The organism is Mesorhizobium sp. M0030, from assembly GCF_040323695.1.
GTDB lineage: Bacteria > Pseudomonadota > Alphaproteobacteria > Rhizobiales > Rhizobiaceae > Mesorhizobium.
Window position 1 is genome coordinate 1 of the sequence record NZ_JAMYVE010000019.1, and the last position, 56,809, is coordinate 56,809.

A 56,809-nucleotide genomic window follows, 5' to 3' on the forward strand; every position below is an offset into this window, starting at 1 on the left:
ACAAGCATCTCAAATCCACCAACATGCTGGAGCGGCTCAACGAGGAAATCCGCCGGCGCACCTATGTCGTGCGCATCTTCCCCAACACCGAAAGCTGCCTGTGTTTGGTCAGGGCGTTGGCCGTCGAGACCAATGAAAACTGGATGGAGGCCAACCGATACATCAACACGGACGACCTGCGCGAGCACAAGAAACTCGCTCTGCGCCAAGCCGCATGACCAGCATCATGGCCGCCCCATTTTGCAGAACTTGACGCACACAACCATTTGCAGAACTCTCAGCACACTACCGTCACGCTTTAGACGGCGTCATGACAAGCGGGGAAAGTAGGCGGGGAAATTAGGGGCGGAACACAGTTTGCTGCTGGCGCAGCTGTTACCACTGAGGCCGCAGAATGCGGCAAGTACTTCACTAACGCTGGACACGCTTCCATCAAAACGTGAAAGACTCTAGCTCTGCGGTGCCGTGCCCTGGATCGCCCTGCCCCAGTGAAGCAGCGGCTTGGCGCGCGAGGCGAAATCGACAAGCTCGTCGACCAGCGTCGGCGCGTGAATTCCAGCCGGATCGATCATGTGCTGGACATAGAAGTGCCGGTTGCGGATGGCGTCGACAAGATCGGGTTCGTTGACCTGCTCGAAGCCGCGCGGCGTGCGCTTCATGCGGCCCTCGGTTTCGAGTTCGAAGCCGTTTTTCCTAAGGGTTGAAAGCAGTTTTCGGAAGTCGGCCGGCCGGGCGATGATCGCCTTGCGCATCGCCAGCAGCAGGGACGGCTCCGGATTCCACCAGGCGACATCGGCAAAGCAGCGGTCGATCCCGACATAGACGAAGAACACGCCCTGCTCCATCTTGGTGCCGTCCGGCGACAGCATGGCCGACAAATGCTGGTTGTAGGGCCGCTTGTCCTTGGCGAAGCGCACGTCGCGGTTGATGCGAAACAGTGACTTCTTGCGGTCACCGCGCAAGCCCAGACCCGCCGCCGCGAAGCGCTCGGTCAGCGTCTCGACCAGATCGCAGAACGGCTCATGCAACTCGCTGTCGTAAAGCGCGCGGTTTTCCTGGAACCATTCGCGGCTCTGGTGGAAGTCGAGCGCCTTGAGGAACGGTATGGCCTTTTGCCCGAACCCTTTGAACGAACCGGCCATCACGCCTTGCCGACCCGTTGCAGCCAGGTGTCCTCGTCGATGACTTCGACGCCGAGTTCGCTGGCCTGCTTCAGTTTGGAGCCGGCGCCCGGCCCGGCCACCAGCAGATCGGTCTTCGCCGACACCGAACCCGCCACCTTGGCGCCGAGCCGTTCGGCCATCGCCTTGGCTTCGGAGCGCGTCATCTTTTCCAGCGTGCCGGTGAAGACGATGGTCTTGCCGGCAACCTCGCTGTCGGCAGAAACGGTGACGACATACGGCTTCGGCTTGACCTGTTCGAGCAGTCTGTCGAGCACGTCGTCATTGCGTTCATTGCCGAAGAAATCGCGCAGCGCATCGATCACTGTATCGCCAATGCCGTTGATGGAGGGGAAGACGCTGTGCGGATCCTCAGCCGCCGCCGTTTCCTTGCCGACGCGGATCAGCTCCTCGATGGTCGAAAACGTCCGCGCAAGCACGGCCGCCGTCGTTTCGCCGATATGGCGGATGCCGAGTGCGAAGATGAAGCGGTCGAGCTCCGGCTCGCGGCGCGAATCGATGGCCGCGAACAGCTTGTCGAGGCCTTCATAATTGCGGTCCTCGACACCGCGCACATTCTTGCGCGCCTTGCCCGATGCCGCCTCGCGCTGCCTGGCCTGCTCCTCGCGCCGCTCGGCCAGCGCCCTGGTGACGGCCGGGCGGCGATCCCTGAGGGTGAAGATATCGGCGGCGGTCTTGACCAGTCCCGAATTGAAGAACAGGTCGATATTCTCGGCGCCCAGCCCCTCGATGTCGAGCGCGCCGCGCGACACGAAATGACGCAGCCGTTCCACGGCCTGGGCGGCGCAGATCAGCTCGCCGGTGCAGCGCCGGCGCGAATCCTCCTTGCCGGTCTTTTCGTTGATTTCGCGCGTCGCCGGCGAGCCGCAGACCGGACAAATGTGCGGGAATTCGTAAGGCACCGCATCAGCCGGCCGCTTGTCGACGACCACGCTGACGATCTGCGGAATGACATCGCCCGCCCGTTGTATGACAACCGTGTCACCGATGCGGACATCGATGCCGTCGCGAATCGGCAAGCCGTTGCTGTCAAAACCCTTGATGTAGTCCTCATTGTGCAGCGTGACGTTTTCGACCACCACGCCGCCGACCGTGACCGGCGCTAGCCGCGCCACCGGCGCCAGCGTACCGGTACGGCCGACCTGGATGTCGATCTTCTGCACCGTCGTCATCGCCTGTTCGGCCGGGAATTTATGCGCAACCGCCCAGCGCGGCTCGCCGGTGACAAAGCCCCAGCGACGCTGCAATTCCAGCTGGTCGACCTTGTAGACGACACCGTCGATGTCGTAGCCGAGCGACGAACGCAGCTCCTCGATCTTGTGGTAGTGCGCGATCAGCTCGTCGACCGACTTCGCCCGCACCATCAATGGGCTGACCTTGAACCCCCATTCGGCGAATTTCTGCACCGAATCATATTGGGTCGGCGCCGGATCCGCTGTCGTATAGCCCCAGGCATAGGCAAAAAATTTAAGATTGCGGCTGGCGGTGACGGACGCATCCTTCTGTCGCAAGGAGCCCGCTGCCGTATTGCGCGGATTGACATAGTCCTGGCCGCCCACCGCCGCCGAGCGGGCCTTCAGTGCCTCGAATTCCGCATAGGTCATGTAGACCTCGCCGCGGATCTCGATGGTCTCGGGCCAGCCCGATCCTTTCAGCTTGGCGGGGATGTCGGCGATGGTCCTGAGATTGGCGGTGATGTCCTCGCCTACAGTGCCGTCGCCGCGCGTAGCACCCTGCACGAACACACCGCGTTCATAGCGCAGCGACGCCGACAGGCCGTCGATCTTCGGCTCGGCCGTAAACGCGATGTCGAGGTCCTTGTCGCGGTCGAAGAAGCGCCGGCCACGCTCGATGAAATCGGTGACGTCCTCGTCTGTGTAGGCCTTGGCGAGGCTGAGCATCGGCACCGCATGGCGCACCTTGGCAAAGCCTTCCGCCGGCGCGGCGCCGACCCGCAGCGAGGGCGAATCCTCGCGCACCAGACCGGGAAAGCGCTCCTCGATGGCAAGATTGCGCCGCCGCAGCGCGTCATATTCTGCGTCCGTAATCGTCGGCGCGTCCTCGGCATGATAGCGCCGGTCATGACCGGCGATCTCCTCGGCCAGCCGCTGGAGCTCATCCGCGGCTTCGCTTTCGCTCAACGATTCGACTGGTTTTTCAGACATGCAGCGGTCCCTGGACAGTGGCGAGGCACCATAAATCAGGATTTCGGAAAAAGCATTCCTGAACAGCGGGATGGAGCCATATCCTGACTCAGTCCGAAAGCCTTGCGACGACTACGCTGCAGCAATATTCTCGCGCAGCAGCCGTTCCGCGGCTGCGCGCGCCTCGTCGGTGATGGTAGCGCCGGCCAACATGCGCGCGATCTCTTCCTGGCGCGCCGCCCGGTCCATTTCGGCGATGCCGGTGGCGACCTTGTCCGAGCCGCCGGATTTGGAGATCAGGAAATGCGTCGCAGCACGTGCCGCCACTTGCGGAGCATGCGTGACCGACAGCACCTGCACGCGCTTCGACAGCCTGGCCAGCCTTTGGCCGATCGCATCGGCCACGGCGCCGCCGACGCCGGTGTCGATCTCGTCGAAGACCAATGTCGGCGCCGAGCCACGGTCGGCCAGCGCCACCTTGAGCGCCAGCAGGAAGCGCGACAGCTCGCCGCCGGAGGCGACCTTCATCATCGGCCCAGGCCTGGTGCCGGGATTGGTGCGCACCCAGAACTCGACCTGGTCGATGCCTTCTTCCATGCGGTTCTCGCCATCGCTGGCCAGTTCGACGATGAACTCAGCCCGTTCCAGCTTCAGCGCCGGCAATTCGGCCATCACAGCCTTGGTCAGGCCGACCGCGGCCGCATGGCGAAGGGCGGAGAGCTGGGCTGCGGAAATATCGTAGGCTTCTCGCGCCGCTGAGGCCTGCTTTTCCAGGACATGCAGGCGCCCCTCGCCGGCATCAAGATCGGCGAGATCGGCGGACATGGTGTCGCGCAGTTGCGCCAAATCGTCAACGGCCACACTGTGCTTACGTGAGGCCGCACGCAGCGAAAACAGCCGCTCCTCCGCCTTCTCCAGCCTCTGCGGGTCGTATTCGGTGGCGCGCAGTGCCGCCTCGACGCCCGATTGCGCTGCATCCAGTGACAGCATCGCCTCGTCCAGCGACTTCACCACATCCTCGAGCAGTCCCGGCGCTTCGCTGGCCTTGCGCTGCAGGCGCCTCAGCAGGCTGGCCAGTTGCGGCAGCGGCGAGGACGGGCCTGACAGCACATCCTGTGCATCGTGTATTTCCGAGGCGATCTTTTCCGCCCGCATCATCGTTGCACGCAATTCCGCCAGCTGTGTCTCTTCGCCGGGCTGCGGATCGAGCTTTGCCAGTTCCGCCACCGAGGCCCTGAGATAATCGGCCTCGCGCGCCGCTGCCTCGACCTTGGCGCGGTGCCTGGCAAACTCCTGCTCGGCGCCGCGCCAGTAGCGCCACGCCTCGCCGGTCGCGCGGGCAGCGCCCAGATGGCCGCCAAAACTGTCCAGCAATTCGCGATGCGCGCCTGGATCGACCAGGGCGCGCTCGTCATGCTGGCCGTGGATCTCGACCAGCGCGTGGCCTATGTCGCGCATCAGCGTGACGCTGGACGGCTGGTCGTTGACGAAGACACGGGTACGGCCATCCGCGGTCTGCAGCCGGCGCAGGATGATGTCGCCGTCATCCTCGATGGCGTTTTCGGCCAGCAGCGCGCGCACCGGGTGGTTGCGCGGCACATCGAAGACGGCAATGACCTGGCCCTGGGCAGCACCGTGCCGCACCAGCGAGGCGTCGCCGCGCGCGCCAAGCGCCAGCGACAGCGCGTCGAGAAGGATGGATTTGCCGGCGCCGGTTTCACCGGTCAGCACGGAAAGGCCGGGCTGGAAGTCGATATCCAGCTTCTCGATCAGGACGATATCGCGGATCGACAGTCTGGAAAGCATCAGAACCCGGACCTCAAGCAATTCCAGGAAAAGTGCGTAGCGGTTTTCCGTCCGGAATTGCGTAGAACAAAAAGTTAGGACGGTTCAGCGCCTCAATCAAACCACTGAACCGCTGTGAAGCGGCATGCGACCGATGGAGTCGCAGCGCCGCACTATCTTTTTGTTTGAGCGTCGGATCAATCCGAAAAGCGCGTTCCGCCTCAGTCGATGCTCGGGCGTCAGGCGCCGGTGATCAGCTTGCCGGCCTTGGATATCCACGATCCGGCATTCTCGCGCGGCTCAAGCCCGTTGCTCTGCAACAGCTTGTAGGTATCCTTGTACCATTGGCTGTCGGGATAATTGGTGCCGAGCACCGCAGCGGCGGTTTGCGCTTCCGAGGTCAAGCCCATCGCGTAGTAGCTTTCGGCCAGACGCGCCAGCGCCTCTTCGACATGGCGGGTGTTGGAATAGTTCTCGACCACGTTGCGGAAGCGCTTGACGGCAGCAATGTATTCGCGCCGCTCGAGATAATAGCGGCCGATCTGCATCTCTTTGCCGGCCAGCTGGTCGTTGGCGAAACGGATCTTTTCCTTGGCGTCGTCGACATATTCCGACGTCGGCCAGCGCGTCACCAAATCCTGCATCGTCTGCACGGTCTGGCGTGCTTCCTTCTGATCCTGGGTGACGTCCTTGATCTGCTTGTAGTAGCTCAGCCCGATAATATACTGGGCGTAAGCCGCGTCGTCGGTCGACGGATAAAGCGTCAGATAGCGCTTGGCCGAGCCGATTGCTTCGTCATAACGGCCGGCGCGATAGTCGGCGAAGGCGCCCATCACCATCGACTTGCGGGCGAATTCCGAATACGGGTGCTGGCGGTCGACGGCGTCGAACTTCTTGCTCGCCTCATCCAGGCGGCCGGCATTGAGATTGGCAAGGCCTTGATTGTAAAGGACGTCGGCCGGTTCGGTCTGGTCGACATAGGTCGACAGGTCGACGTCTTTCTCGGACGACATGCAGGCTGAGAGGAACAGCGATGGCACAACCACCGAAAGCGCCAGGAAAACAGCCCGATACGGCGCTTTCGATTGACCAACTCGCTTGAAGAACATGATCGGATTGCGCCCTTTCGGCGTTAGTTCAATGCCTTTCGCATGGCGTTCCCTCAAAACTGATCCCCACTTTTGAGCGACATGCGCCTAACAGACGGCAGCAGCCATAAACCATAACTGCCTTGCCCAGCAACGCTATGTCTAGCCAATCGCACATTTTTGTGGCGGCTTGGTGTTGCCCCGAATGCTACGCACTTTCACTGGCCGGTGATGCTTTCGTGCAACACCGGCCAGCGTTCAGAAAGCCAGAAAATCGTTAAGAATCAGATCACCCAGGGCGCAAAGACAGGGCCGGTGACGGCGCTCATCTCGGCGGTGCGGCCGCGCTCGCGGCGCGTGGTCTCGACGACCTCGAAGGCCGAACGGTCGGACAGAAGCCGCCGCAAAGCAGCCGCATTCATCCGGTGACCGCCGCGATAGGAGCGGAAGCAACCGATGAAACGGGCGCCGGCCAGCGCCAGATCGCCCATCGCGTCCATCGTCTTGTGGCGAGCGAACTCATTGGGGTAGCGCAGGCCGCCCATGTTGATCACCCGGTTGTCGTCGCCGATCACCAGCGAGTTCTCCAGCGAGGAGCCCAGCGCATAGCCGGCCGCCCACAGCCGCTCGACATCCTTCATGAAGCCGAAGGTGCGGGCGCGCGCGATATCCTGGCGAAAGATGTCGGGGTTGATGTCGGAGGCGAATAGCTGGCGGCCGATCGCCGGGCTTTCGAAATCGATCTCGACCTCGAAGCGCGTGCCGCTATAGGGCCTGAACTCGGCCCAGGACGCGCCATTCTCGATGCGGACGGGCTTGACCACCCTGATGTAGCGGCGCTTGACCGCCAGCGTCTCGATGCCGGCTTGGTCGATGGCTTCCACGAACGCCACCGCACTGCCATCGAGGATCGGAACCTCATGACCGTCGATCTCGATGACGATGTTGTCGATGCCGAGCCCGAAAAGCGTCGCCATCAGATGTTCGACGGTGGCGATATGCTCGCCTGCCGGATCGCCGAGCATGGTGCAGAGATCGGTCGCGCCGACTTCAGCAACCAGCGCGCGGAACTCGCGGCTCTCGCTTCCGTTCGAAAGGTGGAAGAGCACGCCGGTGTCGGCGTCCGCAGGGAGGAAATTGACGGTGACCGGTTTGCCGCTGTGAACGCCGGTACCGGTCAGCGTTGCACGCGATTTCAGTGTCGTCTGATAGTCTTGCAAGACAAACCCCATAGCCCAAACGCCTAAGTCCGCTTTAACCCAAAAGGCGCGGCTCTTTTTTATCGGCAGGCAGGGCCACTTCCCCGAATCCCAGCACACCGAAAGTGCTGCGGCAAAGATAATGGTCTGTCAGGGAGACTCCAAATCACGGTTTCTTACTCTGTGTAACCGCGACAGACCTTGAGCGTCACATCGTAACGTCTTGTTATTAAACCACTTTAAACGTTAACAGGCAGACAATCTCTCGTCTGCCTGTTAACAAGTGTTACATACCGTTAACGGCTCAGTTGGCCTGGCGGCGCAGGAAAGCCGGTATCTCCAGCTGGTCGTCTTCCTGGGTCGACCTGGTCTGCGGCGTCAACCGGCCCTGATCGTCGAGCTGGCCGCGGCGCGGCGCGTAAAGCTGCGGATCCTGGCTGGCAAGGCGGCGCATTTCCGGCGCCGCCTGGCGCAGTTTCGGTTCGCGCGGCTGTGCCGGCTGCAACCGGGCCGGCTCTTCTTCGCGGCGCGTCAGCCCGTTGGTCAGCCGCTTGAGCAGCCCCATCGGCCCGCTGTTTTCATGGTCGGCCGGACGGCCCTTGGCTTCCACCTCGGCCCGCACCACAGGCGGAAAATCCTCCACCCGCGGCATGCGCTGCGGTGCGGCAGCCACCGGCTGCGGCATTTCCCGCATCGGCGCCGGTTGCATCACCTGCTGCACGACAGGCTGCGGCTGGGCAGGCGGGGCCTGGAAGATCTTGCTCTGCGGGCGGAAATCTTCCGCCTGGGCCATCGGCGCCGGACGAGCCATTGCCGCCGCATTGGCCTCGGCAAGCTGGATCGGCTCGGCCACCGGATCGGCCGCGCGCTGCTCATAGGTCTGCTGCTGGACCGGTGCCGGACGGCCTTCCGCCCCCGGAGCCGCTGGGCGGCTGACCGGCTTCTGCTGCGGCGGCACGGCCCGGATCGAGATCGGCGCCGCGGCAATTTCAGCTGCCGATTTGTCGATGCCGGTGGCGACCACCGAGACGCGGATGACGCCTTCGAGTTCCTCGTCGAAGGTGGCGCCGAGGATGATGTTGGCGTCCTGATCGACTTCCTCGCGGATGCGGGTCGCGGCCTCGTCGACTTCGAACAGGGTCAGGTCGCGGCCGCCGGTGATCGAGATCAGCAGGCCCTTGGCGCCCCTCATCGAGGTCTCGTCGAGCAACGGATTGGCGATCGCCGCCTCGGCGGCGGCCATCGCGCGGCCCTCGCCCGAAGCTTCGCCGGTGCCCATCATCGCCTTGCCCATTTCGCGCATCACCGAACGCACGTCGGCGAAGTCGAGATTGATCAGACCTTCCTTGACCATCAGGTCGGTGATGCAGGCAACACCGGAGTAGAGCACCTGGTCGGCCATGGCGAAGGCGTCGGCAAAGGTGGTCTTGTCATTGGCCAGCCGGAACAGGTTCTGGTTGGGGATGACGATCAGGGTATCGACACATTTCTGCAGCTCCTCGATGCCGAGATCCGCCGTCTTCATGCGGCGCTGGCCTTCGAAATGGAACGGCTTGGTGACGACGCCGACGGTGAGGATACCCCGTTCGCGCGCCGCGCGGGCAACCACGGGAGCCGCACCGGTTCCGGTGCCGCCACCCATACCGGCGGTGACGAAGCACATATGGGTGTTGGAGAGATGATCGATGATCTCATCGATGCACTCTTCCGCCGCCGCACGGCCCACTTCAGGCTGCGAGCCGGCGCCGAGCCCCTCGGTGACATGCGCGCCGAGCTGGATCAGCCGCTCGGCCTTCGACATGGTCAGCGCCTGTGCATCGGTGTTGGCCACGACGAACTCGACACCGCGCAAGCCCGCGGTGATCATGTTGTTGACGGCATTGCCGCCGCCGCCGCCGACACCGAATACGGTGATCCGCGGCTTGAGCTCGGTGATGTCCGGCTTTTGCAGATTGATCGTCATTGTCTCCGTCCTTTGCCTTTCCCGCCGCTTCGCCGCCGCGGCCGCCTATGGGGCTGTCCCCGTCAATTAGAAACTGTCTCTCAACCACTGACTCATGCGATGCAGTTTTCCGCCCGTCCCGGTCATCCTGAGACCGGAAATTCCTTTCGCCGGATGGCTCTCGAAGCTCGCCATCTGCGGATAGATCAGCAGCCCGACCGCCGTCGAGAAAGCCGGCCCCTTGGCAGCTTCCGGCAGGCCCGCCACGCCGAGCGGGCGTCCGATGCGCACATTGCGTCCCAGAATGCGGCGCGCCGCCTCGGGGAGACCCGCAAGCTGGCTGGCGCCGCCGGTCAGCACGACGCGTTTTCCCACGGCATTGCCGTAGCCCGACTTGTTCAGCCGGTCGCGCAACAGTTCCAGCGTCTCGTCGATGCGGGCGCGGATGACGCGCGTCATCACCGAGCGCGGGATCTGCAGCGGCATCTCGCCGTCTTCGCCGATCGGCTGGATCGAGACCAGGTCGCGATCGTCGGCACTGCCAGGCAGCGCCGAACCATGCATCACCTTCAGCCGCTCCGCGGCGTCGAGCGAGGTCGACAGGCCCTTGGCCATATCGAGCGTCACATGATTGCCGCCGATGGCAATGGCATCGGCGTGGACGAATTTGCCTTCCGAAAACACCGAGATGGTCGTCGTGCCGCCGCCCATGTCGATGCAGGCCGCACCCATTTCCAGTTCGTCGTCGACCAGGGCCGCAAGCCCGCTGGCATAGGGCGTCGCCACCATGCGCTCGACCGAAAGATGCGAGCGGTTGATGCAGAGCTCCAGATTGCGCAGCGGCGCGGCATCGCCCGTCAGCACATGCATATCGACGCCGAGCTGGTCGCCGACCATGCCGCGCGGATCGCGCACGCCGCGCTCGGCGTCCAGCGAAAAGCCGACGGGCAGCGAATGGATCACGTCGCGTTCGGCCTTGAGCGCCTGCTTGGCGCCGGCGGCAAGCACGCGCTTGATGTCGGCTTCGTCGGCCTGATGGCCACCAAGATTGATGGTGGCCGAATAGGTTTCGCTCTTCAGCCGGCCCGCCGTCATGTTGACGATCAGCGAATCCACGGTCAGTCCCGCCATGCGTTCGGCTGCGTCGACGGACAGGCGAATGGCGTGCTCCGCGCGGTCGAGATCGACGACCACGCCCGACTTCACGCCTTGCGATTTCTGGTGGCCGATGCCGATCACCTGGATGCGGTGCGAGCGGCCGCGCAACAGCTTGCCGTCCTCGCGCGGCTTCAGTTTCGCCACCACGCAGCAAACCTTGCTCGAGCCGACATCCAGCACGGTGAGCGTGCCGGAACGCCGCGAAGAGGCATCGCTGTTGCCGCCAAGCCAGCTCATATCTTCGTCCCCGACTTGCGCTTCAGATTTTGCGGCTTTTCATTGAGCGCGGCCTGGCGCTGCGTCGCCGCTTCCGGCGTCAGCTGCACCACCAGGCGATCGGAGATGCGCATGTCGACGGCGGCGATGTCCCGCGTCAGAAGCCCGTTGTCGTGGTCCATCCGAACCAGATCGGCGATCGCCTGATCCTCGCCATCCTCGGGCAGCTTGATCGTGATGCCGTTTTCCAGCTTAAGGTCCCAGCGCCGTTCGCCGATGCGGATATAGCCTTTGACCCGAGCCGCGAGCTCGGGAAATTTGTTGATCTTGGCCACGAAGTCGGGGGCCTTGGCCGGCGCGCCGGTGCCGATGATCAGCGGCAGCAGCGCCTGCTTGCCGCCGGAGAACGGCGCGATCACCGCGCCGGAGCGTTCGATGACCGAAAGCTCCGCGCCCTGCTGCCAGAGCGCGAAGGGCTCGCGCTCCTCGACACGCACTTCCAGCGTATGTGGATAGACCTTGCGCACCGCCGCCACTTCGACCCAGGGCAAGGTATCAATACGTTCACGCGCGGCCTCGGCATCGAAGCCGATCAGTGACGTCCAGCCGTCGAGCTCGAGCCGGTCCAATATGTCGATCTCCGAAGTCTGGCGGTTGCCGACCACCTTGATCTGGTCGACGGCAAAGCCGGTCCGGGCGGTGATGCTCTGGACGATGTCGTCGGCATGACCGCCGAGAATGGCGCCATAGAGGCTGCTTGATGCAATGAGCGAAGCCGACAGGATGGCCGCGGAAAAGCGCGGCGCGACGAAGTCGCCGCCGCCCAGGCGCGCCAGCACGCGCACCGGCCGGCGCAGCACGCGCGGCAGCACGAAATGGTCGAACGACAACGGCATGCCGAACAGCGCCGGCCCGGCGCCGCCCCTGCCCTTGTCCTGTCCCCATTTCAACGCAGACACGAAGCGTCCTCCACCATCCAACTCAACAATTTGCCAAACGAGTGCCCGGCCTGGGCGGCGATTTCAGGCACCAAAGACGTCGGCGTCATGCCCGGCTGAGTGTTGATCTCGAGCCAGACAATCTCGCCGTTTTCGGAGTGACGGTCGTCATAGCGGAAGTCCGATCGGGAAACGCCCCGGCAGCCGATAGCCAGATGTGCCTTGAGCGCCAGTGTCTGTATTTTTTGGTAAATATTTGATGAAATTTTAGCAGGGATTTCGTGTTTTGATCCGCCGGCGACGTATTTTGAATCATAGTCGTAGAAGGAATGGCCGGTCGGAATGATCTCGCAGACGCCGAGCGCCACGTCGCCCATGACGGCGCAGGTCAGCTCGCGCCCATGGATGTAGCGCTCGACCATGACGGTCTCGCCATATTTCCATTCGGACGAGCCGATGACCTGCGGCGGATGCGACTGCCCTTCATGCACGATGACGACGCCGAAGCTTGAGCCTTCATTGACCGGCTTGACCACGTAGGGCGGCTTCATCGGATGCTTGTTCTGGATGGCAAAGCGGCTGGCAACCTTCGATTCCGCCACCGCGATGCCGGCAGCCTTGGCGACCTTCTTGGCTTGCTCCTTGTTCATGGCGAGCGCCGAGGCGAGCACGCCCGAATGGGTGTAGGGAATGGCCAGATATTCGAGGATGCCCTGGATGGTGCCGTCTTCACCGAACGGGCCGTGCAGTGCGTTGAAGACGACATCGGGCTTGAGTTCGGTGAGCACGGCGCCGACATCGCGCGCAACATCGACGCGGGTAACCTGGTAGCCTTCATTCTCAAGCGCATCCGCACACGCCTTTCCCGAAGACAGAGACACGGGCCGCTCGGACGAGAATCCGCCCAGGAGGACAGCCACATGCTTGTTCTTCATATCCCGTCATCCCTCTCACGGCGGGCCCGCAACCACGCATTCAGCGACCAGATTGAGTCCGAGTCTCCCGGCAGGTTGCCCCCCAGACGGAAAACGCGGTCGACGCGTCGAACGACTCAAATCAGGAAACGCTTTAAGGCAGAGAATCAGAGAGTTGATTCGCTGGCAAGTGCTTATGATTCCGACAGATTCACTTTCCGCGAAAACGGCCGGAAAAAGCGTGTTGTGAGTCTTTGGAGCAACGGTGGCGCTGTTGTTTCAGACCGTTTGAAGTTCAAGCATCACATGAACTTCAGCTTGCGCTAAAGAAGCTGTCCGAGGAATTCCTGCACGGCATGGCCGGGGCGGAAATTGCCGAGCCGCTTGATTTCCCACTGCAGGCGGATGCCTGAATTTTCAAGCACGCGGGCGCGCACCGTCTCGCCGAGATATTCGAGGTCGTATCCGGTCGCTGTTCCGGTGTTGATCATGAAGTTGCAGTGCATCGGCGACATCTGCGCGCCGCCGATCATCAGCCCGCGGCAGCCGGCCTTGTCGATTTCCTTCCAGGCCGAGGTGCCTTCCGGATTCTTGAAGGTCGAGCCGCCGGTCTTCTCGCGGATCGGCTGCACCGTCTCGCGATGCGTCTGGACGGCGTCCATGGCCGCCTTGATCGCCTCCTGGTCTTCCAGAACACCTTCGAAAACGGCGGAGGTGAAGATCAGCCCGGCAGGTGCGGCCGAGTGACGATAGGCATAGCCCATGTCTTCATTGCTGAGGGTGTGGAGATTGCCCTTGCGGTCGAGCGCCCGAACCTCGACGACACGTTCCCGCGTCTCGACGCCATTGGCGCCGGCATTCATCCTCAGCGCCCCGCCGATGGCGCCGGGAATGCCGTGATAGAAATGAAAGCCGCCAATACCGGCCTCATAAGCGACGGCCGCGACGCGCTTGTCGGGCGTCGCAGCACCGGCCTTGATGACGGTCGGCGAAACCACCTCGGCTTCGCCAAAGCCCTTGGCCGAAAGCCGGATGACGAAACCCGGAATCCCGCCGTCGCGCACCAGGAGGTTGGAGCCGACACCGACGATGGTGAGCGGGATGTCCTCCGGCACGGCGCGCAGGAAGGCAGCCAGATCCTCCTCGTCGGCCGGCTGGAACAGGGCGTCCGCCAGACCGCCGGCGCGGAACCAGGTGATCTTGTCCATCTCGGCATTGGGCGTGATGCGGCCGCGCAGGCCGGCAAGCCGGTCGCCAAGTTTGTCGAGCAGGTCCTGGCCGCGCATCATGAGACGGTACCGCCGAGTTCCCCAGGCAGCGCATAGGCCCATTGGGTGATGTTGCCGGCGCCCAGGAAGATGACGAAGTCGCCCGGTTTCGCCAACGCGCGGATGACGGGCGAAATCGCGGCAGGGGTTTCGACGTAGCGCGCATCGCGATGGCCCCCGGAGCGGATGCGCGACACCAGCGCCTCCGAGGTCACGCCGTCGATCGGCTCCTCGCCCGCCGCATAGACCGGCGCCACCATCACCGTGTCGGCATCGTTGAAACAGACCGAAAACTCGTCGAACAGATCGTGCAGCCGGGTGAAGCGGTGCGGCTGCGCAATGGCGATGACGCGGCCCTTGGTGGCGCTGCGCGCCGCTTTCAACACCGCCGTGATCTCGACCGGGTGGTGGCCGTAATCGTCGAAGATGTCGACGCCGTTCCACGAGCCGGTGTGGGTGAAGCGCCGCTTGACGCCGGCAAAGGACGACAGCCCTTTCTTGATCGCTTCGGCCGATAGGCCGAGTTCATGCGCGACCGCAATTGCGGCGGTGGCGTTGGAGACGTTGTGGCGGCCGGGCATCGGCAGCCGCAGATCCGATATCGTCGTCTGGCCGCCGGTCTTGCGGTCGCGGATCACCACGTCGAATGCCGAGACGGCACCGGCCATCCGGTGGTTGGTGAAACGCACATCGGCCTGCGCGTTCTCGCCATAGGTGATGACGCGGCGGTCCTCGATGCGGCTGACCAGCGCCTGTACTTCCGGATGGTCGGTGCACATCACGCCAAAACCGTAGAACGGCACGTTCTCGACGAATTGCCGGAACGCCTCGCGCACCTTGTCGAAACTGCCATAATGGTCCAGATGCTCGGGATCGATGTTTGTGACGACGGCGATCTCGGCCGGCAGCTTGAGGAAGGTGCCGTCGCTTTCGTCGGCTTCGACCACCATCCACTCGCCATCGCCCATACGGGCATTGGTGCCATAGGCATTGATGATGCCGCCATTGATCACCGTCGGGTCGAGCCCGCCGGCATCGAGCAGCGTCGCCACCATCGACGTGGTTGTGGTCTTGCCATGCGTGCCACCGATCGCGACCGCCTGGCGGAAGCGCATCAGTTCGGCCAGCATCTCGGCCCGGCGCACGATCGGCAGCAGTTTTTCGCGCGCGGCCTTCAGCTCGGGATTGGATTTCTTGATCGCGGTGGAGACGACCACCACTTCGGCCGCGCCGATATTCTCGGCCTTGTGGCCGACAAAGCATTCGATGCCCTTGTCGCGCAGCCGCTGGACATTGGCGCTGTCGGCCTGGTCCGAACCCTGCACCTTGTAGCCGAGATTGTGCAGAACCTCGGCGATGCCGCTCATGCCGATGCCGCCAATGCCGATGAAATGCACAAGGCCGATGGTCTGCGGCATCTTCATCAATGCGTCCCTTTCCTGAAATCCGAAACGGTTTTTCTGGACGCAATAGCCTCTGTGAGATCAGCGAGCAACCGTGCCGCGTTCGGCCGGCCAGCCGACTTCGCTCCGGCAGCCATGGCCGTCAGCCGCTCGGGAGTGTCCATCAGCCCGCCAATGAGAGCCGCGATGCGCTCCGGCGACAGTGACGATTGCGGATGCACCTCGCCGCCGCCCGCCGCGGCAAGGGCGGCTGCGTTCGCCGCCTGATCGTGATCCAGCGCATAGGGATAAGGCACCAGCAGCGCCGGCCGGCCGATGACGGCGATCTCCGAAACCGTCGAGGCGCCGGAGCGCGAGATCACCAGATGCGCCGCGCCCATGCGCTGTGCCATGTCGGTGAAGAAGGGCGAGACCTCGACATGGACGCCGAGTGCCGCATAGCCGGCCTTCACCCGCGCCACGTCGTCGGCGCGGGCCTGCTGGGTGATCACCAGCCGCTTGCGCTGCGCCTCCGGCAGAAGTGCGATCGCCGTCGGCATGGCGTCGGAAAAGAACTGCGCGCCCTGGCTGCCGCCGAACACCAGGAGCCTGAACGGATCCGCCCCTTTGGATGCGGTGTAGGGCGTCTTGGCCGCCTCCAGGATTGGCGGCCTGACCGGATTGCCTGTCGTCACCGTCTTGGCGCCTGTGGCACTTTCATCTTGCGGCAGGAAGCCGCCGGCAATCGCATCGACACGCCCGGACAGCGCCCGGTTGGCGCGGCCCATCACTGCGTTCTGCTCATGGATCAGCGTCGGCAGCTTGCGCCGCGTCGCGGCATAGAGCGGTGGCAAGGTCGGATAACCGCCAAAGCCGACGACCGCATCAGGCTTGATCCTGGCGATGACGGCAGAGGCCTGGCGCACGCCGCGCCAGATCTTCCAGAACGCTCCGAGCAGAGCGGCGGGGTTTTTCGAGCCCATCGTCGCCGACTGGATCGGATGGATGGCGGCGGCCGGGAAATGGCCGGCAAAGCGCTCGGCGCGGTCGTCCGTCGCCAGATGCACGCCCCAGCCGCGCTCGATCAGCTCATGCGCCAGCGCCTCGGCCGGAAACAGATGTCCGCCGGTTCCGCCAGCCGCGAGAAGGATGACACCCCGCGCCATATCACTCCGCCGGCAGGGCGCGCTGCGACAGGGCAAAGCCCATCTGCTTGCGCTTTTCCGGTCGCTTGCGCGTCAGCGCCAGCACCATGCCCATCGAGATGGCAATGGCGATCTGCGAGGAGCCGCCATAGGAGATGAAAGGCAGCGTCATGCCCTTGGCCGGCATCAGTTGCAGGTTGACGCACATGTTGATGACCGACTGCAGGCCGAAGACGGTGACGAGACCGCCGACGGCGTAGCGGGTGAAATCATCATGTTCCTTCAATGCCGTGCTCAAGCCGCGCAGCACGATGAAGGCGAAGATCGACATGATGAAGAAGCACATGATCAGCCCGAACTCTTCGCCGGCGACCGAAAACACGAAATCGGCATGCGCGTCGGGAATGACCCGCTTGACCGTGCCCTCGCCCGGGCCGACGCCGAACCAGTGGCCGTTGATCAGCGCCTCGCGGCCCATGTCGACCTGGAACGTGTCGCCTTCGCCGGTCAGGAATTTGTCGATGCGGGCGGCGACGTGCGGGAACACCGTATAGGCGGCAAACAGGCCGCCGGCGCCGGTGGCGCCAAGCGCGATGATCCATAGCCAGGGCAGGCCGGCCATGAAGAACATGACGCCCCAGGTGCCGGTCACCAGCATGGTCTGGCCGAGATCGGGCTGCGCCACCAGAAGCGAGATGACCAGGATCAGCAGCAGCATGGCAAACAAATTGCCCGGGATGTCGGGCTGGCGCTTGTGTTCGGCGAACAGCCAGGCGCAGACGATGACGAAGGCGGGTTTCAGAAATTCCGACGGCTGGATCGACATGCCGACAAACGACACCCAGCGCCGCGCGCCTTTCACCTCGACGCCGATATAGAGCACGGCCACCATCAGCACCAGCATGATGCCCAGGATGATCAGCGCCATGCGCCGGATCTGCCGCGATTCCAGGAAGGACACTGCCAGCATCACGCCGAGCGCCGGCACGGTGAAGATGATCTGCCTGGTGGCAAAGTGGAAACTGTCGAGGCCGATGCGTTCGGCCACCGCCGGGCTTGCCGCAAAGGACAAGACGATGCCAAGCCCCATCAGCGACAGGAACGCCGCCAGGAACCAGCGATCGATCGTCCACCACCAGGTTGCGACCGGGCTTTTGTCGAGACGGCTTTGCATTATCGTGCCCCTCCGATGGGTTTCACGCCCTCGATAGCATTCGCAGCTTGCCTGAAGGCTTCGCCGCGAACTTCGAAATTCTTGAACTGGTCGAAACTGGCGCAGGCCGGCGACAGCAGCACCACCGCCTCGCCGCTGTCATCCTTGGCCGCGTCTTTCGCGGCATGGTCGACCGCGGCGGCCAGGGTGCCCGAGATTTCATAGGGCACGGCTTCGCCGAGCGTCGCCGAGAACGCGGGCGCCGCCTCGCCGATCAGATAGGCCTTGGCGATGCGCGGGAAGAAACCGCGCAGCGGCTCGATCCCGCCTTCCTTGGGCAGTCCGCCGGCGATCCAGTAAATGCGCGAAAAACTCGACAGCGCCGGTGCCGCCGCATCGGCATTGGTCGCCTTGGAATCGTTGACGAACAGCACGTGGTCCTTCCGCCCGACCTGCTCCATGCGATGCGCCAGGCCCGGGAAGCTCTCAAGTCCTGCCTGGATCTCGCCGAGGCTCAAGCCGACCTTGAGGCAGGCGGCGACCGCGGCAAGCGCGTTCTGCGCATTGTGCTGGCCGCGCAACGAACCGATGCCTTCGAGGAAGGCGACGCGGCTGTAGCGGCCATGCACGGCTTCCATCAGATCGGAGCCGTCGGCGAAATAACCGTCGGTCAGCGGCAGCCGCTTGGAGATGCGGATCACCTGTCGGCCCGCCCTCTCCAGCCGGTCGGCGATCTGCGCGCACCAGCTATCGTCGACGCCGACAATGGCTGTCTCGCTGCCGGCGACCAGCCGCTCCTTGATCGAAGCGTAGTGCTGCATGGTGCCGTGGCGGTCGAGATGGTCGGGCGTCAGGTTGAGCAGGATGCCGGCCGTCGGATTGATCGAGGGCGCGAGATCGATCTGGTAGGACGAACACTCGACGACATAGTGCCGGTCAGCCCGCGGTGGATCAAGCGTCATGATGGCGCGGCCGATATTGCCGCCCATCTGTGTGCCGCGCCCTGCCGATTTGAGGATATGCGCGGTCAGCGCCGTGGTCGTCGACTTGCCGTTGGTGCCGGTGATGGCGATGAACGGCGCATCAGGCGCGCGCGCAATCCGCTCGCGGCAGAACAATTCGATATCGCCGATCACTTCGACGCCGGAGCCACGCGCCAACTCCACCGTCCAGTGCGGCTTGGGATGCGTCAGCGGTACGCCGGGTGAGAGCACGAAGGCCGAGAATTTCGACCAGTCGGCGCCGCGCAGATCGGCGGTCGCAATGCCTTGGTCAGCAGCCTTGGCGACGCTATCGGGATTGTCGTCCCAGGCGAGCACGTCGGCGCCGCCCTCGATCAGCGCGCGCGCCGTGGCGATCCCCGAGCCACCGAGCCCGAAGAGCGAAACGCGTTTGCCCGAAAAGGATGCGGCGGGGATCAAGCGGGTTCCTATCTCAGCTTGAGGGTCGACAGGCCGACCAGCGCCAGGATGACGGCGATGATCCAGAAGCGGATCACCACCTGGCTTTCGGTCCAGCCGAGCTTTTCGAAATGATGATGGATAGGCGCCATCAGGAAGACGCGCTTGCCGGTCATCTTGAAGTAGCCGACCTGGATGATGACCGACAGGATTTCCACGACGAACAATCCGCCGACGATGACCAGCACGATTTCGTGCTTGGTGGCGACCGCGACCGTACCGATCAGGCCACCCATGGCCAGCGAACCGGTGTCGCCCATGAAGATCGCTGCCGGTGGCGCGTTGAACCAGAGGAAGCCGAGGCCGGCGCCGATGACGGCGCCAAGCACGACAGCCAGCTCGCCGGTGCCGGGCACGAAATGAATCTGCAGATATTCGGCGAACACCGCATTGCCGGAGAGGTAGGCAATAACGCCGAAGGATGCCGCCGCGATCATGATCGGCACGATCGCCAGCCCGTCGAGGCCATCGGTCAAATTCACCGCATTGCCGGCGCCGACAATGACGAAGCAGGAGAACGGCACGAAGAACCAGCCGAGATTGATGATGAATTCCTTGGCGAAGGGGAAGGTCAGCGACGACGAGAACGGCGCCTGGCCATTATGCATGATCGCCCAGGCGGCGATGCCGGCGATGACGAATTCCAACGCCAGCCGCGCCTTGCCGGAAAAGCCGAGATGCGACTGCTTGGTTACCTTGAGATAGTCGTCGTAAAAGCCGATCGAACCGAAGCCCAGCGTCACCAAGAGCACCACCCAGACATAGATCGAGGAGAGGTTCGCCCATAGAAGCGACGAGCCGACGATGCCGCACAGGATCATCAGCCCGCCCATCGTCGGCGTGCCGGCCTTCTTGAAATGCGTCTGCGGGCCATCGGCGCGGATCGGCTGGCCCTTGCCTTGCCGCAGCCTAAGCGAATTGATGATGGTCGGCCCGAAGATGAAGACGATCAGCGCCGAGGTGATCAGCGCACCGCCGGTGCGGAAAGTTATGTAGCGGAAGACATTGAAGACCGAGACCTTGTCCGCAAAATCGACGAGCAATGTAAACATACGATTCCGTTCCCCGGACTAGTTCTGTTTCGTGCCTGCGGCTTCCGCCGGATATTTGCCGAGCAAGGCCTCGACCAGCTTTGAAAAGCCGATGCCTTTCGACGATTTGATCATCACCACGTCGCCGGCCTTCAGCGTCGACAACAGCAGCGGCTTCAATTCCTCGGCGCCGGCGCGGTATTCCGTTTTGATCTCGTCGGGCAGGATGTCTGCCAGCGCCCGCATTTCCGGACCGCCGAGAAAGACCGTGTTTGTGCCGGTGCCGACGATCAGTTCGGCAAGGGCTGCATGGAGCTTGGCCGAATGGTCGCCGAGCTCGAGCATGTCGCCGAGCACGGCGATGCGCCGGCCCTCGCCCGTGACAGGCGTCGCGTTGAGCAGCGCCATGGCAGCAGCCATCGAGGCCGGATTGGCGTTGTAGCTCTCGTCGATCAGTGTGATCGGTCCCTTGGGGTGGCGAAGCATATGGCGCTTCCCACGGCCACGCTCGGCCGAAAGATCGGCCAGTGCCAAGGCCACCTTGCCGATGTCGGCTTCAACCAAATGCGCGGCGCCGAGCACCGCCAGGACGTTCTGTACCATGTGGCGGCCGGGCGCGCCGATGCGCGCCGTCACATCCTGCCCGCCGATCCTGGCAGTGATGTCGGAATGATCGGCATGCAGCTCGCATTTGGTCAGCTTGTAGGTCGACCGTGCATTCTCGCCGAAGCCAAAGACATGTTCGACGCCGGCGGCTCGCGCCATCTTGTCGAGCAGCTTCCATCGCGCATCGTCGCGGTTGAGCAAGGCCGCACCGCCGGGCTCGATGCCTTCAAAAATCTCGGCCTTGGCCTTGGCGATCTCGTCGAGATTTCTAAAGAAGCCGAGATGCGCCGCGGCGATCATCGTGACGATGGCCACATGTGGCCGGACCATCTTGACCAGCGGCCGGATCTCGCCGGGATGGTTCATGCCGATCTCGAACACGGCGTAATCGCAATCGTCGGGCATGCGCGCCAGTGTCAGCGGCACGCCCCAATGGTTGTTGAACGACTGCGCCGACGCGTGCACCTTGCCAACGGCCGACAGCACATGACGCAGCGCCTCCTTGGTGGTGGTCTTGCCGGCCGATCCGGTCACCGCGATGATTTTTGCGCTGGAACGGGCGCGGGCGGCAACACCGAGTTTCTCCAGTGCTGCCAGCACATCCTGCACGACGATCATCGGCGCCGTCAGCCGCCCGAGCGACGGCAACTTGCCTTCGGCAACGACCAGCACGCCGGCGCCGGCCTTGATCGCCGCGGTCGCGAAGTCATGGCCGTCCATCGCCTCGCCCTTGATGGCGAAGAAGGCGTCGCCCGGCTGCAGGCTGCGGCTGTCGATCGAGATCCCCGAAATTCCCTCCGGCATCGGCCCGAGCGGCCGACCGCCCATGGCGTCGACCAGCGCCTCGGAAGTCCAGAGCGCGCTCATGCGGCCCGCTCCCGCAGCGCCGACCGGACTTCTTCCTGGTCGGAGAACGGAAAAGTCTCGGCGCCGATGGTCTGGCCCTCTTCATGGCCCTTGCCGGCAACGATCAGCGTATCGCCCGCTTTCAGCATGGCGACCGCTTCGTGGATCGCCTTGCGGCGGTCGCCGATTTCAATGGCGCCGGGTGCGGCTGCCAGGATCGCGGCACGAATCGTTTCCGGCACTTCCGAGCGCGGATTGTCGTCGGTGACGATGACGACATCGGCGAGCCGCGTGGCGGTTCCGCCCATGATCGGCCGCTTGCCCCGGTCGCGGTCGCCGCCGCAGCCGAACACGACGATGACGCGGCCGGTGGTGAACGGGCGCACGGCGGCCAGCACATTTTCCAGCGCATCCGGCTTGTGGGCATAGTCGACATAGACGGGCGCGCCATTGGCGGTGGCGCCGACAAGGTCGAGCCGTCCCGGTGCCCCCTGAAGTTTCTCTAATGCGATCAAAGCTTTGGCGACCGGCGTTCCAGTGGAAATGGCCAGCCCGGCCGAAACCAGGGCATTGGCGATCTGGAAGTCACCGGCGAGCGGCAGGTCGATCTCGTAGAGCACGCCGTCGGCTTCGACCTCGGCGCGCTGGCGGTGGCGCTCGTGCTCGACCCGCTTCAGGCGCAGGAAATCGCCATGGCGGCCGACCGTCAGCACCTTGAGCCCGGCGTCCTGCGCAGCCTGGATGGTCGGCGCCGACCACGGATCGTCGGCAAAGATGACCGCCGGCGCGCCTTTCGGCAGCAGCGTGTCGAACAGGCGCAATTTCGCGCGATGGTAATCCTCGACCGTCGGATGATAGTCCATATGGTCGCGGCCGAGATTGGTGAAGCCGCCCGCGGCGAGCTTGACGCCATCGAGGCGGCGCTGGTCGAGACCGTGGCTGGAGGCTTCCATCGAGGCATGGGTGACGCCGGCCTCCGCCAATTCCTTGAGCAACTGGTGCAAAGCCACCGGATCGGGCGTGGTCAGCGAACCGTAGTCGTTGCGGCCCGGCGCCACCACGCCGGTGGTGCCAATGGACGCGGCGGCAAAGCCGGCCTGGTCCCAGATCTGCCGGATGAAGGCGGCGACCGAGGTCTTGCCTGCGGTGCCGGTAACCGCGACCATGGTCTCCGGCTGGCTGCCGAAGAAACGTGCCGCGCTCAGCGCCAGCGCCAGGCGTGCGTCGTCGACACTGAGCACCGGGACGGACAGACCGGAAACGGCGCTGGCCTTGCCAACGACAACCGCCGCTGCGCCGCGCTTTGCCGCATCGGCGGCATAGGCCGAACCATCCGCCTTGCTGCCGGCGAGCGCGAAAAAGACCACGCCGGTCTTGACCGTGCGGGAATCCGACGAAATCCCGGTTACCTCCACATCGCGGGAAGATGTTCCCTCGACAGGCAGGATACCGGCTAAATCTCTCAGGTGCATCGAACCCCGTTTATCTCAACAAAATGGCGCGCAGTTGCCGGCGCGCCCTAAGAATCACTGATAGGAAACCAGCGTTGCGCCATTTTCATGGCTGAAATCTGGCTTCACGCCAAGCATGGCGGCTGCCCGCCTGATGATGTTTCCGGCCATGACACCCGCATTGTTGGCGGCGACGTCAGTCATTCCGGGCTTTTCCGGGTGCGGAGCGTCAGCGATCGTAAACACCAGATACTGCGGATCGTCCATCGGGAAGGCGGCGACGAAGGTGTTGAAATTCAGTTCCTTCGAGTAGCGGCCATTGATCACCTTCTCGGCGGTTCCGGTCTTGCCGCCAACGCGGTAGCCGGGGGCCCTGGCGTTTCTGGCCGAGCCTTTCTCGGCATTGAGCGTGTAGAGGTAGCGCATGCCCTCCACAGTCTTTTCGCTGACCACTCTCTTGGCCACCGCCATGGCATCCTGCTCGCTGCGGACCAGGAAAGTCGGCGGGATCAAATAGCCCTGCATCAGCGCCGCGCAGCCGACGGCCGCCTGCAGCGGCGTCGTCGACACGCCATGGCCGAAGGCGATGGTGAAGGAGTTGACCTGCTTCCAGACCTTCGGTTCGGTCGGGCGGGCGACTTCAGGCAGTTCGGTCTGCATCCTGTCCAGAAGGCCAAGGCGATGCAGGAATTCGCGGTGCCCCTCGATACCGACCATTTCGGCCTCACGGGCCGATCCGATATTGGAGGAGTAAAGGAACACCTCCGGCAATGACAGCACGCGGTTCTTGCCATGGAAATCGTGGATGGCCTGATGGCCGACCCGGATTGGGTGCGAGGCGTCGAAACGGCTGTTCATGTTCGCCTTGCCGGAATCGAGCGCCATGGCCGAGGTGAAGCTCTTGAAGGTCGAGCCCATCTCGTAGAGGCCGGCCGACATGCGGTTCAGCCGATCCTTGTCCTGCGCATTGAAGGGATTGTTCGGATCGAAATCCGGCACCGAGGCCATCGCCACCACTTCGCCGGTCTTGATGTTGAGCACGACGGCGCCGGCGCCCATGGCCCGATAGCGCTCGAGGCCGGCGGCAATCTCGTCGCGCACCACATGCTGGACGCGCAGGTCGATCGACAGCTGAACCGGCTTCAGATCCTTGGCGATCGCAAGGCCTGAGGCCTGCAGGTCGCTTAAGCCCTGCTCGTCAATGTATTTCTCCATGCCGGAGATGCCCTGATTGTCGATGTTGGTGAGGCCGACAATGTAGGACGAGGTCACGCCGGCCGGATAGAAGCGGCGCTTTTCGGTGCGAAAGCCGATTCCGGGAATGCCGAGCTGCATGATGTCGGCCTGCTGCTTGGGCGTCAGCTGCCGCTGCAGCCAGACGAAGCCGGCGCCGCTCTTCAGCTTGTGATAGGTCTGCTCGGGGTCGATGTCGGGCAGAATGGTCGACAGCTTTTCGATCGCCTCGTCGGCATCGACGATGCGGCGCGGCTCGGCAAACAGCGATGCCGTCTTGATGTCGGTCGCCAGCACCTCGCCGTTGCGGTCGACGATGTCGGGACGCGACGCCGTCACCCGGCTTTGCGGCCCATTCGACATGTCGGGGGACTGGAAACCGAGATAGACCAGCCGCCCGGCGATGGTCGAATAGATGCCGAAGAACACCGCCATCGTCATCACGATGCGGGTCTTGGCCTTGCCGCCGGTCGCCTTGCGCGCGCCTTCGACCACGATGGAGCCGTCCTCGCCGGTCCGTGCGCGGCGCTTCAGCAATTTGCCGACCGACGGAAGTTTGGCGCGCATTGGAAATCCAGCGATCATTGGACGATGGCTCCGGTGACCACGGGATCCTTGTCGGCTGGTCCTTTGCCGGAATTGTCGGCCATGCCGCCAAGCCGTTGCGACGACAGGTCCTCGATGTTGAGCGGTTTTGCCGGCAGGTCGTCGAGCCCGACGATCTGCCGCGCATTGACCGGCTCGAGTGCGAGCTGCGATTTGTAGATTTCAGCCAGCTTCTGCAGGCGCGACGGCTGGGTCAGCAGGCTCCAGTCGGCCTTGAGCAGGTCGATCGTATCCTCCTCATAGCGGATCTGCGCCTCGATCTTCTGCACCGAAGCCAGCTGTTCCTCGGCCTCGCGCTTGGCCTTGTAGGTCAGGGCCGCGGCCGAGACCATGACGGCGATCAGGACTATGTCGCTGGTTCGAAACACGTATTCACCTCTCTCGCGGCGCCTGGATGCCGGGAAGCTTTGGAAGGCCGAAAATGGTGAGATCACCGGCGCGCGCCGGCGCCTCGGTGCGGATGGCGGTACGCAGCCTGGCCGAGCGCGCCCGCGGATTGGCAGCGACCTCGGCATCGCCTGCCGTCACGCCGCCACCAGCCTTGCGGAAGGTCGCAGTGCGCGCGTGCGCCTCGGGCAAATGACGTGAGCCGGTGGCGACGTCGGCGCGGTCGGCGATGAAGCGCTTGACGATGCGGTCTTCCAGCGAATGGAACGTCACCACCGCAAGCCGCCCGCCGGGCTTCAATACCCGCTCGGATGCCATTAGGGCTTTGGCCAATTCGCCCAGCTCGTCATTGACGAAAATGCGCAGCGCCTGGAAGACGCGGGTGGCCGGATGAATCTTGTCCTTCGGCGCGCGGCCGATATGCGTTTCGATGGCGTCGGCGAGATCGAGCGTGCGCTCGAACGGACGTTTTTCGCGGCGTGACTCGATCATGCGGGCAATGCGGCCGGCATTCCGCTCTTCGCCGAGGAAGCCGAAGATGCGGGCAAGGTCGCCTATCTTGAACGAATTGACGACGTCGGCAGCACTCAAACCCGCCTGCGCCATGCGCATGTCGAGCGGCCCGTCCGTGCGGAACGAAAAGCCGCGCTCGGGCTGGTCGACCTGCATGGAGGAAATGCCGATGTCGAGGACAACGCCGTCGGCGCTTTCGACCTGTTCGTCCAGCGTCGAGAACGGCGCCTGCACCAGCCTCAGCCTGCCGCCGGATTGCTGTTCTAGGCCGCGCCCGGCGGCAATCGCATCGGGATCGCGATCGATCGCCACCACCGAGGCGCCGCTCGCCAGGATCGCCTTGGTGTAGCCGCCGGCGCCAAACGTGCCGTCGACGATCACATCGCCGGCTTTGGGTGAGAGCGCCTCCAGCACTTCGGCGAGGAGGACCGGAATGTGGCGGACCGGTCCGCCAACGGCGCTGAGATCATCGCCGTGATCCGCCATCATTCCGGCCGCTCCCCAGCCTTGGCCTCGTGAGCCTTCGTCCCCTGCCGAAGCTGCAAAAGCCGAGCGCGCGCCTGCGCCCCATAGGCGGCCAGCCGTCCAGGCTCCCAAACTTGAAAGAAATTGCCACGGCCGACAAAGGCCACTTCGCTCGTGATGCCCGTATGCTCGCGAATGAAATCGCTCATCGTGATGCGGCCATCCTGATCGAGCTTCAGGAACGTCCCGTCGCCATGGCAGAAGAACGACATATCGTCCGCCGTCTGCAAAAAAGGGTCTTCCAGCGCGATGCGCTGCTCGTAGCGGTCGAGCAGATCGAGCCCGCCGACATCCATCGCAGGCACGTCCAGGCCGCGCAGCGCATAGAGTTCCGAATAGCCGCGCTTCTGCACGACCGCGCGGAAATGCGCCGGAACGGAGACCCGCCCCTTCGCATCGATCCTGTTCACCGCGCTTGACAGAAACCGGTCCATGACACGCTGCAGCCGCTTCCGCCGCCGCACCCCTCTCCATGTTTTCGTCCGCGCCGAAGCGCGTCCCCTGCCGAAAATCCGCTTCGCTCCCAGCGGCAAAACGCCGCAAACGCACAGCCACCGCGGCTGCCCGATTGGCGTACGCTTTACCCTGACGCGGAACGAAGGCTTTGGTATCGAAATGGGATATCATGGGGCACTATGGGCGTCAACGGGAACAGGCTTCACAAACGCGCGCGCCACAACCGGTGAGAGCAGCTCTGACAACACTCCCGTCTTTATCTCCCATTAAGCCTAACGAACCGTTTAGAGCGGGCTGGCCCAAGCGGAAGCGGCTTGCCGCGCATCACTGCCGCGAATAGCGTCGTCAGTCTTTTCGCTGAGCAACAAGGTCAGAAATCCATGTCCGAAACAGCCAGGTCCCGCGCGGCCTCCCTTGCCCATCTGCGTCGCGACGGACTTGTCAAAGGCGACCCCATCCCATTGCCGCTGACCATGGCCGCTATTTTCCACAACCCGGGCGACGGCGCCGGCTACAGTCAGTACGGCCGTTACAGCAACGCCACCTGGGATGCGGTCGAGCACATGCTGGCGCATCTCGAAGACGCGCCATGCGTCGGCTTCCCCTCGGGGATGGCGGCGATCTCGGCGGTGTTTTTCGGCCTGTTGAAATCCGGCGACCGCGTGCTTTTGCCCTCCGACGGCTATCACGCCACAAGGGCGCTGGCCGAGCGTTTCCTCAAGCCGTTCGGCGTCATTTATGATCTGCGGCCGACATCTACATTCCTCGACGGCGGCTTCGACGGCTACCGCCTTGTCTACGTTGAAACCCCGTCAAATCCGCGATTGGACATTTGCGACATCACAGCCGTCACCGAGGCCGCGCACCAAGCGGGCGCGATCGTCGTCGTCGACAACACCACGATGACGCCGTTCGGCCAGCGTCCGCTCGATCTCGGCGCCGACATTGTCGTTGCTGCCGACACCAAGGCGGCCAATGGGCATTCCGACGTGCTGTTCGGCCATGTCGCCAGCCGCAATCCAGACATCATCGCGGACGTCACCGGCTGGCGCGAGACCGCGGGCGGCATTCCCGGCCCGTTCGACGCTTGGCTGGTGCATCGCGGCCTGGAGACGCTGGACGTACGCTTCGACCGCATGTGTTCTTCTGCCGAGGTGATCGCGAAGCGCCTGAAAGACCATCGCGCCGTTAGCGGCTTGCGCTACCCCGGGCTGGAGGGCGACCCGTCGCACAACCTCGCCCGGGCGCAGATGGAGCGCTTCGGCTTCCTCGTGTCCTTCGAACTCGCTTCCGAAGACAAGGCCGAGGATTTCATCAACAACTGCACGCTGATGCAGGCGGCAACGTCGTTCGGGGGTGTCCACACCTCCGCCGAGCGGCGGGCCAAGCGAGGAGATTCGGTTCCGCCCGGCTTCGTGCGCCTGTCGGTGGGCTGCGAGCCGGTGGAAGAACTCTGGCAGGCGATCGAGGCATCGCTGGACAAGATCGGCGTCTGAGGCGGCTTGCCCCTTCTCCCCGTCACTGTACGGGGAGAAGGTCCCGGCAGGGGGATGAGGGGCAGCGTCAACCTCTGAAGCGATCTCACTTCTTCGAGTCCCTTGCCTCAGTCACTGCGGCATATTTGGCTCGCAAGCGCTTCATGAACAGAGGTCCGTCTATCCTCCCGCTCTCAAGGTCGTCAGACAACCTGTCCTTACGTGCTTCGGCTTTGATCTCGTCCATCGACGCAAATCGTCCCGTTCCGCTGTAAATCCCCTCCTGAACCAGCCTGCGCAGTTCCTCGACCGTGTAGCCGAGCAGGTCGCGGCGGTCTTTCCATTGCCGCAGCGCATCACGGATGACTTGCTGGCCGAGGCGTATTCGCCGGCGGCCACGACATCGTCGACCGCCGCCGCCAGTTCCGGCGAAAGCGTGATGCTGCGTTTGTCTCGACCCGCCCGGTGCAGTTGATTCAATCGCTCAAGCACCTGAATCGCCAGCTGCGCCCGAAGGCGCAGACTGCTGATCCAAAGGATTAATCGCGATATGGGGGAGAAATTGCCAGCTGGCCTGTAAGCCGGGTTTTGTATGGCCCTCGCCCCTTTCGGGGCGAGAACGTGGCGGCCATTCATCTTGGGCGCATGTTGCCATGCGCCTCACGCAACCTACCCGGACGGTGAGCCGGAAACAGCCCTCGAAGGTTTCCCCTCGCACCGTCCCTATTCGGTTTTGCTCCCGGTGGGGTTTACCGTGCCGCTCCTGTTGCCAGTCGCGCGGTGGGCTCTTACCCCACCCTTTCACCCTTGCCCCGATAAATCGTGGCGGTTTGCTTTCTGTGGCACTTTCCCTGGGGTCGCCCCCGCCGGCCATTAACCGGCACCGTGTTTCCATGGAGCCCGGACTTTCCTCACCCGCAGCCTTTCGGCTTTGCGGGTGCGGCCGCCCGGCCAGCTGGCAGAGCGTATAAAGGGGTTCACGTTCCAAAACGCAAATGAAAAAGCAGACTTATGCCGGCGATCCCAATGCCGCCAACTGCACCTTGACCTTGCCACAATAGGCCGCCGACACCGGGTTCATCCTCGTCGCGGCATGGCCGGCATTGTATTTCAGGATCGTGCCGCAGGTGGTGCCGCCGCCGAGATTGCGCGCCATGGCAAGGTACTTCATGCCGTATTTGATGTTGGTGTCGGGATCGAACAGACCCTTGGCGGAGCCGCTATAACCCATCATCCGCGCCGTTGCCGGCTTGATCTGCATCAGGCCGATTTCACCCGCGCCGCCGACGATGTTCGGCCGGTAGTTGCTCTCGATCTTGATGACCGCCTGGGCCAGCGACACCGGCACGCCTTCGGCCGCGGCATAGCGGGCAATGATTGCCGAATACTGGCCGCCATGCGCGGCTGCCGCAGTCGACTCCGCAGCGGTGCTTGGGCGGATCGATGCGGTCGTCGTCAGGTCGACGCTCTTCCTGTTGCGCTTAAAATGCCTCTTGGCCGTGGCTTTTCTGGCCTTCACCACGGCTGCTTTGCGCACTTTCGCGGTGGTTGCCCTTTTTGCTTTCGGGTTTGCCTTCGTCATGGTGGCCTTGGCGGGTGCGGCGATGAAGCCCTGGTCTGCCCTCTGGCTCAGTGGTGCGGCATCGGCCGTGCTGAAGGCAAAAGTCATTACTCCGGCAGCAATAGCTGCCGTTACAACGGTCAATTTCTGCATGTGGTCCTGTTCTGTTTGGCCGCGCGAAGATCTTCACGCAGCAACGCCTAATCAATATCGGAGCATCCGGGGGGCTGGAGGTCCGATAACTTGCACGAACTGCCTTTGAGGGCGGAATTTGTGTCGAACAAGGCGAGGCAATTCACTTTCAGTGACAGGCTGTAACTTGAATATCAGGAAAAGATTATTTAGACGCAACTGACCTAAGGGAAGTCAGCAGGCTTTGCAGCGTGCTAGACGTAGAGCCGTCGGCGACGCCATCCACCAGGCGTGGTCGGAAATGCCGCTGAAAAGCTTCGACGACGATTTCGGTCTGGCGGTCGAAGACACCTGATATCTCGACGCCATAGCCATAGAGCGCCAGCATAGACTGCAGTGCCTCGATCTGGGCGCCGGTATCGCCGGCTTTCAGCACCGCGCCGCGCCGGACCGGCGCCGCAGGCACGAGATGGCCGACCCCGGCCGCAAACAGCGCATTCCAGGGGAATTTCTCGCCCGGGTCGATCTTGCGCCCCGGCGCGATGTCGGAATGGGCAAGCACCCTTTGCGCCGTAATGGAATGGCGTTCGATGATACCAAGGCAAAGCCCGATCACCGCTTCCACCTGCCGCTTGGGAAAGGCCGAATAGCCGAGCGAATGGCCGGGATTGACGATTTCGATGCCGACCGAACAGGAGTTGATGTCGCGACGACCGAACCAGGAACTTGCACCGGCATGCCAGGCGCGGTCGCTTTCGCGCACCATCTGGATGATGCGGCCATCCTCATGGACGAGGTAGTGCGACGAGACTTCGCTTGCGGGGTTGCACAACCAGGCTTCCGCGGCAGCACCAGTCGCCATGCCGGTATAGTGCAGCACGATCATGTCGGGCCTGAGCGTTTCGCGCCGCGGGCCGAAATTCGGCGATACCCTGACCTCCGCGCTTGGCTCGTCGGGCGAGAAGCCGCTCATGCGTGCCTGAGGCCCCGCTCGATCATTTCATAGGCCGCGTTGATCGCCGCGACCCTGGTCGTTGCAATCTTGATGAATTCCTGCGGCAGGCCGCGCGCGATCAGCCGGTCCGGATGATTGTCGGAGACCAGCTTGCGGTATCGCTTCCTGACCTCCTCGAACGGCTTGCCGCGCTCAATGCCGAGCACGATATAGGGATCGCCGGCGCCGAGATTGACGTGCCTGGCCATGATGGCCTCGTAGTGCACCTCGTCGATGCGGAAAATCTCGGCAATACGGTGCAGGAAAATCCCTTCGCGCTCATGCACCAGCCCATCCGCCTTGGCGATATGGAACAGACCGTCGAGTATGTCTTCCAGCATGACGCAGTTCGAATGGCCCGAGCCGCACATCTGCGCCATACTTTCGGCATAGGTCTCGAACCCGGCGACGTCGCGCTTGGCCAGATCGTAAAGCCGCGCCACATTGCGGGTCTGTTCTCGCGGCACCTCGAATATTTCCTGGAACGCGCGAACCTCGTCCTGGGTGACGATGCCATCGGCCTTGGCCATCTTGGCCGACAGCGCAATCATCGCCACAGAGAAGGCGACGCGCCGGCGCAGATCGGCGTCACCCGAGAAAACCGTGCGCACGGCCTCGACCACATCGGCGACGCCGGACGTGGCTGAAGATGAAACGCGGGTGATGAAGTCGCCGAGGCGATCCCAAATCGACATGAGCGCTTATTAGGGCCGCCGGCCATTGCTATCAAGCCAAGACAGCGCCGCAGAGGGGATCGAATTTACGCAAGCAACCGACGCGCCAGATCCCAAACCGTAGGAAAGAGCCGGTTCAAGGCCCTTGAGCCCCGAATCGACCTAAACGCAGGAAGGCCGGCGCGAAGCCGGCCTCCTCTCTCGTCACGTCAAAGTGACCGGGACTGCTGCTACTGCGCGGGGGCAGGAGCAGGTGTTGCCGGAGCCGGTTCTGCAGGCTTCGGTGCATCCGGCGTCGCCGGCTTCATGGGCTCGGCGGCTGGCGGATTGGTGCTCTGGGTGGTGGTGTTATCCGTACCGCTGTCGCTGCAGGCGGCAACGCCGAACAGGGCCAGGGCGGAAACGGAAGCAAGAATGAGCTTTTTCATGACATCTCTCCTTCAACACACGCTCACGTTGCGGTGAACGGTCGAAGGCAAAATGCATCAAACGGCCATGAGTTTCGTAACGTTGCGTTTCCTGATGTAACATCCGCGCACTACCGATTGCGGGCCGGGCGATGCCGAACTAACAGTCTGGACCAAAATGCAATGCCGGAGTTCTGCGTGGACAAGAAATGGGATTTTTGGATCGACCGCGGCGGCACCTTCACCGACGTGATCGGACGTGATCCGCAAGGCGGCTTGCATCCCAGGAAATTCCTGTCGGAAAATCCCGAAGCCTATCCCGATGCGGCCCTAGCCGGCATCCGCGAGCTTTTGGGGCTGAAATCCGGCACCGCTATTCCTCCGGGCCTGGTCGGTGACGTCAAGATGGGTACCACCGTCGCCACCAATGCGCTGCTGGAGCGCAAGGGCGACCGTGTGCTTTTGCTCATCACCAAGGGCTTTCGCGACGCGCTGAAGATCGCCTATCAAGCGCGGCCAGACATCTTCGCCAAGGAGATCATTCTTCCCGAACAGCTTTATGAGCGGGTCATCGAGATCGACGAGCGTGTGCGCGCCAATGGCGAGGTCGAGCGCTTGCTCGACATCGCCGCCTGCCGGCCCGCCATCGAACAGGCGAAGGCCGACGGCATCAATGCGGTGGCCATCGTCTTCATGCATGCCTGGAAATATCCCGACCACGAGAAGGCGGTGGCGAAAGTCTGCCGCAAGATCGGGTTCAGCCAAGTCTCGGTCAGCCATGAAGTCTCGCCACTGATCAAACTGGTCGGCCGCGGCGACACCACCGTGGTCGATGCCTATCTGTCGCCGATCCTGTCGCGCTATGTGCAAAGAGTAGCGGGAGAACTGGGCGCGACGCCAATCTCCCCACTTCTGGAGGGTGAGGAGCGGTCGGCCAAAGGCCGAGAAAAAGCCAACGATTTGGCTTTTTCAGCGACGAACGCCCGGAGCCATAGCGAAGGGCAGTCCGCAAAGCCGACAGAGGGGGTTCTCTCAGGAGGCACCACCAAAGCGTCGAGCACTGCCGCGGCGACCCCACCCGGCGGCTTCGCCGCCACCCTCCCCTCGAGGGGGAGGGAGAACCCTCGCCTGATGTTCATGATGTCGTCGGGCGGGCTTACCGCCGCCGACATGTTTCAGGGCAAGGACGCGCTGCTGTCCGGCCCGGCCGGCGGTGTCGTCGGCATGGTCGAGACGGCGAAACTCGCCGGATTCGAGAAAGTCATCGGTTTCGACATGGGCGGCACCTCGACCGACGTCGCCCATTATGACGGCGATTATGAGCGCGCCTTCGACACCGAGGTCGCCGGCGTGCGCATCCGTGCGCCGATGATGCGCATCCATACCGTCGCTGCCGGCGGCGGCTCGATCCTGCACTACGAAGCCGGCCGTTTCCGCGCCGGCCCGGATTCCGCCGGCGCCAATCCCGGCCCCGCCGCCTACCGGCGCGGCGGCCCGCTGGCCGTCACCGACGCCAATGTCATGCTGGGCAAGCTGCAGCCCGATTTCTTCCCAGCGATTTTCGGCCCAGACCAGGACCAGCCGCTGGACGTCGCCGCCGTGCATAAAAGATTCGCTGCGCTCGCCGCCGAAATCGGCGATGGCCGCACGCCGGAAGCCGTCGCCGAAGGGTTCGTTACCATCGCGGTGGAAAACATGGCCAATGCTATCAAGAAGATCTCCGTGCAGCGCGGCTACGATGTCACCGAATATCTCTTGAACTGTTTTGGCGGCGCCGGCGGCCAGCATGCCTGCCTGGTTGCCGACGCGCTCGGCATGGAGGCGGTACTGATCCACCCCTTCTCCGGTCTGCTCTCAGCCTATGGTATCGGCCTGTCGTCGGTTTTCGCGTCGCGCCAGCAGGCGCTCCTGAAGCCGCTTGCCGAAGAATCCAGGACCCAGATCGGCAGCCTCATCGGCACGTTGAAAAAAGCCGTCATCGCCGAATTGGCAGCGCAAGGCATTGCGCAGGACAAGATTGCGGCAAAGCCGGTGCTGCACATCCGCTATGACGGCACCGACACCACGCTGCCGGTGAATTTCGAAGGCGACTCGATCTTCCAGGCCAGGCGCGATTTCGAAATCGCCCACAAGGCGCAGTTCGGGTTCGTCTATGATGACAAGCCGATGATCGTCGAGACCGTTGGCGTGGAAGGCGCCGAGATCGTCGAGACCACGGCCGAAGCCGTTGCGCCCGCCGGACCGGCAATGGTTGAAGCGGGTGCGTCGGGAACGCGGCGCATCTACACCGAGGGCCGCTGGCATGAGGCCGGCATCCATCGCCGCGAAAACCTGCGCCCATCCAATCTGGTCCCAGGCCCCGCTTTGATCATCGAGCCGAACCAGACCATCGTCGTCGAGCCGGGCTGGCAGGCCGAAATCACCAACCTCAATCACGTCGTCATTCGCCGCACGGAACGGAAAGTTCGCACGGCTGCCCTCGGTACCGAAGCCGATCCGGTGATGCTGGAGGTCTTCAACAACCTCTTCATGTCGATCGCCGAGCAGATGGGCGTCACGCTGCAGAACACCGCCTATTCCGTCAACATCAAGGAAAGGCTGGACTTTTCCTGCGCCGTCTTCGACCGTCATGGCGCGCTGGTCGCCAACGCGCCGCACATGCCGGTGCATCTCGGCTCCATGGACCGCTCGGTCGAAACCATCATCCGGCTGAACTCCGGCGACATCCATCCCGGCGACGTCTTTGCGCTGAACGCCCCCTATAATGGCGGCACGCATTTGCCTGATATCACCGTGGTGACGCCGGTGTTTTCCCTCCCCCTTGAGGGGAGGGTGGCCGCGCAGCGGCCGGGTGGGGTCCTCTCAGAAGGCACCACAAGAGCGTCGAGCACTGCCGCAACGACCCCCTCCGGCGGCTCCGCCGCCACCTCCCCCTCAAGGGGGGAGGAAGTAATCTTCTACGTAGCCTCGCGCGGCCATCATGCCGATATCGGCGGCACTGCCCCCGGCTCGATGACGCCGCTTGCCACCACAGTCGACGAGGAAGGCGTGCTGTTCGACAATTTCCGCGTTGTCGATCGTGGAAAATTCCGCGAGACGGAGTTGCAAACGCTGCTCACCGACCACCCCTACCCCGCCCGCAATCCGCACCAGAACATCGCCGATCTCAAGGCGCAGATCGCCGCGAACGAAAAGGGCGTGGCGGAATTACGCAAGATGGTCGGCCATTTCGGCCTCGACGTCGTCGAAGCCTATATGGGCCATGTCCAGGACAACGCCGCCGAAAGCGTGCGCCGCGTGCTGGAGCGGCTGCCCGATAGTTCTGAGTACGAATACCCGACCGACACCGGCCAGGTGATCAAGGTGAAGATTACCGTCGATCGGCAAAAGCGCGAGGCGACCGTGGACTTCACCGGAACGTCGAAGGTCGAGAAGAACAATTTCAATGCGCCGGAGCCCGTCGCCCGTGCAGCCGTGCTCTATGCCTTCCGTGTCATGGTCGAGGACTTGATCCCGATGAATGCCGGCTGCCTGCGGCCGATCAACATCATCATCCCCGACGGCTCGATGCTGAAGCCGGCCTACCCCGCCGCTGTCGTCGCCGGCAATGTCGAGACCTCGCAGCACGTCACCAACGCGCTGTTCGGCGCCATGGGTGCCATGGCCAATGCGCAAGGCACGATGAACAACCTGACCTTCGGCAACAAGCAGTACCAGTATTACGAGACCATCTGCTCCGGCTCGCCGGCAGGCCGGATGAACTCCGGCCGCGGCTTTGCCGGCACATCCGGCGTCCACACCCACATGACCAATTCGCGCCTGACCGACCCGGAGGTGCTGGAACTGCGCTTTCCCGTTTTGCTCGAGGATTTTCACATTCGCGAGGGCTCCGGCGGCAAAGGCAAATGGGATGCCGGTGACGGCACCAGGCGGACGATCCGTTTCCTCGAAAAGATGGAATGCGCCATACTGTCCTCGCACCGCAACCGCCCGCCGCAAGGCCTCGATGGCGGCGGTGACGGCGAGGTCGGCTCGACCAAGGTCCGCCGCCAGGACGGCAGCGTCGAGACGCTGAAGGCCTGCGACCAGACCGTGCTCGACGCCGGCGACGCCGTCATCCTGACGACGCCGACACCCGGGGGATTTGGCAAGGCCTGAACTCGCGTCAACAGGCTGTCACCCGCCTGTCATGCCCCTGAGTTACCCGCTTGCGGCAAAGCAAATGGGGAATCACTTTGCCATGACGGACGTCTCCTCGGATCTCGTTTTTCGCCGCGGCAAGGAAGTTGGAAAAGCCGTCTACCAGAACCGCCCGCTGTCGAAGGCCGGCATCTCGGAGCGGCTGTTCGCCCTCTTGTTTTCCGGTCTCGTCTATCCGCAGATCTGGGAAGACCCTGAAGTCGACATGGAGGCCATGCAGCTTGGCCAGGGTCACCGCGTCGTCACCATAGCGTCGGGCGGCTGCAACATCCTCGCCTACCTCACCCGCTCGCCTGAACGCGTCGATGCGGTCGACCTCAACGCCGCCCACATCGCCTTGAACCGGATGAAGCTGGAGGCGGTGCGGCATCTGCCCTCGCAGGGCGATCTGTTCCGTTTCTTCGGCGCCGCCGACACCAACCACAATTCGCAAGCCTATGACCGCTTCATCGCGCCGCATCTCGACCCGGTCAGCCGCCACTATTGGGAGCGTCGCAGCTGGCGCGGCCGCCGGCGCATCACCGTCTTCGACCGCAATTTCTACCAGACCGGCCTGCTCGGCCTGTTCATCGCCATGGGCCACCGCATCGCCAAATTCTTCGGCGTCGATCCCGCCGGTATCATGGCGTCGAAGAGCCTCGCCGACCAGCGCCGCTTCTTCAACGAAGAGCTGGCGCCGGTCTTCGACAAGAAGCTGTTGCGCTGGGCTACCTCGCGCAAGGCTTCGCTGTTCGGCCTCGGCATTCCGCCGGCGCAGTACGATTCGCTGATCACCTCGGGCGATGGTTCGATGGCCAGCGTGCTGAAGGCCCGGCTGGAAAAGCTCGCTTGCGATTTTCCGCTGAAGAACAACTACTTCGCTTGGCAAGCCTTCGCCCGTCGCTATCCCAATCCGGGTGAGGCCGCCCTGCCCGCCTATCTAGAAGAGGCCAACTACAAGGCGATCCGCAACAATGTCGATCGCGTCGGCATCCACCACGCCAATCTGATCGAATTTCTGGCCGGCAAGGACGCAAGCACCGTCGATCGTTTCGTCCTGCTCGACGCGCAGGACTGGATGACGAACGACCAGCTCAATGCCCTTTGGTCGGAGATCACCCGCACCGCCTCGGTCGGCGCCCGAGTCATCTTCCGCACCGCCGCCGAGCCCAGCCTGCTGCCGGGCCGCGTCTCGATCTCGCTGCTCGACCAGTGGACCTACGAGGACGAGGCCTCGCGCGACTGTTCGGCCCGCGACCGCTCGGCCATCTATGGCGGCTTCCACCTCTATGTGAAGCACGCGGCATGAGCGCGAGCGAGCTGCCAGCCGACCATGCCGAACTGATGGACGGCGTCTATCGCTGGCAGCGCCACATCTACGACCTGACTCGCAAATATTACCTGCTCGGCCGCGACCAGATGATATCCGGGCTGGATGTGCCGGCGAATGGCAGAGTGCTCGAACTTGGCTGCGGCACCGGCCGCAACATCGCGCTTGCCGCCCGCCGCTATCCCGACGCCCGCCTCTACGGCCTCGACATCTCGGCCGAGATGCTGGAGACGGCGAGCAAGGCGATCGGCCGCGACGGCCTGTCCGGCCGCGCCGTGCTGGCGCGCGGCGACGCCACCGATTTCGACGCCAAGACGCTGTTCGGCGTCGAGCGCTTCGACCGCATCTTCGTGTCCTATTCGCTGTCGATGATCCCCGGTTGGGAAAAGACGGTTTCGGCAGCCCTTGCGGCACTCGCGCCCGGCGGCTCGCTGCATGTCGTCGATTTCGGCCAGCAGGAAGGCTTGCCCAACTGGTTCCGGACATTGCTGCGCGGCTGGCTCAAGAAATTCCATGTCACGCCACGTGAATCATTGCGCGAAGTCTTGGAATCGGAATCTCGGCGAACCGGCGCAAGCTTCTGTTTCCGCGCGCTTTATCGCGGCTATGCCTGGCTGGCGGTCGTCAAGATCGCGCACTCTTACCTCCCCCTCGATGGGGGAGGTCGCGCCGAAGGCGCGGGTGGCCAGGCACCCCGCCCCGGCGCTACGCGCCGACCCTCCCCATCAAGGGGAGGGTAAAGGGAGCTAGCGCAGTGCCTTCATCAGCGCGCCGACCATCACCTGCGGCCTGTAGCCGAGCTTGGCCGGCGTCAACCCCAGCCGCACCACCACCAGTTGCTCCGACGGGATGATGGCGACCGTCTGGCCGTCATGGCCCTCCATCCAGTAGGTATCGTTGGGCAGGCCGGCGGCGACGCCGGCGCCGGGATTTCCTTCGTCCCCCGGGGCTTCGATCCAAAGTTGCCCCTTGCCGTAGACTTTCGAGGCCGGTGCCGGTTCGCGCATCCAGTCGACGAAACCGGCCGGCAGGATCTGGTTGCCGTTCCAGACGCCGCCCTGCAGCAGGAATTGGCCGAACCGCGCCCAGTCATGCCCGGTGGCATAGAGGTAGGATGAGCCGACAAAGGTACCCTCCTCGTCGGTTTCGAGCACCGCGCTTTGCATGCCGAGCGGCCCGAACAGCGCTGTCCTTGGCCACATCAGCGCCTTGTCCTTGTCGCCGATAGCATCCTGCCACAGCCGCGACAGCATCACCGCCGTGCCGCTCGAATAGGAAAAGACCTTGCCGACATCGCCGGTCAGCGGCTTGGCCTCGGCGAAGCCCGCCATATCGGGTTCGAGGTAGAGCATGCGCGTCACATCCGCGACGTCGCCATAATCCTCGTTGAACTCGAGCCCGCTCGACATCGCCATCATATCGGCAAGGCTGATGGCAGCGCGGCCGTCCGCCTTCCATGAGCCGAACAGGCCCTGATTGGTCACCGCCATCTTGCCGTCCTTGACCAGCGTGCCGACGAGCGCGGCGTTGACTGTCTTGGTCATCGACCAGCCCAGCAGCGGCGTTTTCGCCGAAAAGCCCTCGCCATAACGCTCCGCAACAATGCGGCCATTTTTGACCACCACCACGGCGCGCATGCCGATGCCGGTCATCGCCGCACCGTCGAGGATCTTGTTGATTTCGGGATTTTGCGAGGCATCGACTCGATCTCCCTCGGGCCACAGATCGCCCTTGGTGGCCGCCGACGCCTCGGCAGGGATTGACGTGCGCCGTGCCTTGCCGACGTCGCCATCGGGAACCGAGGCGCAACCCAGGCCGGCGCGCGCAACGGCAACGCTCTTGCCGAGGAAGCCAAGCAGCCCGGCCGAGACGGTCCCCCTGTTCTTGTCGACCGACACCTTCATCAGCCTGAGAAGCGGATGGCCGGGCGCCTGCACGTCGATGGCAAGCACCTCATTGGGATCACGGCCGGCGATAAAAACATTCGAGCAGACAATCTTGGCGGAATAGCCGGAACCGACGCGGATCAGTTCGGGCGGCGCGACGTAGAGCCAGGTAAACAGGGCGGCTATGGCCAACACGACCAGGCCGAGCAGCCATTTGATGATCTTCACGGCGATCCGCATCTTTCCGTCCCTGCTTTTCCGGTGCCCGTGGCTTGCGGCCCGATTTATGTCATCGATTTGCCGCCATTGCTTCCGCAAAATCGGTGTTCTTGTCGAGCGCTGTCAACCTGTTATCAACCATGATCGGCGATCACTGGTGCATGTCGCCCAAAAGTGCGCAGCGGTTTTGGAACAACGACATGCACGAAAATAGCGTATCAGGCGATGCTGTGGGGCGATCGCCTGAGGGGCACCTGCAACGACAACCCAACAGCGACCGGCTGATTCCGGCTCGGGAAATGCGATGCGCCGTTTCGCGGCCCTCATCACGTTGACGCTGCTGGCCGCCTGCTCGACCGCCGGCGATCTCGTGCCCTCGATATCGCCATCCAGCAGCCCGACGGTTGCCGTGCGCGCACCGCGTTTCGAAGACTCCAAGCCGCATGAATGGGATAGCGGCGCGCCTTGGAACTATGCCATTCACGGCACCGACGTCTCCAAATACCAGACCTCGGTCGACTGGCCGACGGCCAAGGCCAGCGGCATCTCCTTCGCCTTCATCAAGGCGACCGAGGGCGGCGACCGTTTCGACGAGTATTTCAACGAGCATTGGTCGCGCACCAAGGCCAATGGCATTCCGCGCGCGGCCTACCATTTCTTCTATTTCTGCACGCCTGCCGCCACCCAGGCGCGCTGGTTCATCCAGAACGTGCCCGTCGACCGCTCGGCCATGCCGCCGGTGCTCGACATGGAGTGGAACCCGCAATCGCCGACCTGCCGGCTGCGCCCGGATTCAGCGACGGTGCGGGCCGAAATGACCACCTTTCTCGAGATGATCGAGCGGCACTATGGCAAGAAGCCGATCATCTACACCTCGGTCGACTTCTTCGACGATAACGACCTTTCGACCTTCCGCGGCTATCCCTACTGGCTGCGCTCGGTCGCCGGCCACCCCCGCCAGAAGTACGGCAGCCACCCCTTCACCTTCTGGCAATACACCGGAACCGGTATCGTTCCCGGCATGACCGGCAAGTCCGATATCAACGTCTTCAACGGCACTGAGGCAGCCTGGAAAAAGTGGCTGCGGCAGAACACCCGTTGACACCGGCTCTGCCGCCTGCTTTTCGACGTCCCATGCGCACCTACCTGCAACCACTGGGATATCCACGCCGGAAACAGTCGAGGAGCCGACTGCGCTCCGGGCTGCTCGCGGCCCTGCTGCTCGGCGCTGCGGCGATGCCGGCGGCGGCGCAGGAATGCGGCGGCGACTTCGAAACCTGGAAGCAAGGCGTGGCGGCGGAAGCCAAGGCAGCCGGTGTCGGCGCTGTCGGCCTTGACGCGCTGGAAGCCGCCACCATCGACGACAAGGTGCTGGCGCGTGACCGCGCCCAGGGCGTCTTCGCCCAGACCTTCATCCAGTTCTCCAACCGCATGATCTCGGCCTACCGGCTGAAGCAGGGCGCGGCCAACCTGAAGAAATACGCCGAAATCTTTGCGCGCGCCGACCAGCAGTTCGGTGTCCAGGCGCCGATCATCACCGCCTTCTGGGGGCTGGAGACCGATTTCGGCGCCGTACAGGGCGATTTCCACACGCTGAGCGCCTTGGTGACGCTGTCGCATGACTGCCGCCGCCCGCAGCTGTTTCGGCCGCAACTGGTGCCGCTGTTGACGCTGATCGATCGCGGCGTCGTTCCGGCCGACGTCACCGGCGCCTGGGCCGGCGAGATCGGCCAGACCCAGATCCTGCCTTCCGATTATCTCGCGCGCGGAGTCGACGGCGACGGCGACGGCATCGTCGACCTCAGGCGCAGCGTACCCGACGTGATCATGACCACGGCCAACAAGGTGCTGTCGCGCGGCTGGAAACGCGACCAGCCCTGGATCGAGGAAGTGCGCGTGCCCGAGGACATGCCCTGGGAGCAGACCGGCCGCACCAACAAGTTGCCGCTGTCGCAATGGGCCGCCTGGGGCGTCACCAATCCCGATGGCACGCCGCTGATCGACAATGGCCTGAAGGCCGGCCTGGCGCTGCCGATGGGCCGCAAAGGTCCGGCCTTCCTCGCCTACGACAATTTCGACGTCTATCTCGAATGGAACCAGTCCTTCACCTACGCGCTGACCGCCGCCAACTTCGCCAGCCGGCTGGCCGGGGCAAAGCAGTTCGACCCGCGCAATCCCGAAACCGGGCTCAATGGCGACCAGATGAAGGAATTGCAGACCAAGCTCGAAGCCAGGGGCTATGACGTCGGCACCGTCGACGGCATTCTGGGCACCAACACCCGCGAAGCCATCCGCAAGGAACAGATGCGGCTCGGCATGCCGGTAGACGGCTGGCCGACGCCGGAGCTTTTGGGGAAACTGTGAGTAGAATCTGCCCAAGCTGGGTTCCTTATTCCCTACTCCTTGCCCGGACGAAGTCGATAAATGCCCGCAAAGCCGGGGGGACGTGCCTCGAACTCGGGTGATACAGGAAGAAGCCTGGAAAGCTGGGCGACCAAGGCTCTAGAAATCTCATCAGCCTGCCCGCATCGATCCAGGACTGGACCTGATAGTCGATCATGTAGGCAACGCCTGCTCCACCCAGCGCCGCGTTCAGCATCAGCTCGGTGTCGTTGACAGTCAGGCTGCCCTCGACGGCGATTTCCAGAGACCGTTTGCCGCGCGCGAACTCCCATCGATAGAGGTTGCCGCCACCAGGCCACTGGAATTTTATGCATTGGTGCTGATGCAACTCCTGCGGATGGCGCGGTATGGCCCGATTTTCGAGATAGACGGGAGCGGCCACCGCCGCCATCTGCAAATCCCCGCTCAGTTTCACTGCCACCATGTCCTTCTCCAGCCGCTCGCCAAGCCTGATTCCGGCATCGAACCGTCCTCGAACAATGTCGGTCAGCGTATCGTCGACGATGACGGTCAGCGCGATATCAGGATAGGCGCGTTGGAAGTCGCCAAGGATCGGGCCGATGAACCGCACCGCGGCAACACGCGGCACGTTTATTCGTAGCGAACCCGCCGGTCGATCACGCGCGGCATGAATGTCCGCTACGGCGCCCTCTAGCTCGTCGAACGCAACGGCAAGGCGCGCAAACAGCGTCTCGCCGGCACCAGTGGGTGAAACACTACGCGTCGTGCGATTCAGCAACCTGACGCCGATGCGAGCCTCCAACTGCCGGATCGACTGGCTGAGCGCCGGCGGGGAAACACGCAGCCGGGCGGCGGCGCGGACGAAACTACGCTCTTCCACGATTGCGGCGAATGCCTTGAGCTCGGCGAATTCAGAACCGCGCATTGTGTATCCCTAGATTAACAAGCTAGTCAGATAATAGGCCATTATCTGATCAGTTGCATGGCCCTATTTCTCGACTAGCGGACCCGTCGGATGAAACCGGCACGGGCCTGAATGATTGAAGGAAACGTATCATGCCCAAGTCCTTGCAAGGCAAAACCGCACTCGTCACCGGCAGTTCGCGCGGCATTGGGCGAGCCATCGCCGAAGGACTCGCCTCCAAGGGCGCTGCCGTCGTCGTCAACTATGTCGGCAACCACGAAGCCGCTGACGAGGTCGTGGCCGCCATCGCCGGCAAGGGAGGAAAGGCGATCGCCGTCCAGGCCGACATATCAAGCGTCCCGGATATTCATCGCCTGTTTGACGAGGCTGAGAGTGAGTTCGGCGCGATCGACATCGTGGTTGCCAATGCCGGCGTCGCCGTCATCAAGCCTCTGACCGAGGCAACCGAAGCCGATTTCGACCATGTCTTCGGCACCAATGCCAAGGGCACGTTCTTCGTGCTTCAGGAAGCAGCGCGCCGTGTGCGAAACGGCGGCCGCATCATCGCGGTCTCCACCGGCGGCACCAAGATGTTCTTCACGCAAACGGCGCTCTATCTCGGCAGCAAGGGCGCCGTCGAACAATTCGTCCGTGTGCTCTCGCGTGAACTCGGACCGCGCGGCATCACCGTGAATGCGCTGTCGCCTGGCTTCACCGACACGGACCTGCTTCCCGAGCGCGATCGCGCCGTGGCGGCCGGCATGTCTCCATTTGGCAGGATCGGCGCGCCCCGCGACGTTGCCGATGTCGCGGTCTTCCTGGCCAGCGACGAGGCCCGCTGGCTGACCGGCGAGAATATCCAGGCCGGTGGCGGGGTCGCTTAGTCCGCCATCGTCTCTAGGCTGGCGAATCCCTGCGGCGCATCGCCTTCATCGAAGGGTGTCGTCACCTCGACGAAGGTATCGGGATAAAAGCCGTTGAAGCGGGTTCTTAGCGACAGCGAATAGGCGCCGATATGGCCGATCTCGATCCAGTCGCCGGTGTCGACGGTTTCCGGCAGCCAGAACGGCCGCGACAGGATGTCGACGGAATCGCAGGTCGCGCCGCAGACCTTGAACGGCACGATGTTCTTCTCCTCGCCATTGCGCGAGCGGATCGCCGGATCGGGGATGAAGCGGGCCGGCAGTGTGATCTTGCCGGTCCAAGAATCCGACAGCGACGCCCAGATGCCGTCATTGATGTAGAGCCGCTTGCCCTTGCGCAGCAGCACCCGCACGATCAGCGACAGGCAGCGCGCCACGATCACCCGGCCGGGCTCGGCCACCAACGGGATCTGGTCGAACTGGTATTCCCTCAGGTCGCCCGACAGCCGCGACATGATCTGGCCGAGCGACGGCATCTCGATCTGCTTGCGATTGGGGTCATGGCCGTACTCGGCGGGAAAGCCGCCGCCGACATCGAGGCCCGCAATGTCGAAGGTCAGCCGGTTGCGCACCCAATCGGCGGAGGCCAGCGCCCGTTCATAGGTGTCGGGATCCTCGATCTGGCTGCCGACATGGAAGCACAGGCCGACCTTGTAGCCGGTGCGGTTGAGCCGCTCGGCGAGTTCCACCGCATAGGCCGGCCCGGCGCCGAATTTCTTCGACAGTTCATAGGCCGCCGAACCCTTGGTCTGGATTCGCACGAACACGCTGATGGAGCCCGGATCGATGTCAAGCGCCCGCACCACCCGCGTCAGCTTGGTGATCTCGTCCTCATGGTCGAGCGAAATGACCCGGATGGCGTATTTTTCCAGCGCAAGCTTGATGTCCGACTGCGCCTTGACCGGATGCATGTAGAGCATCTCGGCGTCGGGTGAGACGGCGCGCACGGCGGCGAACTCGCCGGGCGAGGCCACATCGAAGGCGGTGACGCCGGCTTCGACCAGCGCCTTGAGCACGATCTGCTCGCCATTGGTCTTGACTGCGTAGGCGGTCTTGCCGGGAAACATGCCCATGAACTGTTTGGCATCCGCCTTCAGCACCTGCGGGCGAAAGCAGTAGACCGGATCGTCCGGCCGAAGCGCCAGCGCCGCCTCGCGGGCATTCTCGAATCGCTGCATGGACGAATCCCCTGACTTCTCGGCTGCGCACAATTAATCCAAGCTAGCGGCCAAAGAAAACAATTCTGTGTCTGGCGGGCACTGACCCAGCGGCGCATCCTCCTGGCAGCACTGTTGCCAGCAATCAGGTTTCGGGTGGCTCTTGTCGCCGGACCCGATATGCCTTCTGCCTGAGTGGCTGGCATTGATGCCGCGGGGAAGGACGTTCACGATGGCAATAGCCACGACAGCCGTGCAGCGCGGACCGATGACGCTGAGGGACTGGGGACAGCTTCTGCTGCTCGGCGCCATCTGGGGCGGCTCGTTCTTCTTTGCCCGCATCGCCGTTGCCGAAATGCACCCGCTGGTGCTGGTGCTGTTTCGCGTTGCCATTGCGGCCATTGCACTGCAGCTCTATCTCGGCATTCGCGGTCCGTCCTTCCGCCTCGCCTTCCCGCATGCCGGCCTGTTTTTCCTTTTGGCGCTCGCCAACAATGTCGTCCCGTTCTCGCTGATCTTTGCCGGCCAGACCGCGCTTGGCGCCGGCGTCGCCTCGGTGCTCAATGCGACGACGCCGTTCTGGACGCTGATCCTCGCCAACGCGCTGACAGCGGACGAAAAGCTCTCCTGGAACAAGCTTGCCGGCATCGGGCTCGGCATCGCCGGCACCGCTGTCATGATCGGCCCCGGCCTGCTGGCCGGGCTCGGCGGCCCGGTCTGGGCGAAATTCGCGCTGATCGGCGCCTCGCTGTCATACGCCGTCGCGCTGATGATTGCCCGCCGCTTCAAGGGCGTGCCCTCGCCGGTCATCGCCACCGGACAATTGACGGCGTCGACCATCATCATGATCCCGGTGGTGCTGCTCACCTATGGCCCGGCCGGCCTGTTCTCGGCCTCGCCGCCGGTCTGGACGGCGGTGCTGGCGCTGGCGCTGCTCTCCACCGCCTTCGCCTACATCCTCTATTTCAACGTCGTCGCCTCGGCCGGCGCCACCAACGCCTCGCTGGTCACGCTCATCGTCCCGGCCAGCGCCATCCTGCTCGGCCTCCTGTTCCTCGGCGAGCGGCTCGCTCTGTTTGAGTTCTGCGGCATGGCACTGATCGCGCTTGGCCTGTTGACGATCGACGGGCGGTTGTTTGGTCGGCGCTAATGCCTGTCGACCAAAAGTGCGCAGCGGTTTTGGGACAACGACGCGCTTTAGGTCTGGTAGCGCTGCCATGCCTCGCTTTCGCCACGGCCGCGTCACAATTTATTCACAGGCTGCCAGCGGCTTTTGCCGAAGAGTTTCAACGCTTAACGGCAGGTGGCAGGTCGCAAATTCCACAATCGCGTCGCATTGCAGCATATTTTCCGCTTGCCTGTGGCACAAATGCCCCTAGACTCCACCCATAGCTCTTGAAGAGGAGACTATGACATGGGACTTACGAGGCCAATCAACGCATTGATGATCTGTGCTGCATTTGCCTTCATTGGCGCCCTTATCATAGGTGTTCTTCCGTAACCGCCGGAGCGGAAGAACAGCAGCAATAGCCCACAAATTCGAAAGGCCGGGTGTTTCGCCCGGCCTTTTGCATTTCAGATTTCATACCACGATGAAGCTCAGGCGGCGGCGGATCCAGCTGCCTCTGTTTCGTGGGAGCGGATGCCGATCATATGGCAGATGGCAAACACCAGGTCGGCCCGGTTCATGGTGTAGAAATGGAAGTCGCTGACGCCGCGCTCGACGAGATCGAGCACCTGCTCGGCCGCCACGGCAGACGCCACGAGCGCATGCGTCTGCGGATCGTTGTGCAGCCCTTCGAAACGCTCGGCCAGCCATGCCGGCACCAGCGCGCCGCAGCGCGCCGAGAAATTGGCGACCTGGGTGAAATTGTGCACCGGCAGGATGCCAGGCACGATCGGGATGTAGATGCCGGCACGGCGCGCCTTCTCGACATAACGCTCGTAGAGATCGTTGTCGAAGAAGAACTGGGTGATCGCCCGCGTCGCGCCATTGTCGGCCTTGCGCTTCAGCATGTCGAAGTCGGTGGCAAAGTCCGGACTTTCCGGATGCTTTTCGGGATAGGCCGAGACCGAGATGTCGAAATCGCCGGCGTCCTTCAGCGCTCCGACAAGTTCGGCGCCATTGGCATAGCCATCGGGATGCGGCCGGTAGGCGGTGCCGACGCCGGCCGCCGGATCGCCACGCAAGGCGACGAAGCGCTTCACGCCCATATCGGCGAATTCGCGGACGACGGCGTCGACCTCATGGCGGGCAGCGTCGACGCAGGTCATGTGCGCCGCCGGCGTCAGCGTCGTCTCGTTCAGGATGCGCTTGACCGTGCGGGCCGTGCGCTCACGCGTCGAACCGCCGGCGCCATAGGTCACCGAGACGAATCTCGGCCTCAGCGGCTCCAGCCTGGTGACGGTGTCCCAGAGCCTGGCTTCCATCTCGTCGGTCTTCGGCGGGAAGAACTCGAAGGAGACGCGGACCTTGTCGCCAATGTCGGGACGGCGGGAAAAGCGGAACTGGTTCATCAGGCGATTTCCCCCATAGGGTACGCTTTGGTGGGTTGGGTATCATTGGAAGGCTCGGCCATCAGCATGCGGCGGTCGCGGCCAAGCCACAGCTTGACGGTGAGCCTGGCTTCGTTGCCGCCGCGCGGCTCGAATTCCTGGGCATCCTCGAGATCGAGCCCGGCCTCGGCAAACCATTCGGAGATCTGCCGGTCGGAAAAGCCCAGCCTGACATGCGCGTGCTGGTCGCGCAGGAACTCCAGCGCATGCGGCGCGAAGTCGACGATCACCAGCCGGCCCGCCGGACGCAGCAGCCGCGCCGCCTCGCGAATGGCGCGTGCCGGGTCATCGAGATAGTGCAGCACCTGATGGATGGTGACGAGGTCGAAGGCGTCGCGCTCAACCGGCGGCGCGAAAATGTCGCCTTGGCGGACCTGGGCATTGGCGATGCCTGCCTTGTCGAGATTGGCCCGCGCCACCGTCAGCATTTCGCGCGACATGTCGATGCCGACACCGCGCCGGTAGAGCGGCGAAAATATCTCCAGCAGCCGCCCGGTACCGGTGCCGAGGTCTAGCATCGACTGGAATGGCCGCTTGCCGACCAGCTTGAGGAGTGCGGCTTCCACCGCGCGGTCCGGCACATGCAGCGAGCGGATATGGTCCCAGCTGGCGGCGTTCTCGGAGAAATATTCGGCGGCGCGGTCCTGCCGTTTGCGCTTGACCGACGCCAGCCGCTCTAGATCGCGCTCGACCTGCGGATCGGCGCCATGAATGCCGGAGACCAGCCGCAGCACTAAGTCGCGCGCGGAATCCGTATCCGACAGCCGGAAGAAGGCCCACGAGCCCTCCTGGTAGCGGCCGATCAACCCGGCCTCCAGCAGCAGCTTCAAATGCCGCGACACCCGCGGTTGCGACTGGCTGAGGATCTCGGTGAGGTCGGACACGGTGAGATCGCCGCGCGACAGCAGCGCCAGGATGCGGAGCCGGCTCGATTCGGCCGCAGCCTTCAACGTATCAACCATCGTATCGAGCGAAACATGCATTGGCGTATTCTCGTTGAAAAGATATAAACATATGTTTATGTCAGCTTTGGCGGCATGGCAAGGCCTATGTCGCTTCCTGACAAGAAAATGCCGCACACATGGTCCCCGCCTGAGAGAACCGCTTTTCCCTGACGATCGGCTAGAAACTTGTGCTAGGGCGAAAGCCATGTTCGAGACGCGCGACGGCGAAAAGCTCCTGCAGGCCGACCCGGCTGACATGCCGGCGGATGGCCATATCGTGTTTATCGGCCGCATCGCCTCGCCATGGACCACGCGCGAAAGCTGCCCGAAGAACATGCGCGCGGCGCGCGAGGCCGGACAGGCGGCCACGGTTCTCATCGACCCTGCCTATCGCGACGGCCTGCTTGCGCTGGAGCGGGCCAGCCACATCGTCATCCTGTCCTGGCTGCATCACGCGCCGCGGGCACTGATTGTCCAGAGACCCCGCCATGCGGCTGAGCCGAAAGGCGTTTTCTCGCTGCGCTCCCCTGCCCGGCCGAACCCAGTCGGGCTGCATATCGCCGGCCTGATCGCCGTCGACATCGACCACGGCCGCATCGCCATCGACGCCATCGATGTGCTCGACGGCACCCCGGTGATCGACATCAAGCCCTATTTCGCCTCGACCGACGCCTTTCCCGAGGCGACCATTGCCGGGCGTGACGAAAAATGAGCGCGCCCACCGGCCGCCGCCGCGCCATCGCCAAGGCGCTGACCGCCCTGCTGCCCCTGGCGCCCTATGCCGATATGGAGAAAATCCGCACCGAGGCCGGCGCCGTGCACATGAAGACACTGCCGCCGGGCATCGCGGTCTGGCTGGCGACGATCGCCCATATCAGGCACGGCCATACCGACTATGAAAAGCTGCTGGCCGAGGGCTATGACCGCGACTCGGCGCGGTTCTTCGTCATCGAGCAAACAAATATGGTGCTGACCCGTTGGCGCGCCACGCGCCTGCTCGATGCAGAGGACGAAGAGGAATAACTTCAGCTACCGTCGCTTCAATACGGCAACCGCATTGTAGGGCTGGCCGTCGGCCTGGCCAACCCAGGTCCAGGACAGGTTCCCTTTGAAAAATCGGACGGTGATGCCGCCACCGTCTATGCACTTGTCCTGGCCGTAGCTGATGTTTTCCCGGTATTCCGCCGAACTGTCGTCCCGGGAAATCTGGGTCAACGATCCGCCGCAGCCGAGCGATGGATAGTCGATCGACGCGGCGCCATCGCCGATGGTCATGGCGATCGCCCAATCGGCGCCGGCAGCCCCGGCCGGACTTTGATGGCCGCTGCCGGTCCAGATCCCGTTGAGCCCCGTCGCGTTGACCACGCAAGGCACGTTCTGAAAGATCGGCGTCAGTTCGCTGCCCGTCTTCTCGCAACGATAGGTCTGGCCGTTCTGGCACAGCGCCTCGCCCTCGCGAGCGCATTGCGCGAAGGCATCGCCAGTGACGAAGACGAGGAAAATTGCAAAGCTGATGGTCCGAAAAGATTTGCCCATTTTGCCCCTCCCGGCCGGATATTTTCAAGCCGGACCATAGGGCATATCGAATGTGCTACCTAGGACAAACAGCGATGGTTGGGTGGCCCTATGCCGCCTGCAGGGGACCACTAGCTTGACTCTGCCGCATCAAGCCGAAGGGACCAATCGCCATGAACCGAAGCGCAGCAGCCGGTAGCATTGTGCCATTGCCGGCTTTGTCGGATCGCCATATCGATCCGCATTCCTATCCCGACGGCGTCGCCTTTCTCGATGGTCAGTATTTGCCGATGTCGCAGGCCAAGATCTCGGTGCTGGATTGGGGCTTTCTGCATTCCGACGCCACCTACGACACCGTGCATGTCTGGGACGGGAGCTTCTTCCGACTCGACCTGCATCTCGACCGCTTCTTCGCCGGCTTGCAAAAACTGCGCATGACGATCCCGTCCGACCGCGATGGTGTGGCCGAGATTCTGCACAATTGCGTGGCGCTGTCGGGCCATCGCGCCGCCTATGTCGAAATGCTGTGCACACGCGGCGCCTCGCCGACCTTCAGCCGCGATCCGCGCCAGGCGGTCAACCGCTTCATGGCCTTCGCAGTTCCCTTCGGCTCGGTCGCCAATGCCGAGCAGTTGCGGCGCGGCCTGCATGTCGCCATTAGCGACAAGGTGCGCATTCCGCCGGTCTCGATCGATCCGGCGATCAAGAACTACCACTGGCTCGACCTCGTGCGCGGCCTCTACGACGCTTATGACCGTGGGGCCGAAACCGCATTGATTCTCGACTTCAACGGCAATGTCGCCGAAGGCCCCGGCTTCAACGTGTTCTGCGTCAAGGACGGCAGGCTGTCGACGCCAGCCGCCGGCGTGCTGCCCGGCATCACCAGGCGCACCGTCTTCGACCTCTGCGCCGAGGCAGCGCTTCCCACCACGGCCGTCGACGTCAGCGTTGCCGCGCTGAAGGCTGCCGACGAAGTCTTCATCACTTCCACCGCCGGCGGCATCATGCCGGTGACAGTGATCGACGGCGCTGCTGTCGCCGACGGCAAGATAGGCGGGATCACAAAGTGCTTGATGGCGCTCTACTGGCAAAAGCATGACGACCCGGCCTGGTCGAGCCCGGTGCGCTATCCCTGACCGGCGAAGGTCCTGCTCCACACGATGACGTGACCAAAAAGATTCCCCCTCGCCTCTGGAAAATCGCTCGACGCACCGTATATCGCGGAAGCGGAGAAGCCTCCGCTTCCCAGTTCACGGCCCGCATGGGCAAGGATTCCACGTCATGACAAGCAAGGTTTGGTTCATCACCGGATCGTCGAAAGGCTTTGGCCGAGTCTGGGCCGAGGCCGCACTCGCTCGCGGCGACCGTGTCGCCGCAACCGCGCGCGATGCCGGCACGCTCGCCGATCTCGTCGCGAAATACGGCGATAATGTCGCCGCGATCAAGCTCGACGTCACCGACAAGAAGGCTGTCGATGCGGCCATCGCCGAGGCGCACAAGCGCTTTGGCCGGCTCGACGTCGTCATCAACAATGCCGGCTATGGCCATTTCGGCGCCATCGAGGAAGTCAGCGAACAGGAAGCCCGCGACCAGATCGAGACCAATGTGTTCGGCGCGCTCTGGGTCACCCAGGCGGCTTTGCCGATCATGCGGGCGCAGGGCTCCGGCCATATCATCCAGATCTCGTCGATCGGCGGCGTCAACGCCTTTGCCTCGCTCGGCCTTTACCATGCCTCGAAATGGGCGCTCGAAGCCTTCAGCCAGTCGCTCAGCATCGAGGTCGCCGAATTCGGCATCCATGTGACGCTTGTCGAGCCGGGCGGCTTCTCCACCGATTGGTCCGGCGCTTCGGCCAAGGTCTCCAAAGCGATCGAGGCTTACGCGCCGGCCCGTGCCAAGATGGCGGAACGCCGCGCCAACTCGGTCGCCGGCGACCCCAAGGCCACCGGACCGGCGATGCTTGAAATCGTCGACGCGGCCGAGCCGCCGCTGCGCGTCTTCTTCGGCGATGGCGGCCTACCGATGATCAAGCAGGAATACGCCAACCGCATCGCGCTGTGGGAAAAGTGGGACCACGTTTCCGTCGAGGCGCAGGGCGCCAAGAAGAACCGCAAGGCGGCCTGAGCGCGTCTTGAAATCCGGCTGCGTCGCCCCGGCGGCGCAGCCCGTGCCCTAGCCCGGTACTAGGATCGATAAATCCACTGCTCGGGCACGCGCACCGAGATCTCTTCCCCTGTTGTCATACGACCCGGTTTCTCGACCCAAGCAACGAGGCCGCGCAGCCGTTTCGCCGCCTTCGGGAAGGCCAGCGCGCCGGCCTCCCGATCGGCCATCTCGGCGTTTTCGGCGATCGAACGTCCAGCAAGCCGGCAAGGCCCGTTCTGCGCATCGACCTTGATCGTCACGCCACTTCTAAAGAACAGCAGCGTGCCTGACGGCAGCATCGAGAGATGCGGCACGCCTTCGATCAACAGATTGGCGCCGATCCATTCCGGCTTGATCTCGGCCAGCCCCATCCGCTCGGCAACGACGGCGAGTTCATCCGCTGCTACGATTGATATCTGCCGCTCGTTGCGGATTTCGGTGCCGCGCGGATACCAGGGTTCGCGACCGCCCGAACGACGGGTGGCGCCGGCGTGGAAGTCGCCGTCGATGCCTTCGAAACCGAGCTGCAATGCTTCCACTGGGCGCGTCTGAAAGTGATTCGACGGTGCGGCGTAGAGCGCCGTCACCCTGGCTACGAGTTTTCGCGCTGAAATGATCTCGATCGGAGCCTCAGGGAAAAGATCCAGCATGGCTTACTCCTTGTGCAAGATCGCATTAGCGATAGCCATGAGCCCGGTCCAGTCCAAAGCAATGATGATCCGATCAAGCGGGCTGATGGCAGCCGATCACGATCTTCTTACCGCGGATCGCATATCCTATCGTACTGCGCCGCATTGCAGCCGTGCTGCACCGGCCTCATGGTGAGACAAGTCTGCGGAGGTTTCCATGCGTCCCGGGACTGCAATCGCGCTGCTTTGGCTGATCTGGGTCGTGTCCTGGTTTCTAGCCGCCTTCTGGGCCGACCCGGCGAAAAAGCGTGCCGGCATCCAGGAGGAGCTTCGCTATCGCGCTTTGTGGTTGTTCGGCGCGGTGCTGCTGTTCATTCCCGCGCATGGCTATGCCGGCCGGCTGCGGTTCTGGTTTCCGACCCTTGCCGAAGCGTGGATCTGCGCAGGGCTTGTTGCCGTTGGCCTGTTGTTCGCCTGGTGGGCGCGGTTGCATCTCGGCCGTTTCTGGTCGGCTTCGGTGACGGCCAAGGCCGAACACCGTGTCGTCGACACCGGTCCCTACAGAATGGTCCGCCACCCGATCTATACCGGACTGCTTCTGGCGATCCTTGCCACAATGGCGGCCAAAGGCACGGTCTGGGGCATCGCCGGCGCGATTCCTCTCACCATCGGCATCGTCATGAAGGCAAGGCTGGAGGAACGCTTTCTGCGCGGAGAACTCGGCAACGCCTATGACGATTATGCCCGCAGCGTACCGATGCTGGTGCCGTTCATGCCGGCCTGATTACAGCATCCGCAAAAGCGCGCCGCCGATCGAATAGCCGGCGCCGAAGGCGCACAGCACGCCGAAATCGCCGGGCTTCATGTCGGCGTGGTTTTCCGACAGCGCGATGATGGCGCCGGCGCCGGCGGTGTTGCCGAGCCGCTCCAGCACCATCGGCGCGCGGTCGTGGTCGACCTCGTGGCCGAAGGCCAGTTTCAGGATCATGGCGTTCATGCGCGCATTGGCCTGATGCAGCCAGAAGCGCCTGATGGCTTGCGGCGTCAGCCCGTGCTCGGCGAGGAATTCGACAATGAATTTGTGGCCGGCGACGGTGACTTCCTTGAACACCTTGTTGCCGACCTGCTTGATCAGATTGCCTTCGAGGTTGATCATGTAAGGATCGTCCTGGGCGGTGCGGGTGTGATAGCCCAGATTGGTGCGGATATTGTTCGACATCTGCGTCCAGGTGCGCGTGTCCAGCACCTCGAAGCGCCCCGGCCGCTTCTCGCCCCTGGCCAGCCCCTCGACCACCATCGCCACCGACGCATCGCCGAAGATGAAATGCGTCTGCCGGTCGCGGAAATTGAGATGGCCGGTGATGATCTCCGGCGTGACCACCAGCACGCGTTTGTGCGCGCCCGCCCGCACCAGATTGGCCGCAATGTGCAAGGCGGCCGCGGCCGATGAACAACCAAGCCCCATATCGAAGCCGGCGCCCTTGGTGCCCAGCGCCTCCTGCATTTCGATGGCGATCGCCGGATAGGGCCGCTGCTGGTGCGAGGCCGAGCAGATCACCAGGTCGATGTCGGACGGCTTCAGGCCGGCATGGTCGAGCGCCTTCCTGGCTGCGGCGACGCCGAACTCGGCCTGCAGCGACAGCGCATCGTCGGGCCGCGCCGGAATGCGCGGCGCCATGCGGGTCGGATCGAGAATGCCTTCGCGCTCGATCACATGCCGGGTCTGGACGCCCGAGGCATGAACGATGAAGGCGCTGTCGGATTTCTGCAGCAGCGTCTCATCCGTGCCTTGCCGGCGTGCATTCTCGGTGTCGACCCAGGCATTGAAGCTGGCGACCAGTTCTTCATTGGTGATCTTGGCTTCAGGGATTTCAACGCCAATGCCGCTGATGATGACGCGATGCATATCCAGTCCGTCCATGCGCAGGCGTTGTCGTTCTCATGTGAACGACGAAGGGGCGCGACACAACACTTTTCTCACCCCACCGGTTTACGCCGGCTTAAACCATAGGCTGTGGCCGGATGTCATCGGGAGTGCTAGCCGGCCCGCTTGGCGACGATGAAGATACGCGGAAAGCGCAGCAGCACCTTGCCGTTTGCGGTCTTCGGATAGGCCTCGGTGATCTTGGCCGTGTAGCTGTCGAGGAAGGTCTTGCGCTCGCCGGCGTCCAGCGGATCGAGGAAAGGCTTCAGCCCCGTCGACTTCACCCATTCGACGATCGCCTCGGCGTCGGTCAGCGGATGATTGTAGGCTGTATGCCAGATATCCACCCGGTCGGAGAGCGGCGACAAGAGATCATAATAGAACGACACCGCCGGCAGCGGTCCGCGCGCAGCACCTGCCATCTTGGCGGCGAACGGCATTTCGGCGGCCGTCTCGCGCATCACCTGATGCGACGGCTCAAGCAGATTGTCGGGCATCTGGACGGCGAGCGCGCCACCGGGGGCGAGAAAGCCCATCAGCCGCTGAAACACAGCCGGATGGGTGGGCAGCCACTGGAACACGGCATTGGCGAAGATGACATTGACCGGCTCGGCCGGCTGCCACGTCGAGGCATCGGCGAGGTCGAAATTGACGCTGGGCAGGCGCGCCCTCGCCTTCTCGATCATGTCGGGCGAGGTGTCGAAACCGCTCACCTCGGCATCCGGCCAGCGCTCGACCAGCAGCTCGGTCGAATTACCCGGCCCACAGCCGATGTCGACGACCCGGCGCGGGAAATCCACCGGCACCTGCGCAACAAGATCGCGCGCGGGCCGCGTGCGCTCATCCTCGAATTTCAGATATTGGGCGGCGGACCAGTCTTCGCGCTCAGTCATCATCCTATCCGATCTCTGTGCTTGATCCGGACGCATGCTGATATCATTCGAAGCCAAAAGCGCAACTCGCTTTGCCGCGATACGAGGCTCTTGATTGCGTTCGTCGCCGACCGGTAAGTTCGACCTGTCTGCATCTTCCAAATGGTTTTGATCATCGATGAAATTTGGCTTCGAAGAGGCTCAAACAAAGTACAGCAGTGGCTCGCAGCGGGCCAGAATTTGGACCGAACAGTGGGTTTCGCAATGGATTTACTGCCCTAACTGCGCCAGCTCTCATGTTACTCAGTTTCCTGCAAACCTGCCTGTCGCCGACTTTCTCTGCAGCAATTGCAATGATCAGTTTGAACTGAAGAGCCAGAAGAAAACCTTCGGCGCAAAGGTTGCTGACGGAGCGTACTTTACCAAAATCGAGAGATTGGCATCTTCAACCAACCCGAATTTGATATTGCTGAACTATGATTTGGTGCGGATGGCGGTATTGAACGTCTTTATGGTGCCAAAGCACTTCTTCGTCCCCGACATAATCGAAAAAAGGAGCCCACTGGCGTTAACGGCCAGAAGAGCAGGCTGGATCGGCTCCAACATATTGCTCGGTCGTATACCGGACTCGGGGCGAATCCACATTGTTCGAAACGGTGTCGCGGTTCCGAAAGAAACCGTCTTCGCACAATGGCAAAAGACGCTCTTTCTTCGTCAGGAAGACGCGGACGCGCGCGGCTGGCTAATCGAAGTCATGAAATGCATCGACTTAATTGGTTCTCCAGAGTTCGATATCGAGCAAATTTATGCGTTCGAAGGACGACTGAGTTTGCTGTATCCAAATAACAGGAATGTGCGGCCAAAAATTCGTCAGCAATTGCAGCGCCTCAGAGATAATCGATATCTCGATTTTGTGTCCCGTGGTCGCTATCGTGTTAGACGTAGTCCGCCATGACGTAACGACACGAGAGCTTCTTCCAATGGCATGGTATGCCAATCACTACGAATGCTACAGATGCAGCGAGCATTGGGCCGATGAGTGGTCCTGTAGGTGCGATGACGAGTGCCCGAATTGCGGTGCACGTCATTCGACGCCTGTTGAGAGTGAGGACCTTACGTTTCAGATCATTGCGGAAGCGGATGGTTTTGTTGTTCTGAAATCACCAGATAGCGCAGAACATTCTCCCGACTACGAAGAAGTCGGACGCTTCGCTAGCGAGACGCTAGCGAAGCGATTTGTCGTTCAGTTCCAAGCCGCCTAGATTTCGACGGTTTCGAATATTCCGGCAGTTATCACCGCGTCAGCCTCTTGTAGGTCATCCTGTGCGGGTTGACGGCCTCGGGGCCGAGCCGGCGGATCTTGTCCTGCTCGTAGTCCTCGAAATTGCCCTC

50 protein-coding genes, 1 other RNA gene and 1 pseudogene (1 of these 52 cut by a window edge) are annotated in these 56,809 nt (G+C 63.2%); 15 read left to right on the top strand and 37 right to left on the bottom strand.

The window, feature by feature from the left end; all coding sequences use genetic code 11:
- Positions 1-218: transposase (locus NKJ80_RS28410; RefSeq protein WP_352498765.1), on the top strand; the 218-nt coding region annotated here is incomplete at its 5' end.
- A gap of 231 nt (positions 219-449) precedes the next feature.
- Here NKJ80_RS28410 and NKJ80_RS28415 read toward each other — a convergent pair.
- From NKJ80_RS28415 to mraZ, 21 genes are all read right to left on the bottom strand, one after another.
- The gene (locus NKJ80_RS28415) at positions 450-1,142 is read right to left on the bottom strand and encodes a DUF2461 domain-containing protein (RefSeq protein ID WP_023830767.1); all 693 of its coding nucleotides are present in this window, start codon (positions 1,140-1,142) and stop codon (positions 450-452) included.
- Complete coding sequence (ligA, locus tag NKJ80_RS28420; protein WP_352498766.1) at positions 1,142-3,346, bottom strand: NAD-dependent DNA ligase LigA; 2,205 nt, start codon at positions 3,344-3,346, stop codon at positions 1,142-1,144. Before ligA ends, NKJ80_RS28415 begins: the two co-directional genes overlap by 1 nt.
- Positions 3,347-3,457: 111 nt before the next feature.
- Complete coding sequence (recN, locus tag NKJ80_RS28425; RefSeq protein WP_023668285.1) at positions 3,458-5,131, bottom strand: DNA repair protein RecN; 1,674 nt, start codon at positions 5,129-5,131, stop codon at positions 3,458-3,460.
- A 218-nt stretch (positions 5,132-5,349) separates the two neighbouring features.
- The gene (locus NKJ80_RS28430) at positions 5,350-6,219 is read right to left on the bottom strand and encodes an outer membrane protein assembly factor BamD (protein WP_023668284.1); all 870 of its coding nucleotides are present in this window, start codon (positions 6,217-6,219) and stop codon (positions 5,350-5,352) included.
- A 263-nt stretch (positions 6,220-6,482) separates the two neighbouring features.
- Entirely contained in the window at positions 6,483-7,430 is a 948-nt protein-coding gene (gene lpxC, locus NKJ80_RS28435; protein WP_023668283.1) for a UDP-3-O-acyl-N-acetylglucosamine deacetylase, read from the bottom strand.
- A gap of 271 nt (positions 7,431-7,701) precedes the next feature.
- On the bottom strand, positions 7,702-9,360 hold the full coding sequence (ftsZ, locus tag NKJ80_RS28440) for a cell division protein FtsZ (RefSeq protein WP_352498767.1): 1,659 nt from the start codon (positions 9,358-9,360) through the stop codon (positions 7,702-7,704).
- Positions 9,361-9,426: 66 nt separating this feature from the next.
- Positions 9,427-10,734 (bottom strand): cell division protein FtsA, encoded by a 1,308-nt coding sequence (gene ftsA / locus NKJ80_RS28445; RefSeq protein WP_023688034.1) that lies wholly within the window; start codon positions 10,732-10,734, stop codon positions 9,427-9,429.
- Positions 10,731-11,672, bottom strand: a complete 942-nt coding sequence (locus tag NKJ80_RS28450) for a cell division protein FtsQ/DivIB (RefSeq protein WP_023688033.1) — start codon at positions 11,670-11,672, stop codon at positions 10,731-10,733. The genes ftsA and NKJ80_RS28450 overlap by 4 nt, the downstream gene beginning before the upstream one ends.
- Entirely contained in the window at positions 11,660-12,586 is a 927-nt protein-coding gene (locus NKJ80_RS28455; RefSeq protein WP_023744604.1) for a D-alanine--D-alanine ligase, read from the bottom strand. Before NKJ80_RS28455 ends, NKJ80_RS28450 begins: the two co-directional genes overlap by 13 nt.
- Before the next feature lie 302 nt (positions 12,587-12,888).
- Complete coding sequence (murB, locus tag NKJ80_RS28460; RefSeq protein ID WP_027050618.1) at positions 12,889-13,854, bottom strand: UDP-N-acetylmuramate dehydrogenase; 966 nt, start codon at positions 13,852-13,854, stop codon at positions 12,889-12,891.
- On the bottom strand, positions 13,851-15,257 hold the full coding sequence (murC, locus tag NKJ80_RS28465; RefSeq protein WP_023668277.1) for a UDP-N-acetylmuramate--L-alanine ligase: 1,407 nt from the start codon (positions 15,255-15,257) through the stop codon (positions 13,851-13,853). Before murC ends, murB begins: the two co-directional genes overlap by 4 nt.
- Positions 15,257-16,381: an undecaprenyldiphospho-muramoylpentapeptide beta-N-acetylglucosaminyltransferase gene (gene murG, locus NKJ80_RS28470; RefSeq protein ID WP_023705550.1), complete on the bottom strand. Its 1,125-nt coding sequence runs from the start codon at positions 16,379-16,381 to the stop codon at positions 15,257-15,259. Before murG ends, murC begins: the two co-directional genes overlap by 1 nt.
- 1 nt (position 16,382) lies before the next feature.
- Entirely contained in the window at positions 16,383-17,534 is a 1,152-nt protein-coding gene (gene ftsW, locus NKJ80_RS28475) for a putative lipid II flippase FtsW (RefSeq protein WP_023668275.1), read from the bottom strand.
- Positions 17,534-18,934, bottom strand: coding sequence for a UDP-N-acetylmuramoyl-L-alanine--D-glutamate ligase (gene murD, locus NKJ80_RS28480; RefSeq protein ID WP_023697020.1), 1,401 nt, complete (start codon positions 18,932-18,934; stop codon positions 17,534-17,536). The genes ftsW and murD overlap by 1 nt, the downstream gene beginning before the upstream one ends.
- An 8-nt stretch (positions 18,935-18,942) precedes the next feature.
- Entirely contained in the window at positions 18,943-20,025 is a 1,083-nt protein-coding gene (gene mraY / locus NKJ80_RS28485; protein ID WP_023668273.1) for a phospho-N-acetylmuramoyl-pentapeptide-transferase, read from the bottom strand.
- An 18-nt stretch (positions 20,026-20,043) separates the two neighbouring features.
- Positions 20,044-21,477 carry a UDP-N-acetylmuramoylalanyl-D-glutamyl-2,6-diaminopimelate--D-alanyl-D-alanine ligase gene (locus NKJ80_RS28490; protein ID WP_352498768.1) on the bottom strand — a complete coding sequence of 478 codons (1,434 nt, stop codon included), beginning with the start codon at positions 21,475-21,477 and terminating at the stop codon, positions 20,044-20,046.
- Positions 21,474-22,928, bottom strand: a complete 1,455-nt coding sequence (locus NKJ80_RS28495) for a UDP-N-acetylmuramoyl-L-alanyl-D-glutamate--2,6-diaminopimelate ligase (protein ID WP_352498769.1) — start codon at positions 22,926-22,928, stop codon at positions 21,474-21,476. The genes NKJ80_RS28490 and NKJ80_RS28495 overlap by 4 nt, the downstream gene beginning before the upstream one ends.
- Before the next feature lie 54 nt (positions 22,929-22,982).
- Positions 22,983-24,707, bottom strand: a complete 1,725-nt coding sequence (locus tag NKJ80_RS28500) for a peptidoglycan D,D-transpeptidase FtsI family protein (protein ID WP_023682141.1) — start codon at positions 24,705-24,707, stop codon at positions 22,983-22,985.
- 14 nt (positions 24,708-24,721) lie between these two features.
- On the bottom strand, positions 24,722-25,114 hold the full coding sequence (gene ftsL, locus NKJ80_RS28505; RefSeq protein ID WP_023682142.1) for a cell division protein FtsL: 393 nt from the start codon (positions 25,112-25,114) through the stop codon (positions 24,722-24,724).
- Positions 25,115-25,118: 4 nt separating this feature from the next.
- Entirely contained in the window at positions 25,119-26,135 is a 1,017-nt protein-coding gene (rsmH, locus tag NKJ80_RS28510) for a 16S rRNA (cytosine(1402)-N(4))-methyltransferase RsmH (protein ID WP_023714771.1), read from the bottom strand.
- A complete protein-coding gene (gene mraZ / locus NKJ80_RS28515) occupies positions 26,132-26,605 on the bottom strand; it encodes a division/cell wall cluster transcriptional repressor MraZ (protein ID WP_023682144.1) in 474 nt (157 codons plus the stop codon). The genes rsmH and mraZ overlap by 4 nt, the downstream gene beginning before the upstream one ends.
- Positions 26,606-27,007: 402 nt before the next feature.
- On the opposite strand from mraZ, the gene NKJ80_RS28520 reads away from it, so the two are divergent.
- Positions 27,008-28,123 (top strand): cystathionine gamma-lyase, encoded by a 1,116-nt coding sequence (locus NKJ80_RS28520; RefSeq protein ID WP_352498770.1) that lies wholly within the window; start codon positions 27,008-27,010, stop codon positions 28,121-28,123.
- 85 nt (positions 28,124-28,208) lie between these two features.
- Here the strand turns inward: NKJ80_RS28520 and NKJ80_RS28525 are convergent.
- The 6 genes and pseudogenes from NKJ80_RS28525 to NKJ80_RS28550 form a co-directional block, all read right to left on the bottom strand.
- Positions 28,209-28,573 (bottom strand): annotated as a pseudogene (locus NKJ80_RS28525) (type II toxin-antitoxin system ParD family antitoxin).
- Between the two features lie 90 nt (positions 28,574-28,663).
- An RNA gene (gene rnpB / locus NKJ80_RS28530) (RNase P RNA component class A) lies at positions 28,664-29,061 on the bottom strand.
- Positions 29,062-29,111: 50 nt separating this feature from the next.
- A complete protein-coding gene (locus NKJ80_RS28535; RefSeq protein WP_352498771.1) occupies positions 29,112-29,816 on the bottom strand; it encodes a lytic transglycosylase domain-containing protein in 705 nt (234 codons plus the stop codon).
- Positions 29,817-30,000: 184 nt separating this feature from the next.
- Positions 30,001-30,768, bottom strand: a complete 768-nt coding sequence (locus NKJ80_RS28540) for an N-acetylmuramoyl-L-alanine amidase (RefSeq protein ID WP_352498772.1) — start codon at positions 30,766-30,768, stop codon at positions 30,001-30,003.
- A complete protein-coding gene (locus NKJ80_RS28545) occupies positions 30,765-31,484 on the bottom strand; it encodes a J domain-containing protein (RefSeq protein WP_023668261.1) in 720 nt (239 codons plus the stop codon). Before NKJ80_RS28545 ends, NKJ80_RS28540 begins: the two co-directional genes overlap by 4 nt.
- A 209-nt stretch (positions 31,485-31,693) precedes the next feature.
- Positions 31,694-31,891: a hypothetical protein gene (locus NKJ80_RS28550; RefSeq protein WP_023668260.1), complete on the bottom strand. Its 198-nt coding sequence runs from the start codon at positions 31,889-31,891 to the stop codon at positions 31,694-31,696.
- Between the two features lie 177 nt (positions 31,892-32,068).
- On the opposite strand from NKJ80_RS28550, the gene NKJ80_RS28555 reads away from it, so the two are divergent.
- The 3 genes from NKJ80_RS28555 to NKJ80_RS28565 are packed head-to-tail and all read left to right on the top strand — an operon-like array spanning position 32,069 to position 38,119.
- Positions 32,069-36,028 carry a hydantoinase B/oxoprolinase family protein gene (locus tag NKJ80_RS28555; RefSeq protein WP_352498774.1) on the top strand — a complete coding sequence of 1,320 codons (3,960 nt, stop codon included), beginning with the start codon at positions 32,069-32,071 and terminating at the stop codon, positions 36,026-36,028.
- 31 nt (positions 36,029-36,059) lie between these two features.
- Entirely contained in the window at positions 36,060-37,358 is a 1,299-nt protein-coding gene (locus tag NKJ80_RS28560) for a BtaA family protein (RefSeq protein WP_352498775.1), read from the top strand.
- A complete protein-coding gene (locus tag NKJ80_RS28565; protein ID WP_023753066.1) occupies positions 37,355-38,119 on the top strand; it encodes a class I SAM-dependent methyltransferase in 765 nt (254 codons plus the stop codon). Before NKJ80_RS28560 ends, NKJ80_RS28565 begins: the two co-directional genes overlap by 4 nt.
- 6 nt (positions 38,120-38,125) lie before the next feature.
- Here the strand turns inward: NKJ80_RS28565 and NKJ80_RS28570 are convergent, their stop codons facing one another.
- Positions 38,126-39,505: a serine hydrolase domain-containing protein gene (locus NKJ80_RS28570; protein WP_352498776.1), complete on the bottom strand. Its 1,380-nt coding sequence runs from the start codon at positions 39,503-39,505 to the stop codon at positions 38,126-38,128.
- A gap of 283 nt (positions 39,506-39,788) precedes the next feature.
- On the opposite strand from NKJ80_RS28570, the gene NKJ80_RS28575 reads away from it, so the two are divergent.
- Positions 39,789-40,586 carry a glycoside hydrolase family 25 protein gene (locus NKJ80_RS28575; RefSeq protein WP_352498777.1) on the top strand — a complete coding sequence of 266 codons (798 nt, stop codon included), beginning with the start codon at positions 39,789-39,791 and terminating at the stop codon, positions 40,584-40,586.
- Between the two features lie 32 nt (positions 40,587-40,618).
- Positions 40,619-41,848, top strand: a complete 1,230-nt coding sequence (locus tag NKJ80_RS28580) for a lytic murein transglycosylase (RefSeq protein WP_023668253.1) — start codon at positions 40,619-40,621, stop codon at positions 41,846-41,848.
- A gap of 25 nt (positions 41,849-41,873) precedes the next feature.
- Here NKJ80_RS28580 and NKJ80_RS28585 read toward each other — a convergent pair whose 3' ends face one another.
- Positions 41,874-42,773: a LysR family transcriptional regulator gene (locus tag NKJ80_RS28585; protein WP_352498778.1), complete on the bottom strand. Its 900-nt coding sequence runs from the start codon at positions 42,771-42,773 to the stop codon at positions 41,874-41,876.
- Positions 42,774-42,904: 131 nt separating this feature from the next.
- Here NKJ80_RS28585 and NKJ80_RS28590 point away from each other — a divergent pair, with 131 nt between their 5' ends.
- Complete coding sequence (locus NKJ80_RS28590) at positions 42,905-43,636, top strand: SDR family oxidoreductase (protein WP_352498779.1); 732 nt, start codon at positions 42,905-42,907, stop codon at positions 43,634-43,636.
- Here NKJ80_RS28590 and NKJ80_RS28595 read toward each other — a convergent pair.
- A complete protein-coding gene (locus NKJ80_RS28595) occupies positions 43,633-44,853 on the bottom strand; it encodes an alanine racemase (protein ID WP_023668250.1) in 1,221 nt (406 codons plus the stop codon). The two genes, NKJ80_RS28590 and NKJ80_RS28595, sit on opposite strands and share 4 nt — an antisense overlap.
- A gap of 211 nt (positions 44,854-45,064) precedes the next feature.
- On the opposite strand from NKJ80_RS28595, the gene NKJ80_RS28600 reads away from it, so the two are divergent.
- A complete protein-coding gene (locus NKJ80_RS28600) occupies positions 45,065-45,982 on the top strand; it encodes a DMT family transporter (protein ID WP_023668249.1) in 918 nt (305 codons plus the stop codon).
- Between the two features lie 449 nt (positions 45,983-46,431).
- Here the strand turns inward: NKJ80_RS28600 and metF are convergent, their stop codons facing one another.
- On the bottom strand, positions 46,432-47,349 hold the full coding sequence (metF, locus tag NKJ80_RS28605; RefSeq protein WP_023668248.1) for a methylenetetrahydrofolate reductase [NAD(P)H]: 918 nt from the start codon (positions 47,347-47,349) through the stop codon (positions 46,432-46,434).
- A complete protein-coding gene (locus NKJ80_RS28610) occupies positions 47,349-48,371 on the bottom strand; it encodes an ArsR/SmtB family transcription factor (RefSeq protein WP_023668247.1) in 1,023 nt (340 codons plus the stop codon). Before NKJ80_RS28610 ends, metF begins: the two co-directional genes overlap by 1 nt.
- A 166-nt stretch (positions 48,372-48,537) precedes the next feature.
- On the opposite strand from NKJ80_RS28610, the gene tsaA reads away from it, so the two are divergent.
- Positions 48,538-49,044: a tRNA (N6-threonylcarbamoyladenosine(37)-N6)-methyltransferase TrmO gene (gene tsaA / locus NKJ80_RS28615; protein ID WP_352498780.1), complete on the top strand. Its 507-nt coding sequence runs from the start codon at positions 48,538-48,540 to the stop codon at positions 49,042-49,044.
- Positions 49,041-49,355 (top strand): DUF2293 domain-containing protein, encoded by a 315-nt coding sequence (locus NKJ80_RS28620; RefSeq protein WP_023668245.1) that lies wholly within the window; start codon positions 49,041-49,043, stop codon positions 49,353-49,355. Before tsaA ends, NKJ80_RS28620 begins: the two co-directional genes overlap by 4 nt.
- A gap of 6 nt (positions 49,356-49,361) precedes the next feature.
- Here the strand turns inward: NKJ80_RS28620 and NKJ80_RS28625 are convergent, their stop codons facing one another.
- The gene (locus NKJ80_RS28625) at positions 49,362-49,868 is read right to left on the bottom strand and encodes a hypothetical protein (RefSeq protein WP_023729363.1); all 507 of its coding nucleotides are present in this window, start codon (positions 49,866-49,868) and stop codon (positions 49,362-49,364) included.
- Between the two features lie 152 nt (positions 49,869-50,020).
- On the opposite strand from NKJ80_RS28625, the gene NKJ80_RS28630 reads away from it, so the two are divergent.
- Complete coding sequence (locus NKJ80_RS28630) at positions 50,021-50,983, top strand: aminotransferase class IV (protein WP_352498781.1); 963 nt, start codon at positions 50,021-50,023, stop codon at positions 50,981-50,983.
- A gap of 145 nt (positions 50,984-51,128) precedes the next feature.
- On the top strand, positions 51,129-51,971 hold the full coding sequence (locus NKJ80_RS28635) for an SDR family oxidoreductase (RefSeq protein WP_023697035.1): 843 nt from the start codon (positions 51,129-51,131) through the stop codon (positions 51,969-51,971).
- A 59-nt stretch (positions 51,972-52,030) separates the two neighbouring features.
- Here NKJ80_RS28635 and NKJ80_RS28640 read toward each other — a convergent pair whose 3' ends face one another.
- Entirely contained in the window at positions 52,031-52,642 is a 612-nt protein-coding gene (locus NKJ80_RS28640; RefSeq protein ID WP_023697036.1) for an MOSC domain-containing protein, read from the bottom strand.
- Between the two features lie 196 nt (positions 52,643-52,838).
- Here NKJ80_RS28640 and NKJ80_RS28645 point away from each other — a divergent pair, with 196 nt between their 5' ends.
- Positions 52,839-53,405 carry a methyltransferase family protein gene (locus NKJ80_RS28645; protein ID WP_023823181.1) on the top strand — a complete coding sequence of 189 codons (567 nt, stop codon included), beginning with the start codon at positions 52,839-52,841 and terminating at the stop codon, positions 53,403-53,405.
- Here the strand turns inward: NKJ80_RS28645 and NKJ80_RS28650 are convergent, their stop codons facing one another.
- The gene (locus NKJ80_RS28650; RefSeq protein ID WP_023823182.1) at positions 53,406-54,527 is read right to left on the bottom strand and encodes a beta-ketoacyl-ACP synthase III; all 1,122 of its coding nucleotides are present in this window, start codon (positions 54,525-54,527) and stop codon (positions 53,406-53,408) included.
- Positions 54,528-54,658: 131 nt separating this feature from the next.
- Complete coding sequence (tam, locus tag NKJ80_RS28655; RefSeq protein ID WP_031197051.1) at positions 54,659-55,438, bottom strand: trans-aconitate 2-methyltransferase; 780 nt, start codon at positions 55,436-55,438, stop codon at positions 54,659-54,661.
- A gap of 157 nt (positions 55,439-55,595) precedes the next feature.
- Between tam and NKJ80_RS28660 the strand changes: the two genes are divergently transcribed.
- Positions 55,596-56,372, top strand: a complete 777-nt coding sequence (locus NKJ80_RS28660; protein WP_023826588.1) for a DpnI domain-containing protein — start codon at positions 55,596-55,598, stop codon at positions 56,370-56,372.
- Positions 56,373-56,710: 338 nt separating this feature from the next.
- On the opposite strand, the gene ettA is transcribed toward NKJ80_RS28660, so the two are convergent.
- Positions 56,711-56,809, bottom strand: partial view of an energy-dependent translational throttle protein EttA gene (gene ettA / locus NKJ80_RS28665; RefSeq protein ID WP_023826587.1) — the final stretch only. 1,551 nt of this gene lie beyond the right edge of the window; only the last 99 of its 1,650 coding nucleotides appear in the window; its start codon lies off the right edge, out of view; the stop codon is at positions 56,711-56,713.

Excerpts from the sequence above, each read along its gene's own strand:
- mraZ (WP_023682144.1), bottom strand. The coding sequence starts at position 26,605 with ATGGACCGGTTTCTGTCAAGCGCGGTGAACAGGATCGATGCGAAGGGG.
- murG (WP_023705550.1), bottom strand. The coding sequence starts at position 16,381 with ATGGCGCGGGGTGTCATCCTTCTCGCGGCTGGCGGAACCGGCGGACAT.
- NKJ80_RS28630 (WP_352498781.1), top strand. The coding sequence starts at position 50,021 with ATGAACCGAAGCGCAGCAGCCGGTAGCATTGTGCCATTGCCGGCTTTG.
- murB (WP_027050618.1), bottom strand. The coding sequence starts at position 13,854 with ATGATGCGCGGCCAGGACCTGCTCGACAAACTTGGCGACCGGCTTGCC.
- lpxC (WP_023668283.1), bottom strand. The coding sequence starts at position 7,430 with ATGGGGTTTGTCTTGCAAGACTATCAGACGACACTGAAATCGCGTGCA.
- NKJ80_RS28565 (WP_023753066.1), top strand. The coding sequence starts at position 37,355 with ATGAGCGCGAGCGAGCTGCCAGCCGACCATGCCGAACTGATGGACGGC.
- ftsW (WP_023668275.1), bottom strand. The coding sequence starts at position 17,534 with ATGCAAAGCCGTCTCGACAAAAGCCCGGTCGCAACCTGGTGGTGGACG.
- NKJ80_RS28645 (WP_023823181.1), top strand. The coding sequence starts at position 52,839 with ATGCGTCCCGGGACTGCAATCGCGCTGCTTTGGCTGATCTGGGTCGTG.
- NKJ80_RS28415 (WP_023830767.1), bottom strand. The coding sequence starts at position 1,142 with ATGGCCGGTTCGTTCAAAGGGTTCGGGCAAAAGGCCATACCGTTCCTC.
- tsaA (WP_352498780.1), top strand. The coding sequence starts at position 48,538 with ATGTTCGAGACGCGCGACGGCGAAAAGCTCCTGCAGGCCGACCCGGCT.
- NKJ80_RS28600 (WP_023668249.1), top strand. The coding sequence starts at position 45,065 with ATGGCAATAGCCACGACAGCCGTGCAGCGCGGACCGATGACGCTGAGG.
- ftsZ (WP_352498767.1), bottom strand. The coding sequence starts at position 9,360 with ATGACGATCAATCTGCAAAAGCCGGACATCACCGAGCTCAAGCCGCGG.
- NKJ80_RS28620 (WP_023668245.1), top strand. The coding sequence starts at position 49,041 with ATGAGCGCGCCCACCGGCCGCCGCCGCGCCATCGCCAAGGCGCTGACC.
- NKJ80_RS28580 (WP_023668253.1), top strand. The coding sequence starts at position 40,619 with ATGCGCACCTACCTGCAACCACTGGGATATCCACGCCGGAAACAGTCG.
- NKJ80_RS28495 (WP_352498769.1), bottom strand. The coding sequence starts at position 22,928 with ATGCACCTGAGAGATTTAGCCGGTATCCTGCCTGTCGAGGGAACATCT.
- NKJ80_RS28540 (WP_352498772.1), bottom strand. The coding sequence starts at position 30,768 with ATGAGCGGCTTCTCGCCCGACGAGCCAAGCGCGGAGGTCAGGGTATCG.
- recN (WP_023668285.1), bottom strand. The coding sequence starts at position 5,131 with ATGCTTTCCAGACTGTCGATCCGCGATATCGTCCTGATCGAGAAGCTG.
- rsmH (WP_023714771.1), bottom strand. The coding sequence starts at position 26,135 with ATGATGGCGGATCACGGCGATGATCTCAGCGCCGTTGGCGGACCGGTC.
- NKJ80_RS28660 (WP_023826588.1), top strand. The coding sequence starts at position 55,596 with ATGAAATTTGGCTTCGAAGAGGCTCAAACAAAGTACAGCAGTGGCTCG.
- ftsA (WP_023688034.1), bottom strand. The coding sequence starts at position 10,734 with ATGAGCTGGCTTGGCGGCAACAGCGATGCCTCTTCGCGGCGTTCCGGC.
- NKJ80_RS28610 (WP_023668247.1), bottom strand. The coding sequence starts at position 48,371 with ATGCATGTTTCGCTCGATACGATGGTTGATACGTTGAAGGCTGCGGCC.
- NKJ80_RS28520 (WP_352498770.1), top strand. The coding sequence starts at position 27,008 with ATGTCCGAAACAGCCAGGTCCCGCGCGGCCTCCCTTGCCCATCTGCGT.
- NKJ80_RS28625 (WP_023729363.1), bottom strand. The coding sequence starts at position 49,868 with ATGGGCAAATCTTTTCGGACCATCAGCTTTGCAATTTTCCTCGTCTTC.
- NKJ80_RS28500 (WP_023682141.1), bottom strand. The coding sequence starts at position 24,707 with ATGCGCGCCAAACTTCCGTCGGTCGGCAAATTGCTGAAGCGCCGCGCA.
- NKJ80_RS28535 (WP_352498771.1), bottom strand. The coding sequence starts at position 29,816 with ATGCAGAAATTGACCGTTGTAACGGCAGCTATTGCTGCCGGAGTAATG.
- mraY (WP_023668273.1), bottom strand. The coding sequence starts at position 20,025 with ATGTTTACATTGCTCGTCGATTTTGCGGACAAGGTCTCGGTCTTCAAT.
- NKJ80_RS28585 (WP_352498778.1), bottom strand. The coding sequence starts at position 42,773 with ATGCGCGGTTCTGAATTCGCCGAGCTCAAGGCATTCGCCGCAATCGTG.
- NKJ80_RS28545 (WP_023668261.1), bottom strand. The coding sequence starts at position 31,484 with ATGTCGATTTGGGATCGCCTCGGCGACTTCATCACCCGCGTTTCATCT.
- NKJ80_RS28455 (WP_023744604.1), bottom strand. The coding sequence starts at position 12,586 with ATGAAGAACAAGCATGTGGCTGTCCTCCTGGGCGGATTCTCGTCCGAG.
- NKJ80_RS28575 (WP_352498777.1), top strand. The coding sequence starts at position 39,789 with ATGCGCCGTTTCGCGGCCCTCATCACGTTGACGCTGCTGGCCGCCTGC.
- NKJ80_RS28570 (WP_352498776.1), bottom strand. The coding sequence starts at position 39,505 with ATGCGGATCGCCGTGAAGATCATCAAATGGCTGCTCGGCCTGGTCGTG.
- NKJ80_RS28640 (WP_023697036.1), bottom strand. The coding sequence starts at position 52,642 with ATGCTGGATCTTTTCCCTGAGGCTCCGATCGAGATCATTTCAGCGCGA.
- NKJ80_RS28430 (WP_023668284.1), bottom strand. The coding sequence starts at position 6,219 with ATGTTCTTCAAGCGAGTTGGTCAATCGAAAGCGCCGTATCGGGCTGTT.
- NKJ80_RS28650 (WP_023823182.1), bottom strand. The coding sequence starts at position 54,527 with ATGCATCGCGTCATCATCAGCGGCATTGGCGTTGAAATCCCTGAAGCC.
- NKJ80_RS28595 (WP_023668250.1), bottom strand. The coding sequence starts at position 44,853 with ATGCAGCGATTCGAGAATGCCCGCGAGGCGGCGCTGGCGCTTCGGCCG.
- tam (WP_031197051.1), bottom strand. The coding sequence starts at position 55,438 with ATGACTGAGCGCGAAGACTGGTCCGCCGCCCAATATCTGAAATTCGAG.
- NKJ80_RS28590 (WP_352498779.1), top strand. The coding sequence starts at position 42,905 with ATGCCCAAGTCCTTGCAAGGCAAAACCGCACTCGTCACCGGCAGTTCG.
- NKJ80_RS28490 (WP_352498768.1), bottom strand. The coding sequence starts at position 21,477 with ATGAGCGCGCTCTGGACTTCCGAGGCGCTGGTCGACGCCATGGGCGGT.
- metF (WP_023668248.1), bottom strand. The coding sequence starts at position 47,349 with ATGAACCAGTTCCGCTTTTCCCGCCGTCCCGACATTGGCGACAAGGTC.
- NKJ80_RS28560 (WP_352498775.1), top strand. The coding sequence starts at position 36,060 with ATGCCCCTGAGTTACCCGCTTGCGGCAAAGCAAATGGGGAATCACTTT.
- NKJ80_RS28635 (WP_023697035.1), top strand. The coding sequence starts at position 51,129 with ATGACAAGCAAGGTTTGGTTCATCACCGGATCGTCGAAAGGCTTTGGC.
- NKJ80_RS28550 (WP_023668260.1), bottom strand. The coding sequence starts at position 31,891 with ATGAAAAAGCTCATTCTTGCTTCCGTTTCCGCCCTGGCCCTGTTCGGC.
- ligA (WP_352498766.1), bottom strand. The coding sequence starts at position 3,346 with ATGTCTGAAAAACCAGTCGAATCGTTGAGCGAAAGCGAAGCCGCGGAT.
- murC (WP_023668277.1), bottom strand. The coding sequence starts at position 15,257 with ATGAAGATGCCGCAGACCATCGGCCTTGTGCATTTCATCGGCATTGGC.